Consider the following 56,424-nt stretch of genomic DNA (forward strand, 5'->3'; position numbering starts at 1 on the left):
AGCCTGAGAGCGATTCCGTGGATCTTCGCCTGGACGCAAACGCGCTTGATGCTGCCCGCCTGGTTGGGCTGGGAGCAGGCCTTGGGCAATGCGCTGGCACGAGGACAGGGGGAGCTGCTCGGTCAAATGCGTGAACAGTGGCCGTTTTTCCGCACCCGGATCGACATGCTTGAGATGGTGCTGGCCAAGGCCGACAGCGACATTGCCCAACTCTACGACGAACGTCTGGTTGACCCTACACTGCTCCACCTTGGTATACATCTACGCGACCTATTGTCGCAGGCGTGCCGGGTGGTATTGGGGCTGACCGGCCAGTCGCAGTTGCTGGCCCACAGTCCGGAAACCCTGGAGTTCATCAGTTTGCGCAATACCTACCTGGACCCTCTGCATCTGCTTCAGGCCGAGCTTCTGGCACGCTCGCGTCGGCAGGAGGCCAGCCTGGACAGTCCTCTCGTGCAGGCGCTTCTGGTGTCTGTGGCGGGGATTGCAGCCGGTTTACGCAATACCGGTTGAAACCAGGGTCGCTGAAGGGAGGCAGGCGCAAGCCTTCATCCTGCGCGTCGTGCCCGGCCGTGCATGGGGTATGCAGGGGGAGCCGAGACGGGTCATTCGAAAGTATCGACCGTCGGCAGGCGACCGGATTACGCCGTGTTGGTGCGACTTTTAGCGTCTTGTGCGGCAGGAATCGGCTGTGTATCTTGATCAGCCTTTTGGCCGTTGGGTCAGTAAATCTTTGAAGTGATTGGCCCCAATCAGGCGAATCCGACGAAATCTCTATAAAAAATTGAGGAGCACAACAATGCGCGTGATTCTGCTGGGAGCTCCCGGGGCCGGTAAAGGTACTCAGGCAACGTTCATCACCAAGAAATTCGGCATTCCACAAATCTCCACGGGCGACATGCTGCGCGCTGCGGTCAAGGCAGGCACCGAACTGGGCCTGAAGGCCAAGAGCGTCATGGACGCGGGCGGGCTGGTGTCCGACGATCTGATCATCGGCCTGATCAAGGATCGCCTGTCGCAGCCTGATTGCGCCAACGGCTGCCTGTTCGACGGCTTCCCGCGTACCATTCCTCAAGCGGAAGCCTTGAAGAATGCAGGTCTGACGATCGATCACGTCGTTGAAATCAAGGTCGACGACGAAGAGATCGTCAAGCGCATTTCCGGGCGCCGGGTGCACGAAGGGTCTGGCCGGGTTTACCACACCGTGTTCAACCCGCCGAAGGTCGAAGGCAAAGACGACGAAACCGGCGAGGACCTCATTCAACGCAAAGACGACGTCGAAGAAACCGTGCGCCATCGTCTGTCGGTCTATCACGCACAGACCGAGCCGCTGGTGGAGTTCTACAAGCAGCTGGAAGCCAAGGACGGGACGCCCAAGTTCAGCAGTATTCCGGGCGTTGGCTCGGTCGAAGACATCACCGCGAAGGTGAATGCAGCACTCGCCTGATTCCTCTTCGGCACAATGGACAACGGCCCGCTTGCGGGCTGTTGTTGTTTATAATGCGGCACTTTTCGCACACCCCCCTCACGCACGGAACCCGACGATGACCACCTTGCTGGCCCTGGACACCGCCACTGAAGCCTGCTCAGTTGCTTTGCTGCACGATGGCAAGGTGCTGACTCACTACGAGGTGATCCCGCGTCTGCATGCCCAGAAGCTGTTGCCCATGATCAAGAATCTGTTGGCCGAGGCAGAGATTACGCTGTCGGCGCTGGATGCCATCGCATTCGGCCGCGGGCCTGGCGCATTTACGGGCGTGCGCATTGCGATCGGCGTGGTGCAGGGGCTTGCCTTCGGTCTGGATCGCCCGGTGCTCCCGGTGTCTAACCTCGCCGCGCTGGCGCAACGTGCGTTTCGGGAGCAGGGCGCCACTCAGGTGGCAGCGGCGATCGATGCGCGTATGGACGAGGTGTATTGGGGGTGCTATCGCGAGGTCTCAGGGGAAATGCGCCTGGTCGGCAAGGAGGCAGTGATGCCGCCTGAACAGGCCTCTTTGCCCGATGACGCCGCGGGCAACTGGTTTGGCGCCGGCACGGGATGGGGGTACGGCGAGCGCATTGCTGTCATGCCGGGCGGGCGCGACGCCACGCTGTTGCCCCATGCCGAAGATCTGCTGACGCTGGGCGGTTTTGCCTGGCAACGCGGCGAAGCCATCGCCGCGGATCAGGCACAGCCTGTTTATCTGCGGGATAAGGTCGCTACGCCAAAAGCGCGCTGAGTGAACAATTACGCTGAGCGAAAAGTGCGTTAGCGGTGCGACCTGGGTCACAACTTCGCGACCGTTCGGCGATAAGTCATGGTTAACGGCTGGAAAGTTTTTAACGTTTTGTAATAACTGTGGTCTAGTTATCGTTCGCGAGTTTGCTTAAGTGCGTTCCGTGAGATTAAATCGCCACTACAAGACGCTGAGTAAGTTACCATGCGGATCAATGGTCCTTCACATCGCTCATACCCGATCAAGCGCAAGCCTCGTAAAGAGACTGCGACGATCGATAATGCTTCGGAAGAAGTGATCGATGATATTGAAGCCGCTCCGCAGCCTGCTCGCCGCCAGGCTGGCCATACCGCGAACGTACCCGCTCGCCAGCAAGACATCATCTTCCCCCGTGCCATGAGTCGCCGTGTCGCCCATGCGCTCAGCAGCTACCTGACGACCTCTACCTTCGTCGATTGGGATCTCGAAGTTTCGGGACTCGACCTGCACGTTTGAATATCGCTGATCTGCCTTACTGCATTGGTTGCCCGTCGTGGAGCGAAAGCGCCTGGCGTGATTCTTTATATCCCCCCGACGCGCAGAGCAATGAGTTCCTCGCACTGTATGCGCGTGTGTTCAACGCGGTGGAAGGTAATACGACCTTTTATGCTCGACCCAAGGACACCACCGTTCAACGTTGGGCGGATTTGTTGCCGGAACACTTTCGTTTCACTGCCAAATTTCCGGGGGACATCAGCCACGCGGGAGACCTGCGCGAGCACCTGACAGCCGTCGAGGATTTCCTGCGACTGCTGGCCCCGCTGGGCAGTCGTGTCGAGCCGCTGTGGTTGCAACTGCCTGCCAGCTTCACACCCCAACGGCTCGGAGAGCTGGCGACCTTCATCGATGCGCTGGAAGGGCGACCTTTGGCGGTCGAGGTGCGCAACATGGCGTTTTTCAGCAAAGGTGAAGAGGAGCGCGCGCTCAATCGGCTGTTGCTGGAGCGAGGCGTCGAGCGGATCTGTCTCGATTCGCGACCTCTGTTCAGTTGCGTGTCCCGTGATCCGGCCGTGCTTCACGCTCAATCGAAAAAGCCGAAAGTGCCTGTACGTCCCGCCGCGTTGACGCAATTTCCTCAGGTCCGTTTCATCGGCGGGCCCGAGCTGGATGCCAACCAGGTTTATGTCGAGCAGTGGGCGCTGAAAGTGGCGGCATGGATCGAAGAAGGGCGCACGCCGTATGTGTTTCTTCACACGCCGGATAACCTGCAAGCACCGGCGCTTGCTCGACGGTTCCATCGGCAGTTGATGGCGTTGCTGCCCGGCTTGCCGGATTTGCCTGACCTGGAGCGGGGGCCACAGGTGGAGCAACTCGGGTTGCTTTGAGGTCGATAGAGCAGGCCCTCCCGTTCACTCTGCGGATACCTGCTCATGCGTGGCTCGACCCTGTTCCTTTTATTGGTGTTGTTGGGCGCAGGCTTTGCCATTTCTGTCTGGCGAGAATGGTTGACGGTTCCAGATCGCTGGAACCCTTGGGCACCGCTCGACGTACGCGACGCGCCGAACCTGCTGACATCCTTCAAGTTATGGCGCCTGCAGGACGATGCGGCCTTGTGTGACCAGGCGCTGCAAACGTCCAGCTTGCGCTACACCCATCAGGTGGACAGTCCTGCCCAGGCCAGATGCCCGCTGACCAACACCTTGCGCATTCAAGGCGGGGACGTGGCGATGAGCAGCAGTTTTCTGTCCAGTTGTCCGCTGGCGGTGTCCTTTGCCCTGTTCGACCTCCACGAGTTGCAGCCCGCCGCCCAAAGCGTATTCGGTCAACGGGTGACGCGCATCGATCATCTGGGCAGCTTCGCCTGCCGCAATGTGTACAACCGCAGTGAGGGGCGTCTCAGCCAGCACGCGTCGGCGAACGCGCTCGATATCGCTGCGTTCCGTCTGGCTGATGGAAAACGGATCTCTGTGCTTCAGGATTGGGATGATTCCGGCGATAAAGGGAAATTCCTCAAGCGCGTCAGGGACGGCGCCTGCCGCTCGTTCAACGCCGTGCTGGGGCCGGACTACAACGCGGCGCATCGCAACCATTTTCACGTCGACATGGGGCTCTGGCGGGTTTGTCGGTAAGGTCCCGGCGAGGGCGGATCAGGCGGCGATGCGCAGATTCTGCAACACGATGGGCCGCGCCCACCCGTTATCGAAGTCCAGGTGGCGTTGCTGCTCGGTCATTTCATCGGCGCTGTAGGGTGTGGCAGGTTTGTCGGCCAGGTCCCACTCGAACTCGGCAATCGGCAGAAACAGAGGGCGAGGTTGAGGTCCGGGACCGGGATCGACGCTGTCGTCGTAGGGGTTGAGCACGGCTGGGCGTACCCAATGCGTTTCAATCTCCAAGTGACGCTGTTGTTCGATCATTTCGCTGGCACTGAATGGCACGGGCGGTTTTGCCAGGTCCCACTCGAATTCGGCGATGGGCAGGAACAACGGCTCTGGCGGATTGATTTCGTGATCTTCGACAGGGCAAGTGCGCTGCTCGACGATGGTGTGCAGTGTCCTGGCGCCGGCGATGGGCTCACCGGTCGTGCTGTCGGTTGCGGCAACGGGACTGGCCGCGACAACGACCCCCGCATTGTCGTCGACCTGTTGAGCCATTGCCCGGGCAAACGCATCCTGCCAGAGCTGCGTAACGCCGCTCAGGGTCTCGATATTGCGGACGCTGTAGTCACCTGCGTACGTCAAATAGCCGATTGAGGATGGATTCTGAATGTCTGACATAAGCGCTCGGTACATGCCTTGGGTCTGGCAGAATGCCGGATACTTTCGTTATCGGCAGCTACTGCCAATCATTAAGAAAATTTGGACGCATTGAAAAGATGAGTGATGAGCAAGCGGGCAGCCGCATTCGGGTCGAAACCCTGATTTCCGACGGCGAGCGGCAGGCCGCGCGGTGGGCTGAGCGCCTGGGACTGCCGCTTGACGATGCCCAGGCCGACTTCGCATTGCAAGTCGCTGAAGACGGGCTGCAGTTGCAACAATTGGGCGCTGATGCGCCGGGGCCGGTACGGGTGGATTTTGTCGAAGGCAAGGCGGCGCACCGTCGGCTGTTCGGCGGTGGCAGCGGGCAAATGATCGCAAAGGCCGTGGGGATACAACCGGGCGTGCGCCCGCGTGTGCTGGATGCGACCGCGGGGTTGGGAAAGGACGCCTTCGTGCTAGCGAGCCTGGGCTGCGAAATGAGCTTGATCGAGCGCCAGCCGATCATCGCCGCGCTACTCGAAGACGGCTTGGCTCGGGCCTCACAGAATTCGGACGTCGGCGCAATTGTTGGGCAGATGCGGCTGTTGACCGGCAACGCCATCGAGCTGATGCGCCTGTGGCAAGAGGAGGCGCCTCAGGTCATTTACCTCGATCCGATGTTTCCACATCGGGAGAAAACCGCGCTGGTGAAAAAGGAGATGCGCCTGTTTCGGCCCTTGGTCGGGGATGACATGGACGCGCCTGCTTTGCTAGAGGCGGCCTTGGCGTTGGCGACACACCGTGTCGTGGTCAAGCGCCCCCGCAAGGCGCCCTGCATCGCGGGGGCCAAGCCGGGGTACGCGCTGGATGGCAAATCGAGCCGGTATGACATCTACCCCAAGAAAGCGTTGAAGCCTTGAGGCCCATGCAGGATTCCCTCGCCTTGTGCGCAGCGCTGCATCAGGCGCGGTAGGCCTTCAGAAAAAGGGCGACGACCTCTCGCACATGACGATCCTCGGAAGATTGCTCAGCGGCAGTGCCGTGGCCAATCAACAGTCGGAAGTTTCCGACGCCTTTGATCAAGCTGAGGAAGTGGCCAGCCGCCCTTGCGGGTGAGTCGAAATGCAGCCCGTCCGTGTCGTTCAGCCGGGTCAGGACACGTTCCATTTCCTGGAGGATGCGCTGCGGCCCGGCCTCGAAGAAGACTTGCGACAACTCGGTGCCTTGGGTTCCCAGGGCAATCATCAGACGGTGCAGCTCCACGGATTCGGGGCTGTTGATCAGCGTCTGAAAGCCTCGCGCAATACCCAGCAACACTTTTTCCGCCGAAGCCGTGGGCGCCATGTCGACGAAAAGTTCAGGCACCTGCTCTTCACAACGGGCCACGACGGCGGCGGAAAACAAGGTCTCCTTGTCGGTGAAATGGCTGTAGACCGTGAGTTTGGAGACCCCGGCCTCAGCCGCGACCGCATCCATGCTGGTGTTCGCGTACCCATTGCGAATGAACAGGTTTTTCGCCGCCTCGAGGATGGCTTGGCGCTTGGCCGGATCTTTCGGGCGGCCGGGGCCGGTGGGAGCGGTTACGTCGGTCATTCGGAAGCCACGCCTGTCGGATTCAATAGTGGACTGTTCAGTTTGCTAATTCTGAATATACTCGCCAGTACAATTATTCCAAAAGCCTCTTCTGCCAAGGTGCCTCACCATGTTTCGCGATGCCTTGTTCCTTGTGCTGCCGGTCAGTCTGGCGTCGTTGCTGGTCGGTTGTGGGCAGGACGTGTCGGTTCCCGCCACGGTTCGCCCGGCCATGGTAGTGCAACCACTGCCATCCTCCCAATCCATGGACAGCTACCCAGGCGAAGTCCGGGCCCGGTTCGAACCAGACTTGGCGTTTCGCATTCCGGGTAAGGTCAGCCGACGTCTCGTGGAGGAGGGCGAGCGCGTCAGGGCCGAGCAACCCTTGGCCGAACTGGACGCCCAGGACGTACGCCTGCAACTGGACGCCGCCCGCGCGCAGGTCGCGGCGGCCGAAGCCAATCTGCAATTGGTTCGCTCCGAGCGGGACCGTTACAAGACGCTGATGGACCGGCAAATGGTCAGCAAGTCGCAGTACGACAATGCCGAGAATCTTTATCGCGCCGGCGATGCGCGGCTCAAGCAGCTCAAGGCGGAATTCACCGTTGCCGACAACCAGACCCGCTACGCGGTACTGCGTGCCTCACAGGACGGCGTGATCGCCAAACGCCTGGTGGAAGTCGGGCAAGTGGTCGCCGCCGGTCAAACCGTGTTCACCCTGGCGGCCGATGGTGAGCGAGAAGTGGCGATCAGCCTGCCGGAACAGAATTTCGGGCGGTTCAAGATCGGCGATCCAGTCTCCGTCGAGCTATGGACGCAGCGGGAGCAGCGCTTGCCCGGACGCATTCGTGAGCTTTCCCCGGCTGCCGATCCCAAATCGCGGACGTTCGCCGCGCGCATTGCGTTCGCCGCAGGCAAGGTGCCCGCCGAACTGGGGCAGAGCGCGCGGGTGTTCATCGCCGCCGATCACGCGGTGTCCTTGTCGGTACCGCTGTCCGCGGTGACCGCCGAGAAGGGTCAGACCTACGTCTGGCGCCTGCAGAGCGACGGCACCCTGAAACGCACCCCGGTTCAGGTAGGGCCTTATGGCCAGGAGTCCGTGCCGGTGCTGAGTGGCCTGGCCGCCAGCGACTGGGTGGTGGCCGCGGGTGTCCATGTGTTGCATGAGGGCGAGCGAGTGCGGCCTGTGGACCGCAGTAACCGGGCGATCAAACTGGCCGACAAGGAGTAGGCACGGATGCGTTTCAACCTTTCCGAATGGGCGCTGCGCAATCGGCAGATGGTCTTGTATCTGATGATCCTGCTGGCGGTGGTGGGTGCCTTGTCTTACACCAAGCTGGGGCAGAGCGAAGACCCGCCTTTCACCTTCAAAGCCATGGTCATCCGCACCCTTTGGCCGGGTGCCAGTGCCGAAGAAGTGGCGCGGCAGGTGACCGATCGTATTGAAAAGAAACTGATGGAAACCGGCGACTACGAGCGCATCGTGTCCTTTTCCCGGCCAGGCGAATCCCAGGTGACGTTCATGGCGCGGGATTCACTCGTCTCGGCCAAATTGCCCGAGCTCTGGTACCAGATCCGCAAGAAGGTCGGCGACATCCGTCAGACCCTGCCGACGGGCGTTCAGGGCCCGTTCTTCAACGACGAATTCGGCACGACCTTCGGCAATATCTATGCGCTGACAGGCGAGGGATTCGACTACGCCGTCATGAAAGATTACGCCGACCGCATCCAGATCCAGCTGCAGCGAGTCAAGGATGTGGGCAAGGTGGAGTTGATTGGCCTGCAGGATGAAAAAATCTGGATCGAGCTTTCCAACGTCAAGCTCGCCACCCTGGGCCTGCCGCTGTCGGCTGTCCAGCAAGCACTCGAAGCACAGAACGCGGTGGTGGCGGCAAGTTTCTTCGAGACCCCCAATGAGCGGGTGCAATTGCGGGTGACCGGGCGTTTTCAAACGGTCGATGAACTTCGCGATTTCCCGATTCGCGTCGGTGACCGCACGTTCCGTATCAGTGATCTTGCCGATGTGCGCCGGGGTTTCAACGATCCGCCCGCACCGCGCATGCGTTTCATGGGCGAGGACGCCATCGGCTTGGCGGTTGCGATGAAGGACGGCGGTGACATCCTGGTCCTGGGCCGCGCGCTGGAAAACGAATTCGCCCGCCTGCAGAGCAACCTGCCCGCCGGGATGCAGTTGCACAAGGTCTCCGACCAGCCTGCTGCGGTCAAAAGCAGCGTCGGCGAATTTGTACGCGTGCTCGCCGAGGCGCTGGGGATCGTACTGTTGGTGAGCTTCTTCTCGCTCGGTGTGCGCACCGGCATGGTGGTGGCGCTGGCGATCCCGGTCGTGCTGGCGATGACTTTCGCCACGATGTACTACCTCGGTATCGGGTTGCACAAGATTTCCCTTGGGGCGTTGGTGCTGGCGCTCGGATTGCTGGTGGACGATGCGATCATCGCCGTGGAAATGATGGCGATCAAAATGGAGCAAGGCTATGACCGGCTCAAGGCTGCCGCTTTCGCCTGGACCAGCACGGCGTTTCCGATGCTCACGGGCACGCTGATCACCGCGGCGGGCTTTTTGCCAATTGCCACCGCGCAGTCCAGTACAGGCGAATACACCCGGTCGATCTTTCAGGTGGTGACGATAGCGCTGTTGGCTTCGTGGATCGCCGCGGTGGTCTTCGTGCCGTACCTGGGGGAACGGCTGTTGCCCGATCTGGCCAGGCTTCATGCCGCCAGGCACGGCTCGGGCCCGGACGCTCCGGACCCCTATGGCACGCCGTTCTACCTTCGCGTCCGCGCGCTGGTCGGCTGGTGCGTGCGCCGACGCAAGACCGTGATCGTACTGACCATCGTGTTGTTCGCGCTGTCGATCATCAGCTTTCGCTTTGTCCCGCAGCAATTCTTCCCGGCATCCGGCCGGCTGGAGTTGATGGTCGATCTCAAGCTCGCCGAGGGCGCATCGCTCAGTAACACGGCGGACCAGGTCAAGCGCCTGGAAGGCATGCTGAAAGACCATGCCGGCGTCGAGAATTATGTCGCCTACGTCGGGACCGGTTCACCGCGTTTTTACCTGCCGCTGGACCAGCAACTCCCGGCGGCGAGCTTTGCCCAATTCGTGGTGCTGGCCAAAACCATCGAAGACCGAGAAGCGCTGCGCACTTGGCTGATACAGACGCTGGATGAGCAGTTCCCTATGCTGCGCCCGCGCGTCACGCGCCTGGAGAATGGGCCACCCGTGGGGTACCCGGTGCAGTTCCGGGTGACCGGTGAGCACATCGATGAGGTGCGTGCGCTGGCCCGAGACGTCGCGGCCAAGGTGCGCGAAAACCCTCATGTGGTGAACGTACATCTGGATTGGGAGGAGCCGAGCAAGGTCGTGTACCTCAACGTCGACCAGGACCGGGCGCGAGCGCTTGGCGTGACCACTGCCGACCTGTCGCGCTTCCTGCAAAGCCAGTTGACCGGCTCCAGTGTCAGCCAGTACCGCGAAGACGATGAACTGATTGAAATCCTGCTGCGTGGCACTGAACAGGAGCGCCATGCATTGGGCAGCCTGGCGAGCCTGTCAGTGCCGACCGCCAACGGGATGAGCGTGGCACTGTCCCAGGTGGCGACGCTCGAATACGGTTTTGAGGAAGGCATCATCTGGCATCGCAATCGCCTGCCGAACGTGACGATTCGAGCCGACATTTACGGCAAAGAGCAACCGGCGACGCTGGTCAAGCAGATCCTCCCGACCCTCGATGGGGTGCGTGCGCAGTTGCCGGACGGCTATCTGCTGGAAGTCGGCGGTACGGTCGAAGATTCCGCCCGTGGTCAGAATTCGGTGAACGCCGGGGTGCCATTGTTCATCGTCGTGGTCCTGACGTTGCTGATGATCCAGCTGCGCAGTTTCTCGCTCACGTTCATGGTTTTTCTCACAGCTCCGTTAGGCCTGATAGGGGTGACGCTGTTTCTGCTGATTTTCCGCCAGCCCTTCGGGTTTGTGGCCATGCTTGGCACCATCGCTCTGTCGGGGATGATCATGCGCAACTCGGTGATCCTGGTGGATCAGATCGAACAGGACATTGCCGCCGGCCTTGACCGTTGGCAGGCCATCATCGAGGCGACCGTGCGCCGCTTCCGGCCCATTGTGCTGACCGCGCTTGCGGCGGTGCTGGCGATGATCCCGCTGTCGCGCAGCGTGTTCTTCGGGCCGATGGCGGTGGCGATCATGGGAGGCTTGATCGTGGCGACCGCCCTGACGTTGCTGTTCCTGCCCGCACTGTACGCGGCCTGGTTTCGGGTGAAGAAAAGCGAAAGCACTTGAGCGCTTTGTTGCCGCGCCCCAGCAGCAAGGCCGGTGCCTGCGGTCTGGTGGTGGAGTGCCTTTGAAGGGTGAGCGGTCAATCTCTGCGGTAGGGTGGGCCAGGTCTGTCTGTACTGCACCAGGCCAGATCTGGCCTGGTCTCATATGTGCGGGCGAAGCCTTATTTCAGGTTCCCGCTGAGGAATTGCTGCAACCGCTCGCTTTTCGGGCTGCCCAGCACGTCATCGGGGTGGCCCATTTCTTCGATCTGGCCCTGGTGCAGGAACACCACCTGATTGGCCACCTTGCGAGCGAAGCCCATCTCGTGCGTCACCAGGATCATGGTGCGGCCCTCTTCGGCCAAGCCTTGAATCACCTTCAGCACCTCGCCGACCAACTCCGGGTCGAGGGCCGAGGTCGGCTCGTCGAAAAGCATGATTTCCGGTTCCATCGCCAGGGCGCGAGCGATCGCTACGCGTTGTTGCTGACCGCCTGACAGGAAGGCCGGATACTGATCGGCCACGCGGGCCGGCAGGCCGACCTTTTCCAGGTACCGGCGTGCGCGGTCCTCCGCCTCCACCTTGGAAACGCCCAGCACCCGCCGCGGTGCCATGGTGATGTTTTCCAGCACCGTCATGTGGCTCCAGAGGTTGAAGTGCTGGAACACCATGGCCAGGCGTGTGCGGATTCGTTGCAGCTCGGCCGGATCGGCCACGCGCATGCCAGAGGCGTCGCTGACCATCTTGATGGGTTGGCCGTCGAGGCTCATGGCCCCGTCGTTGGGTTGTTCGAGGAAGTTGATGCAGCGCAGAAAGGTGCTCTTGCCCGAGCCGCTGGCGCCGATCAGGCAAATCACGTCACCGACGTTGGCCTTGAGCGACACGCCCTTGAGAACTTCGTGGTCACCGTAGCTTTTATGCAGGCCATCGATGGTCAGTTTGTACATGACGGGCAATCCTTAAGGAGAAAGTAAGTAGCCGCTGCGAAACGGCTCGGTGCCGGCGACATGGGCGATGACCATGCCGGCGGTCGCCATGCGTCGCAAGGAGCGGGCGTACATCAGGCCGGCGTTCGCCGCGTGAACGGGCGTCACGGCGTCGCTGATCGGGTCGATGACTTCGGCGATCAACTGACCGGCCTCGACGTATTCGCCTGGCAAGGTGCAGAACACCAGCAGGCCCCCCACTGGCGTCGCGACGGGCTCCACCGCTGCGAGAGGGGTGGCCGGATAAATCAGTTCGGGTGCCGGCGCGGGCTCGCCGGCAATGGCGCCGTATTGCATCAGGTAATTGAGGATGGCCTGACAGTCGCGACTTCCCAGCGCGTGGTTGACGTCGCCCTGACCCCGCAGTTCGAGGGTCACGGAGAAACTGCCCAGCTCGATGGGGAAGCGCTTTTCGAAGCGTTGCTGCAATTGCCACCAGACCAACGTAAAGCACTCGTCGAACGACTGGCCACCCGAGTCGGTCGCCAACAGGCTCGCCTGGGCGCCCAGATAGCGAGACAGCGGCTCGACCTGCGGCCAGGCTTCTGGCGTGGTGTACAGATGTTCCACCGATTCGAAGTCGCAGTGCAGATCCAGCACCATGTCGGCGTCGCAGGCCAGCCGCTGCAGCGTCAGACGTTGCGAATCGAGTTGCGTGGCGGCCGTTCGCGCGTTCAGCCCGGCGAGCAGGCGATCGCGGATCAGCGCAGTGTTGCGCTTCGCGTCGGCGCCCAGCGAAGCTTCTACCTCATCGCCGACCTGCTGCGCGAGGTCGACGAAATGGCGGTTGAAGTTCTGGCCACTCTCCAGCTCGTAGCGGCCTAATGGCGTGTCCATCAACACCTGCTCAAGCCCCGCAGGGTTGGCAACCGGCACGACCACGATTTCGCCGAGCAACTGCCCGGCTTTTTCCAGTTCGGCCAGGCGTTGCTTCAAATACCAGGCCACCAGCATGCCGGGAAGCTCGTCGGCGTGCAGCGAGGATTGGATGTAGATCTTGCAGGCCCCGTTTTCCGGGCCGTAGTGAAAGCTGTGGATCTGCCGTGCGGTGCCAGGCACCGGCGACAGCAGGTCATGGGTCAGGTGTCGCATGCAGAAGTCCTAGTGAGACGGGCCGAGAAAGGCCAGCCAGCGCCGTTCGGCCAATCTGAACAGGCCCACCAGAATGAAGGTGATCGTCAGGTAGATCAGCGCCGCAATGCCAAACGACTGAAACGTCATGAAGGTGGCCGAGTTTGCATCCCGCGCCACTTTGAGGATGTCAGGGACTGTGGCAGTGAACGCGACGGTGGTCGAGTGCAGCATCAGGATCACTTCGTTGCTGTAGTAAGGCAGCGAACGACGCAGGGCCGATGGCATGATCACATAGGCATACAGGCGCCAGCCAGTCAGGCCGTAGGCCTTGGCCGCTTCGACTTCGCCGTGGTTCATGCTGCGGATCGCCCCGGCGAAGATCTCGGTGGTGTACGCGCAGGTGTTCAACGCGAACGCCAGGATCGTGCAGTTCATTGCGTCGCGGAAGAAGGCGTTGAGCAATGGCTGCTCGCGCACGGCGGCAATGCTGTAAATGCCGGTGTAGCAGATCAGCAGCTGGATATAGAGCGGCGTGCCGCGGAACAGGTAGGTGTAGAACTGCACCGGCCAGCGCACCAGCGGGTTCGGCGAAACCCGGGCAATGGACAGCGGAATCGAGACGATGAAGCCAATCGCGATGGATGCGCTGAGCAACCACAGGGTCATGGCCAGCCCGGTGATGTTCTGGCCGTCGGTGTAGAGGAATGCACGCCAGTATTCTTGAAGCAGTTCGATCATCGTTGAGCCTCCCGGCTGCCTGCGGCGTAACGCCGTTCAGCCCAGCGCAGGGCGAAGTTGGAGACGCTGGTGATGACCAGATAGATCAGCGCCGCCAGCACCAGAAAATAGAACAGTTGATAGGTGCTTTTGCCAGCGTCCTGGGACGCTTTGACCAGATCGGCCAGCCCGATGATCGACACCAGGGCCGTGGCCTTGAGCACCACCTGCCAGTTATTGCCGATGCCGGGAAGGGCAAAGCGCATCATTTGCGGGAACACGACGATACGAAAGCGCTGGGCGCGGGTGAGGCCGTAGGCGATGGCGGCTTCGACTTGCCCGCGCGGCACGGCCAGGATCGCGCCTCGGAAGGTTTCCGTAAAATAGGCGCCGTAGATGAAGCCCAAGGTGATGACGCCCGCAGCGAAGGGATCGATCTCGATGTAGTCCCATTCCATCGCTTCGGTGAAGGTGGTCAGCCAGGTTTGCAGGCTGTAGAAAATCAGCAGCATCAGCACCAGGTCAGGTACGCCTCGGATCAGCGTGGTGTAGACCTGTGCCGGAACCCGCAGGAGCGCGGTCTTGGAGAGTTTGGCGCTGGCGCCCAGCAGGCCGAGCACGATGGCCAGCAGCAGCGACATCACCGACAATTTGATGGTCATCCAGGTGCCCTGCATCAGCAAAGGGCCAAAACCGTTGAGGCTGAAGGCGGACAATCCCAGGTTTTGCAGAAGAGTTTCGAACATGTGCAACCTATACAGTCAATAAAAACGCCCGTTTGTCTCAGCGAGGGGATTCGGATGATCGCTGAAAGAAACGGGCGTTTGTTTTCTTACTTACCGCTGTACAGATTCAGATCGCCGAAGTGCTTCTTCTGGATCTCGGCGTACTTGCCGTCATCGTGTAACGCTTTGATACCTTTGTCCAAAAGCGCTTTCAGCTCTTTGTTACCTTTAGCGATGCCCACGGCGGTTTTGGATGGCAGCAGTGGGTCGTCGATCGGCTTGCTGACTTCATAGTCGGCGCCTTGCGAAGATTTCAGGAAGCCCAGCTCGGCTTGCAGCATGTCTTGCACGGAGGCGTCCAGACGGCCGGACACGAGGTCAGCGTAGACCTGATCCTGGTTAGCGTAGGCTTTGGTTTTCACGCCTGCCTTGTCCAGGATGGCCTTGGCGTAGGCTTCCTGGATGGTGCCTTGCTCGTAACCGACGAACTTGCCTTTGAGGGACGCCACGTCTGCGCTCAGGCCAGAACCTTTCTTGTAGACCAGCGAGGTCGGACCGGAGAACAGCTCGCTGGAGAAGTCGATGACTTTTTCGCGCGCAGGGGTCACGGTCATGGACGAGATCACGCCGTCGAACTTATTGGCTTTGAGGCCAGGAATCATGCCGTCGAAATCGCTTTCGACCCATTTGCACTTGACCTTCAGCTCTGCACAGATCGCGTTGCCCAGATCGATGTCGAAGCCGATCAGGCTGCCGTCAGCGGCTTTCGATTCGAATGGAGCGTAGGAAGGATCGACGCCGAAACGCAGCTCCTTGTATTCCTTGGCCATAGCGTTGCCAGCGGCCAGGCAGACAGCGAGTGCGGAAAGGGTCAGCCATGCTTTTTTCATCGTTCAGTCCTTAAAACCAAATTGGGCGTTGGGAACACGCGTAGGCTTGCTACCGGCAGGAGCCAGACCGCAAAAAGATAGCAATTTCCGAACCAAAGAGACGAACGTGCGTTTTAAATGTACGGAGTTGTCGCAATGATGACTTTGAGCCATCTCTTGTCTTTTTTCAGGGCGCCTGAGGCAGGGGCAGAGTAGCGGAAACCGGCAAAAAGGGCGCGTAAAAAAACGCTCCACGCGTCGTGTGTTTCTCCTCGCGACCGACTGTGGAGGGTTTGGTAGCAGTCCGCCCTCGACGGTGCCGAGTGGGCGCATGCTTCTGTACGGGGGGCCAAGCGGCCCCTTCGCCCTGCACGAATTTGGGGCGTCCGTTCGGCGCACGGTTGATGCACAGGCACCAAAGAAGGGCTCAGGCAAGCAGGTCTTGCAAGGTCGCCAGACTGTCGGCTTCGGCCACCGGCTTGTCATGCCGCCATCGGAGCATGCGTGGGAATCTCACGGCGATCCCGCTTTTGTGGCGCTTGGACAACGCGATGCCCTCGAACCCCAGCTCGAACACGAGCGTTGGCGTGACACTCCGGACAGGGCCGAACTTTTCAACGGTGGTCTTGCGAATGATTGCATCGACTTTGCGCATCTCCTCGTCGGTCAATCCTGAATATGCTTTGGCAAACGGCACCAATGTGCGTTCGCTGCTGCCCTGTGGGCCATCCCATACCGCGAAGGTGTAGTCGCTGTACAGGCTGGCGCGGCGGCCGTGACCGCGCTGAGCATAGATCAGCACGGCGTCGACGCTGAGCGGGTCGATCTTCCACTTCCACCAGACGCCCATGTCCTTGGTTCGCCCCACGCCGTACAACGCATCCCGTGCCTTGAGCATCATGCCTTCGACGCCCAGGCTGCGCGACGCTTCGCGCTGGCGGGCCAGGTCAGTCCAGTCCGAGCCGGTCAGCACGGGGGAGGGCATCAATACCGGGCTGCTGGCACGGGCAATCACCTGCTCCAATTGGGCCCGCCGCTCATGCTGTGGACGATTGCGCCAGTCGTGCCCCGACCATTCCAGCAAATCGTAGGCAAGGACCACCACCGGTACGTCTTCCAGGATTTTCTTGCCCAGGGTTTTGCGGCCGATGCGCTGCTGGAGCAAGGCGAACGGCTGCACGGAAGGTGTCGACGCTTCAGCCGGCGCCAGTGCGAAGGCCTCGGATGCCTGCGGATCGGGCGCTGGCGCTTTCCACACGACGATCTCGCCATCGATCACCGTACCGTCGGGCAAACACCGGGCGAGGCTGTGCAGTTCCGGAAAACGGTCTGTCACCAGTTCCTCTCCCCGAGACCACACCCACAGACGTCCGTCGCGCTTGACCACCTGGGCGCGAATGCCATCCCACTTCCATTCCACCTGCCAGTTGTCGGTCGGTCCGAGCAGGTCGCCAAACGCTTCCACCGGCTGTTGGAGCGGGTGCGCGAGAAAGAAAGGATAGGGCTGGCCGCCACGCTGGGCGTGCTCATCTTCAGATTCTTCAGCGATCAGTTTGAGGTAGCCCTCGGCGGTGGGGCGGTGGGACAGGTCGGTGTAACCCACCAGGCGCTGCGCCACGCGTTTGCTGTCGATGCCGGCCAGGGCGGCGAGTGCGCGGGTGACCAGCAGCTTCGAGACGCCGACTCGAAAGCTGCCGGTGATCAGCTTCAGGCACACCATCAGGCTCTGACGGTCAAGTTGCGCCCAGAACGTCGGCAAGCGCTCCAACAGTTCTTCGGGTGGCAGGCCGCGCAGCGGCAACAGATGATGTTCCATCCAACTGGCCAGTCCGTCTTCGGAGCTGTGTATCGCTTCAGGCAAGAGCAATGACAGCGTTTCCGCAAGGTCACCAACGGCTTGATAACTTTCTTCGAACAGCCATTCTGGCAAGCCCGACAACGTCATGGCCTGCTCGCGCAACAAGCGCGTCGGGACCAATTGGCGGGGCCGCCCCCCCGACAAGAAGTACACGGCCCATGCCGCGTCCTCTGGTGCCGCAGCGGCGAAGTAGCGCTGCATCGCCGCCAGCTTGGCATTGCTCGACGTGGTGGCATCCAGTTGCGCGTAGAGTTCGGCGAAGGCTTTCATGGCGTCACCTGTCCCTGATCTTGAACCTCCTGAGGTTGCGCCGCGGTGTCATCCTCTTCGTCGCCGTACTCGGTGGTAAAGCCTTGTGCATCCAGACCCGATTCCCGCAGATAGCGCACCAAGACGGCGACCGAGCCATGGGTCACCATGACCCGCTCGGCGCCGGTGTTCTCGATGGCCCACAACAGGCCGGGCCAATCCGCATGGTCGGAAAGCACAAAGCCACGATCCACACCGCGGCGTCGGCGGGTGCCGCGCAGCATCATCCAGCCGCTGGCGAAGGCGTCGCTGAAATCGCCGAAGCGACGCATCCAGGTGCTGCCTCCTGCCGACGGCGGCGCGACGATCAATGCCTGGCGCAAGGCCGGGTCAGTTTTCTTGAAGTCTCCCGCATAGTGCGTCTCGGGAATGCGCACGCCGCCCTCGCGGTACACCCGGTTCAACGGCTCGACGGCCCCATGAACCAGAATCGGACCGATGTTCGGGTCGATGCCATGCAGGATGCGCTGGGCCTTGCCGAACGAGTACGCGAACAGCACGCTGGCTTTGCCGACCGCAGCGTTGGCCTGCCACCACTCATTGATCCCGCTGAAAATGTCGGCCTGAGGCTGCCAGCGATAGATGGGCAAGCCGAAGGTGGATTCGGTGATGAAGGTATGGCAGCGCACCGGCTCAAAGGGTTCGCAGGTGCCATCGGGCTCGACTTTGTAGTCGCCAGATGCAACCCATACCTCGCCTTGATACTCCAGCCGCACCTGTGCGGAGCCGAGCACGTGCCCTGCCGGATGCAGGCTGAGTTTCACACCGTGGTGGGTAATCGATTCGCCATATTCGAGGGTTTGCAGATTGATGTCCTGCCCCAGTCGGGAGCGCAGGATACCTTCACCGGGCGCGGCGGCCAGATAATGCTGATTGCCGGTGCGGGCGTGGTCGCCGTGGCCGTGGGTAATGACGGAACGTGCGACCGGCCGCCAGGGATCGATGTAGAAATCCCCTGGCGGGCAGTACAGGCCTTCGGGGCGAGCGATGACAAGGTCCATGACATGACCACGGTGATGGGCTTGTCAGGTAGAGCGATGGGGGCGGGGAGAAGTTCGGCCTGATTGCGCTCGCCGTTGTGAACGCCGAAACCTGTGGCCAGCGTGGATTATGCCCTCACAGGTTCGGCGTGCGAATGCCTTATTTACCCGGCGTCAGCGTCAGGCGGGCCTTGCCATACACGCGCTCGAAATTCTCTGGCTGCAGCGGCACCGACATGTACTGCCCCTTGAACCACGGGTCGATGCCATCTGCGAAGTGTGAGCTGGCGGGGTTGCCTGACTGCCCGCCAGCGCTCTGGGCCATCATCGGCTCCTGCTGCGCGAAATCGACGATCATGCGCATGGCCGGCACCACCGCCGCATCGAAATCCTGACCCCAATGGAAGCCCGAGGCGTTGAGGGTGGTGTGATCGCCCCCCGCTGCCATCGGCCCCTTGACCACGCCAGCCTTGCTGCCGCCCAGCGCCGCCGTGAGTTGAGCGCTTTGTGCGGTCCAGCGGTACTGATGCAGTTTGCCCCATTGCCAGGCTTTGTGATCACTGCCCAATTGGCTCTCGCCGGCGCTGATCGCGGCGGCCAGGCTGCGGGCCAGGATGGTGGGCTTGTCTTCTTTCTGCGGGGTTTTCAGATCGTCCCAATAGGGGCTGTCTTCCCTCCCGAGCAGATGGTCGGCTTGAGGTGAGTAGGAAAGGTCGGCGCTCTGTACCAACGCCTTCCAGGATGCGCTGCTTTCCGGGCCCAGTTCGTCAAGGAAGATCTGCCGGGCACTTTCTTGCAGGAACAACTCGTAGAGGGCGGCATCGGCGGACACCGGCGACAGGCGCCCGTCGAATGCCATGAGGCGACCAAGGGCCTCCCGCGCTTTGTCCCGATCGACCGGTGGCAAGGCGTCGATGGCCTGTTTCAGGGGCCTGGCCATGCCCGGCGCTTCGAACATCTTCTTCAGCTTGGCAGCGAAGGTCGTGGTCTGGTCGTACTGCATCGCAATCGTGCTGCGAGTGTCCTGCTTGCCGCTGTTAGCCAGTTGGGCGAGGCGCTCGGCCCGCTCCGGATAATCCCACGAGTTCGAGAGCTGCATGCCGTATCCCTTTGGCACGGTGCGCTGGTTGGCTGTTCCGATCCAGCCTTGTGGCGGGTCCTGATCGTAGGGATGAAGCATGGCGTCGGCGTAACCGTCCCAGTCGAAGCGGCTGTCCCAGCCCGGCGAAGGAACCAGCCCTAGGCCGTCGCGACGGTTCGGGTAGCGACCGGTGACCTGCCAGCCGGTGTTCGAGGCATCGGCGAACACCATGTTCAAAGTGCTCGCGCGGATTTCCCGCGTGGCGTCGAAAGCGCGCTCGACAGTTTGCGCACGCGTCAGGTCGAACAGCGCGTCGAGGGATTTGTCGTCCTTGGCATTCGGGGTTTGCAAGGCGATCCCCAGGCCGCTGGCTACCTGCGTGGCGCTGCCGTTGAGCAGCGGGCCGTGACGGGTTTCGTAGGCCGCTTCACGAATCGGGCTGCTGCCGCGGATAAAGTAGGTTTCCTCGTGAGCGGCAGCGGGTGCCCATTTGCCATCGGCCATGAACATGAGGCAGTTGTTTTCGCGCTTGAGTTTCTCCAGGAACAGGTCCTGGTTGTCCCCCATCGCCGGGCCCATGCCCCAGGCCAGCTTGCCGTTGAACCCCGACAGCACCAGTGGCAGGCCCGCGACCGTTGCCCCCGCGGCCTGGTATTTCGGGGCGCGGATTTGCACGAAATTCCACAGCGACGGCAGGGTGGACGGCAACTGGCTGTCGGTGGCCAGCAGGCTCTTGCCCGCGCGAGCCCGTTGTGGGGCGATGACCCAGTTGTTCGAGGCCGAAACCCCTAGCAAATTCAGGTCTGAGAGCTGCAGCGCTGCTTTGTCCAGGTCGGTCAGGCCGGGCAGTTGACTGCCCAGATTCAGGCCTTTGAGCTTGTCGGCCTCGGCGAATGGCAGTTCTTCGTCAGGATAGGTCGGCAGCAGCCAGGCAAGCTTGTCGGCACTGACCTTCTGGGCCAGCACCAGCGAGGAAATTTCTTCCTGCAGGTTGACCGAGAGGCTGAAATTCAACAGGGCAAAAATCAGCGCCGAGTCCTGGGGTTGCCAGTACTCAGGCTTGTAGCCCGCATCGGCGAGGTCCGACGGCAGCTTGTCGCGATAGCGGAACAGGTAGGCGTTGACACCTCGCGCGTACACCTCGAAGAAGCGCTTCAAGCGGGGTGACGAAGCGTTGTAGAGGTCGCCGGCGGTCTGCTTGAGGTTAACCGCGCGCATCATGCGGTCCAGGTCGAGCGCGCCAGCCCCCGCGATTTCCGACAGGCGGCCCTGAGCCAACAGCCGCATTTGCACCATTTGTGAGATGCGATCGCTGGCGTGAACGTATCCCAGGGTAAACAGGGCATCATGAAAGGTGCTGCTCTCGATCAGCGGCATGCCAAGGTTGTTACGACGCACCGAAACATTCTGCGCAAGGCCTTTGATCGCGTACACGCCACTGGTGGGCGGCAGGTTGTCACGGTCTTCGCCGCCCAGTTGGCAGCCGGCGAGACTCAGCAGCCCCAGCATGGCGGCGGCTGTACTGAGTCGCGTCTTCAGGGATGAGAGGGCTGGCGAGGCCATGATGAAGCTCCTGCGGGGGTAGGCGTTGGAAACGCGCTACGTTAGAGAGCCGTCAGGCGCCACGCAAGCTGGAAAAGCGAGTTATTGCAGGATTTTTAACGCGGCAAGCGCAGGACGTTGGGGAAGGGCGCTTGCCCATGGACCACCCGTCGAACGAGAGCCTGGGTTCGGTGGGGAGCCAGAGGCAGTTGCCTCATCCCCACCGCAGACTTCGCCGATCAACTTGACGCCGTCATGTCACTGACGGCAGGCAAGCCATCAGGCGCCGTGGCACTTCTTGAACTTCTTGTCGCTGCCGCATGGGCATGGGTCGTTACGTCCCACGTCCTTGAGTGCATTGCGCACCGGCTCCTGCGGTTCGTGGTTGCAGTGCGGGCCATGCACATGGCCGTGGTCATGATGGTGATGGTCGTGATCGTGATCGCAATCAGGGCCATGCACGTGGGGTTGGTTGCTCATGGGGCTACTCCGGAATCAAATCGCCGGGAATTATGTCGCCTTCGCGGCCAATACGCACGTTGTCTCCGAACAAAAAGCCCGTCTTGAGATAGCCCTCGAGCCGGTAATGGACCGGCTGGTTGGGTTTGCCGAGCATTCGCGTCACATCCTTCAAATGTTCCCAGAGGTTGGTGCGAATGGGGACGGAGAAATTCTTGCGGCCGTTGGCCTTGACGATGAACCAGTCGCTGTAATCGCCATCGGCGATCAGGATGTCATTGAGTACGACCTTGTAGCGCAAACCCCGTACCCAGAGGTTGGTGTCGTTGGGGTTGTCGATGCGCAGGCGCAGTTTCATGTCTTGCTTGAGCAGCCGGGCCTTGACCACATCGACCTTGAGTAACCGAACGTCGGGATCCTTGACGTCACTGCCCGTCAAAGACGAACAGCCGGATAAAACGAGAGTCAGCATTAAACCGACGATCTTGAATACGTTTGCCTGAAACACCATGGATTCGCTCCCTGTCGGTCCGGTTCTCGCAAGAGAGCCTTTGAGCCAACTCGCTGTTCGATAAAGCCTGCGCCATACTCATGCCATGTGTCGAAGGAGTATTGACCCGTGAAGCTGTACGAAATCATTTTTTCCGGCCAATTGATACCCGGCGCACAGATCGACCGGGTGCAGGCCAACCTGGCGAAATTGTTTCAGGCCGACGCGCAGCGTATCGCGTTGCTGTTTTCGGGCCGTCGTCTGGTGCTGAAAAACAATCTCGATCAGGCCGCTGCCGAGAAGTACCGCGCCACCCTCGAGCGGGCCGGTGCCCACGCGGAGATTGCAGAGATGGCCGGGCAACCGCAGATGGCGCCTGAGCCCGCACCTGTCGAAGTGGAGGAAGTCGAGTTGGCGCCGCCCCCTGACGAGCCCAGTTGGACTCGGCGTGCCCGGCAGGTACCGCCCCTCAGCGACAGTCCGCCCGATAAAGTTTCGAAATTCCAGCCGCGTGACGTCTACATGGCGGCGTTCGCTGACGTCGACGCCCCGGAGTTCACACTGTCCGAACTGGGCAAGGACGTTCAGGACCCCAAAGCCGCACCGGTTGCACCACGCCTGGATCTGTCCGGCCTGAGCCTGGCGCCGGCGGGGAGCGATTTGGGAGAGGTTCGCTCGACCGAGCGTGTCATCGTGCCGGACATCTCGCATCTGAAGCTCGCCTGACCCCGCCCGAACCCGCTAGGGCGGGGACATCAAGCCATATAGGCCGCGCAGCATTTCTTGAACTTCTGACCGCTGCCGCAGGGACATGGGTCATTTCGGCCGGCTTTAAGTTGCACGGTCGGGTCGATGAAATACCACCGTCCGCTGTGTTGCACGAATGCCGAACGCTCGCGATGGCTGTGCTCACCGCCCGCGTCGTGCCAGCGTGCGACGAAAGTGACGAAAGCATGCTCCGGCTTGCCCCCCAGCAATTCCGCGCCTTCTACCTCAAGGCCGAGCCAAGTGCTTTGCGCACTCCACTGACGGATCGACTCACGGTCCAGGCTGACCTGCTGGATGGGCAAGGTGGTGTCCAGCAGGTAATCCACCTGACCCAGTACATAGGCGCTGTAGCGCGAGCGCATCAAGGCTTCGGCGCAGGGGGCCGGCGTTCCAGCGTGATAGCGGCCACAACAGCCGTCGAGAAGGTTGCCACTGCCGCAGGGGCAAATTGCACTGCTCATGATGCGGATCTCACCACCAGTATTTGCCAAAGTTTTCCGGATTCGCCCAGAACTTCGCGTTCAGCCAGTCCGGCACCTGTTTGTAGGCGAGCAGGTCGTAGGTGAAAAGCGTCAGCACCTGTTCGTCCCGCGCGAAACGTTCGCTGACTTGCAGCGCCAGCGAATAGAAATCGGTTGGTTGCCAGCCGCAAGCGTCGAGGTCGGCAAGTACTGCAATGCGGCTGGCATTGAGGTTGCGAATGCCCCCCAGCAATTCAAGCCCGGCGCGCTTGGGCATGTGCTCCAGGCAATCGACCGCCAAGGCCAGATCGAAGCGTTGGCTGGCCAGCTCGGAAGGCAGGGCACCCGGCGCCGCGCGCGCCACCTCCGTTTCCGGGTGCGCCTCCCTGAAGGCTTGCAAGGCCGGGAAGCTGTCAGCGCCGATCAACAGCAGGCGTTTGGGCGCATAGCGGTCGAGCAGGGCGGCCAGCGCCTGTTGCGGTGTGCGGCTGGAAAAACTCTCGGTCATCGAAATTCCTCACGTAGGCCGGCAAGGGTAGCGCGCCTGCCCTGGATGGCCTAGGGCTGTTCGGCTTCTCACTCATTCTCGGGAGTTGTGAAATGGGACACGGCAGCACTTGAACTTTTTTATCAGGCGCCATGACAAAGCGTACGGAGTGAAGGCAAAAGGCTATTTGTAAAAGAACAAGCCCCTATCTGCGCTGAAAATCCATCGCCCTGCGTCCGCCGGGTGGCAAATGGCCTCAGTGGCGTCTTTACTGCATTTCAGTCGGTTTGAGCCGATACCAAAGGAGAAGAACTGTATGAGCATGATTCGGACAGCGTTACCTCTGATTTTGGTTACCAGTGTATTGACGGGCTGTGCCGGCTTGCAAAAGACCGACTGGCCCCTTTGTGCCGCCGGTGGTGCGCTCGCGGGTGGGGCGGTGGGGGCGTTTCAATCGGCATCCGTAGCGGCGGGCTTCGGTGCTGCAGTCGGCGTGATGGCAGGCGCTTACTGCTGGGCACACGGCGATGGCGATGATGATGGTGACGGTGTACTGAACAGCGTCGACAAGTGTCCGAACACGCCGAAAGGCACGCCAGTGGATGCGACCGGTTGCCCGATCGTGACGCCAGCGCCGGAACCTGTCGCCGCGCCTGTGGTGCAGCCGAAAGAAGAAATCATCACTATCCGTGACGTGCATTTCGAGTTCAACAAGGCCACCCTGACCCCGGCTGACAAGCATCAACTGGACGCCGTGGTCACCAAGCTGAAAACCGAAGCGCCTAACGTTCAGCTGCATGTCAGCGGTCATACCGACAGTGTGGGCAGCGATGCCTACAACCAGAAGTTGTCGGAGAAACGCGCCCAATCGGTAACGGATTACCTGGTCAGCGCCGGCATTGCGCGTAGCGCGTTCGTCTCGGTGGAAGGCGATGGCGAGAGCCGTCCTGTAGCGGACAACAAAACCGCTGAAGGCCGCGCGCTGAACCGTCGTGTCGAGATCAAGATCAACCGTTGATCATCCCTGCGTGTCAATCGATACCCCGGCCTTCGTGCCGGGGTATCGTTTTTTTGGTGCTGCGCAAGCGGCGACAGAGGACGCATTTCGATCGAAGCTCTGGCATAGTCACGTCCGCAATGTGCTGCGCGGATCGCGTTCATCTATCGCACAACCATAACTACGGCAGGGGCGTGTCATGAGGGTGTTTTGGGGGTTGGGGAAACTATTGACGCTCGGGTTCTGGGCGGTCGTGCTGGCCAGCCAGGCAGTCGTTTTGCCGGTTCCTTTCGGTGGGCTCATCACGCTGGCCGGTTGCTTGCTGCTACTGACCCATGTCATGGAGCTGTTGCTCTTCAACGGCAGTTTGAGAGGGCGTTCGCACCCTTGGCGCGACCGTTTGCACGTTCTGATTTTCGGTATTTTTCACTTGCAATCATTCGGTCGCCCTACGGCAGAGGTCCAGCATGCGTAACGCGTTGACGATGACGGCAGGCGTGCTGTCGCTCCTGAGCAGTGCGCTGGTGATGGCCGAGACCATTTCGGTCGAGCCGCACTCACTGATGCGCTTGCCCAGCAACACCAGTACGCTGCAGTTGGATCGGCTGGAGGTCGCGGATTACGGCACGTTGTTGATTCCTGCCGGCCTGACGGAAGTTCAGGTGGGGCAACTGGTCATGGGGCATGAAGCGCGTATCGCCATCGTGCCCAGCGCCGAGCCTTTCAAGTTGCAGGTCCGACAGGGGGACCTGGGCATTGGTGCCCAGATCACCGCCCGCGGTGCGCCAGGCACGTTTGAAAAAGCACCGCTGCCCGGGCGTAATCTGAACGTGCGCATCGAGCAGTTGAACGCTGACACACTGTTCATCGACGCGCGTGGCGGCACGGGTTCTCCCGGATACGTCGGCCTGGATGGCGGGAATGGTCAGGACCCGGGGTGCACGTGGGGCTCGGCGAGTCGCGGATTCGACGGCGACAATGGCGGCAACGGCCACGAGGGCGCGGCAGGCGCGTTGGTGCGGCTGGAATTGCCGCAGTCGTTCCCCGATGACCGCGTGAAGGTCAACGTCCAGGGCGGCGCCGGAGGTGCAGGCGGCGAAGGCGGTCGCGGCGGCAAGGGCGGCGTGTCGAAGGGATGCCTGATCTACCGCGCCGACGGCGCCAAGCCCGGAAAAAATGGCGACAAGGGCCAGAGCGGCGCGGTCGGGCCTGCGGGTTCTGTGAGCGTTCCTAAGCTGTAAATGCGTTACCTGTAGGAGCGCGCTTGCCCGTGAACAATTTGTCCGTGACACCGCAATCGCGGGCAAGCGCGCACCTTTAGGTTACTCACTCAAAACGACGGCCGAGCCGCTGCGATGGCCACCACGGCAATCCCAATCAACAAATTAATGCCCACCAATCGCCGAATCCCGCCCAGCGCAGCGGCGCCTTCGGCCCATTGCTCTGCTTCCACGGACTTGCGCAGCTGCGGCAGATTCAATGTGGAAATCCGTAGAAACAGCGCAGTCATCACGATGTACAGGCCAATCATCACCTGTACGTAACGCGGTGCGGTCTGGAACCCGCTGAAGTTGATGTTGATCATGCCGATACCGGTGACCGGCAGCATGATGACCGCGCACCACACCCAGACGAAGAACCGAGGAAAGACCTGAATCCACAGTTTCAGGCGCGCAGGGCCCTCCAGCGCGGCAATGACCGCCGGTCGCAGAATCATCCAGGCGAAAAACATGCCGCCGACCCACAGCACTGCGGAAACCACATGTAAAACGTAGACAAGGGCTACAGGCGACATCGACAACTCCAATCTGCGAAGAAAGCATTTGCGCGGTATGATAGCCGCCCGCTGCAACCACTGATAATTTATCCAGCGTTTTTCATCTGTAACTGTGTGACGCCGAGCCAACGACCCAGCCCATGATCAGCACCGAACTCAAGACCCAGATTCAGGGCGCCTATTCGCGTTTCCTTGAAGCCAAGAGCCTCAAACCTCGCTACGGCCAGCGTTTGATGATCGCGGAGGTGGCCAAGGTGCTGGGCGCGGTGGACACCGACGAAGAGGGCCGTCGCTCGGGCGACCCGGCGGTGGTCGCGGTCGAGGCAGGTACCGGTACGGGCAAGACCGTGGCGTATGCCATTGCGTCGATTCCGACGGCCAAGGCGGCGGGCAAGCGGCTGGTCATCGCCACGGCAACGGTCGCATTGCAGGAGCAGATCGTCCACAAGGATCTGCCTGACCTGATGCGCAACAGCGGCCTGAATTTCTCCTTTGCGCTGGCCAAGGGGCGTGGTCGCTACATGTGCCTGTCGAAGCTCGACGTCCTGCTTCAGGAGGGCAATGCACAGAACGCTACCGCCCAACTGTTCGAAGAAGAAGGTTTCAAGATCGAAGTCGACGAGGCCAGCCAGAAGCTGTTCACCAGCATGATCGAAAAGCTGGCGGGCAATAAGTGGGACGGCGACCGCGACAGTTGGCCCCAGGAGCTGGCTGACCAGGACTGGGCGCGGCTGACCACCGATCACAGCCAGTGCACCAACCGGCATTGTCCGAACTTTCAGCAATGTGCCTTTTACAAAGCGCGTGAGGGCATGGGCAAAGTCGATGTCATCGTCACCAACCACGACATGGTCCTGGCCGATCTGGCGCTGGGGGGCGGTGCTGTGCTGCCCGATCCGCGCGACACGCTGTACGTGTTCGACGAAGGCCATCACCTGCCTGACAAAGCCATCGGCCATTTCGCTCACTTCAGCCGCCTGCGCTCGACGACGGACTGGCTCGAGCAGACGGCGAAGAACCTCACCAAGCTGCTCGCTCAGCACCCACTCCCCGGGGACCTCGGCAAGCTCATCGAACAGGTGCCTGACCTGGCCCGAGAGATCAAGACCCACCAGCAGTTCATGTTCACCGCCTGCGAACAGATTGCCGATTTCAAGGCCGGTGAAGACATGGAAGGCCGTGAGCGTCCACGTCATCGTTTCGTAGGCGGGGTGATTCCCGAGCATATGCGGGACATGGGCATCGAGTTGAAAAAAGGCTTTGCCCGCCTCGACGACCTCTTCACCCGTCTGACCGAATTGCTCAAGGAGGGCATGGACGGCGAAGTGAATATCGGCATCGCCAGCCATCAGGCTGAAGAGTGGTACCCGCTGTTCGGCAGCCTGCTGGCCCGCGCCCACGGTAACTGGGAATTGTGGACGGCGTTCACCGCCGAAGACCCCGAAAACAGTCCGCCCATGGCGCGCTGGCTGACACTCGCCGAAAGCGGCTCGCTGTTCGACATCGAGGTCAACGCCAGTCCGATCCTCGCTGCCGAAATGTTGCGGCGCAACCTGTGGAACGTCGCCTACGGTGCCCTGGTCACCTCGGCCACGCTGACAGCGCTGGGCAAGTTCGACCGCTTCCGTATGCGCGCCGGCTTGCCGAAAGACGCAGTCACTGCCGTGGTCCCCAGTCCCTTCCATCACGCTGATGCAGGCGTGCTGCGGGTGCCGGATCTCAAGGCAGACCCTCGTAATGCCGCCGAGCACACCGCGGCGATCATTCGTGAACTGCCTGGTCTGGTGGAAGGTTCCAAGGGAACGCTGGTGCTGTTCTCCTCACGCAAGCAGATGCAGGAAGTCTTCGACGGCCTGGAGCGTGACTGGCGCAAGCGGGTGTTCATTCAGGGCAACCTCTCCAAGCAGGAAACGCTTAACAAGCACAAGGCTCGGGTCGACGGCGGCGACGAGAGCGTTCTGTTCGGTCTTGCGAGTTTTGCCGAAGGCGTCGACCTGCCCGGCGATTATTGCGAGCACGTGGTGATCGCGAAAATTCCCTTTGCGGTGCCGGATGACCCGGTCGAAGCTGCGCTCGCTGAATGGATCGAAGCACGCGGCGGAAATCCATTCATGGAGATCGCGGTACCCGATGCCTCGTTGCGATTGATCCAGGCGTGTGGCCGACTGCTGCGAACGGAGCAGGATCGCGGCATCATCACGCTGCTCGATCGGCGGGTGGTGACTCAGCGTTACGGCAAGGCCATTCTCAATGCATTGCCGCCGTTCCGTCGCGAAATAGCCTGAGCCGTGGCGTCCGCGCTCGCACGTCGGGTGAGCGTGGTTTCCCATTCCAGGGTCATGCAATCGCCACCCAGTGCGAGCAACGGCCTACACGCTTTGCTGTGTGATGGAGCGCGCGCCCGTGTTCACAAACGCCCCAATCGCTGAAACAATGCACGCCCTTTTGCTTAGCGCCGTCCGGAGAGTCAACCCGTGCAGATTCAAGGTCATTTCGAACTCCAATTCGAAACCGTGCGTGAAGCCTTCGCGGCGCTGTTCGACGATCCTCAAGAACGCGGCGCTGCGCTGTGCGTGCAGATCGGCGGCGAAACCGTACTGGATCTCTGGGCGGGCACCGCTGACAAGGACGGGGCCGAGGCCTGGCACAGCGATACCATCGCTAATCTGTTCTCCTGCACCAAGACCTTCACCGCTGTCGCCGCTCTGCAGATGGTAGGAGAGGGCAAGCTGGACCTCGACCAGCCTGTTTCACGGTTGTGGCCCGAATTCGCGGCGGCAGGCAAGCAGGCCATCACCCTCCGTCAATTGCTGTGTCATCAGGCGGGCCTGCCGGCCATTCGCAACATGCTGCCCGCCGAAGCGCTGTACGACTGGGACGCGATGACCCGTGCGCTTGCCGCCGAGGCGCCTTGGTGGACGCCGGGTCGGGGCCATGGCTACGCTGCCATCACTTACGGATGGCTGGTGGGGGAGATGATCCGGCGGGCCGACGGTCGCGGCCCGGGCGAATCCATCGCTGCGCGGATTGCCCGGCCCTTGGGGCTGGACTTCCACGTTGGCCTGGGGGATGAGGAGTTCCATCGGGTCGCCCATATTGCACGCGGGAAAGGCAACACGGGCGATGACGCAGCCCAACGCCTTCTGCAAGCGACTCTGCGTGAGCCGACTTCAATGACGGCACGGGCGTTCACCAATCCGCCATCGATCATGACGAGCACCAACAAACCCGAATGGCGGCGCATGCAGCAACCCGCCGCCAACGGCCACGGCAATGCGCGCAGTCTTGCCGGGTTTTACAGCGGATTGCTTGATGGCAGCCTGCTGGACGCCGAGCTGGTCAATGAGTTGACCCGCGAGCACAGCGTCGGCCAGGACAAAACCCTGCTGACCCAAACCCGCTTTGGTCTGGGCTGCATGCTCGACCAGCCTTCTGTCCCGAACGCGACGTTCGGTCTGGGGGGAAAGGCGTTCGGCCATCCCGGAGCGGGCGGCTCGGTCGGGTTCGCCGACCCGGAGCGGGACGTGGCTTTCGGCTTCGTCACCAACACATTGGGGCCTTATGTGTTGATGGATCCGCGTGCACAGCGTCTCGTGCGCGCCCTTGGTGAGTGTTTGCAATAACTATCGCCGATAAGTGCTTGTTCTACCGACTGTCAGTTAAATCGCCCATATCGGAACCGCATAGCGGTTTCCTTTTCCAACTCGACGTTTAACCGTGTTATATGGGCGCTGCTTCGTTCATTTTCTGATCAATTATTTGTGTGAGTCATTCATGTCTGCCAACAAAAGCCTCGCATTTGCCCTGTGCCTTGCCGTCACCGGTTGCGCACAAACCCCGCAGGATCAATCGGCCAGTAGCGATCACTGGTGGTCGTTCGGTTCTGGCAAAGGCTCGGACGCCGCAGCGCCAGGCAAACCCGCTGCAAGCCCCGCAGCGGCCGAAGTCGCCAAGACGGAAGCGCAAAGCGGCACGCACTGGTACTGGCCGTTTGGTTCGGACCATGGCGCCACCGAGAAAAAGCCTGAGTTGGCGGCGACCCAGCCTGCCGCCAAGCCGGATGTGGCCAAGGCCGACGATGGCAGCAAATGGTGGTGGCCGTTCGGTAGCAGCGAGGCGAAAAAAGACGCTGCGCCCGCCGTGCCGAAGGTCGATCCGAAAGTGACGCAAGCCTGGCTCGATCAGTACGAGCCCAAAGTGCGGGAAGCGATCAAGGACAGCAAGTTCCAGTTCGAGCGTCGTGAAGATGTGCTGGTCGTGACGGCCCCGGTCGACAGCACCTTCAACCCCGATCGTCCGGAAATGCTTCTGCCCATCAACCTCGGCCCGATCACCCGTATGGCCAAAGTGGTGGAAGGTGATCAGAAGACCGCGATTCTGGTGTTGGGTCACAGCGACGTGGCGAGCGATGCCAACACTAAAATCAGCCAGCAACGCGCCCAGTCGGTGGCCGCGATCTTCCGTCTGAGCGGCCTGGAGCGTAATCGTCTGAACCTGCGCGGAATGGGCGCGGTGATGCCGCGTGCCGCCGATGACAGCGCAGCCGGGCGCGCCTTGAACCGCCGTGTCGAAATCATCATGACCCCGCAGGACACCATGGTTGCCCTGATGGCCAAGTACAACTTGCCGCCTGCACCTACTCTGGTTGCGGTGCAGCAAGCCAAACCTGCGGTGGCCCCGGCACCTGCCGCGTCGGCACCGAGCAAACCGGCTGCAGCGACGAAAAAGGCGGCGCCTGCCAAGACTGCGGCAGCGAAGAAAGCGCCTGTGAAGAAGGCCGCTCCAGCGAAGGCCAAAGCTGCACCGGCCAAAGCTGCGACCAAGAAACCCGCGACCAATACGCAGGCCAGCACCAACTGAGGGTAATATCGTCGTCCCGTTGACGGATCTCGATGAAGGAAGACAGTGATGAGCCAGCGTCTGGCTGATATGCGTCGCAACTATGCCCGCGAAGGTTTGACTGAGTCTCAGGCACCCGAAGAGCCTTTCGCATTGTTTCAGCGTTGGTTCGACGAGGCGGCCAAGACCGAACAGGCGCCGGTCGAAGCCAATGCGATGACCCTTGCGACGGTCGACGCGGAGGGTCGCCCTCACTGTCGAGTCCTGCTTCTCAAGGGGCTGGATGCCCAGGGTTTCACATTCTTCAGCAACTACGACAGCGCCAAAGGCCAGCAATTGGCGGCCCGGCCTTTTGCAGCGATGACCTTCTTCTGGCCGACGCTCGAGCGGCAGGTGCGCATCGAGGGGAGGGTCGCCAAGGTGACTGCCGAGGAATCGGACGCCTATTTCCAGGTTCGCCCTCTGGGCAGTCGCTTGGGCGCTTGGGCCTCTCCGCAGAGCCGCGTCATCCCAGACCGCGAAGCGTTAGAGCATCTGCTCAAGGCTACCGAGGCACGCTTCATGGACACCCAGCCGCATTGCCCTGAGCACTGGGGTGGCTATCGTCTGGTGCCGGACCGCATCGAGTTCTGGCAGGGGAGGCCCAGCCGTCTGCATGACCGCTTGAACTATCGTCTGGTCGACGGCCAATGGCGCCGTGAGCGGCTGGCGCCCTGACGTCCGTTGAAGCAGCGCGAACGCGAACGTGTTGAATCAATTTCAGGGCCCGTCGTCCATACTGGTAGACGCCGGTGGCATTCTGTATGGCCCCTGAATGAACGTAAATTATCGGTACAGGACCGTGACATCGATTGGCGTCGCGGAGTCTAATGGCTACCTGTTCCTGTGGAGGCAAATGTTATGCGTAAGTCTGTTCTGCTGGTTGCTTCGTTCACCGCCATGGCGTTGACGCTGGGCGGCTGTACCTCGAGCCTGACCGGCGACTCCTACTCGCGTGAAGAGGCTCGCCAAGTGCAGACCGTGCGCCTGGGCACCATTGAATCGCTGCGCCCTGTGAAAATCGAAGGCACCAAGACCCCGATTGGCGCAGGTGCCGGCGCGATTGTCGGCGGTGTCGGCGGCAGCGCCATTGGTGGTGGGCGTGGCAGCATCGTGACGGCGGTAATCGGCGCCGTGGCCGGTGGTCTGCTGGGGTCGATGACCGAGGAAGGCCTGACCCGTACCCAAGGCGTCGAGATCACCGTGCGCGAGGACGACGGCACCATGCGAGCCTATGTGCAGCAGGTTCAGGAAAACGAGATTTTCCGGATTGGCGACCGTGTCCGCATCATGACGGTCAACGGCACGAGCCGCGTCAGCCACTGATGCCCGCGAGCGAGTGCGATTGTCACACTCGCTTACAAAAAACGCCCCGATCATTCGGGGCGTTTTGCTTTCCGTCTACAGGGAGAAAGTAGCAGTCAGGCACCGGGCGCCCTTCGACTCGCCATCGCCATTAATCCATACCCCGCCAGTGCGGCGATGATGGAGCCGCTCAGAATGCCCATGCGGTCCATGCCCGCAAAGGGGCTCTGTCCCGGTACGAATGCCAGGGAGCCCACGAACAGGCTCATGGTGAAACCGATGCCGCATAGCACCGACACTCCCAGCACCTGACCCCAGTTTGCACCTGTGGGCAATGCTGCCCATCCGCCTTTAATGGCCAGCCAGGTCAGGCCGAATACTCCGACGGTCTTACCCACCAGCAGCCCCAGCGCGATGCCCATGGGGACAGGGTGGCTGAAGCTTTCAAGCGTCACCCCGCTGAGCGAGACACCGGCGTTGGCGAATGCGAACAGCGGAAGGATGCCGTACGCCACCCATGGATGGAGAGCATGCTCCAGCAGTTGCAAAGGGGAGGGCGCGTCCCGGACGGTTTTCAAAGGGATGCACAATGCGAGGACCACCCCCGCCAACGTGGCATGCACGCCGCTTTTCAGCACGCACACCCACAAGACCAGGCCCAGCAACAGATAAGGCGTCAGTTTGGCCACGCCGAGCCGGTTCATGACGATGAGTCCGGCCAGTGCCGCCAAGGCCAGTGTCAGCGACAGCATCGACATCTCGCTGGAATAGAACAGCGCGATAACGATGATTGCGCCCAGGTCGTCGATGATGGCCAGCGTCATGAGAAACAGCTTGAGCGAGACGGGGACACGTTTACCCAGTAGCGCCAGTACGCCGAGGGCGAAGGCGATGTCGGTCGCCATGGGAATGGCCCAGCCACTCATGGCTGCGGCGTCGTCATGGTTCAGCGCCCAGTAGAGCAGAGCCGGGATAACCATTCCGCCGATGGCTGCGGCCCCCGGCAGGACCACCTGCGACAGCCGAGACAAATGCCCCTGAATGATCTCGCGTTTCACTTCCAGCCCGATGAGCAAAAAGAACAGCGCCATCAGGCCATCATTGATCCACAGCAGCAGGGGCTTGGCGATTTCCAGTGCACCCATCCGGACCGCGACGGGAAGGTCAAGGAAACTGTTATAGAGCCAGGAAAGCGGGGAATTGTTGACCAGCAAAGCGAGCGCGGCGGCCGCAATCAACAGGAGACCTCCCGCTGCCTCGAGCTTGAAAAAACGTTTGAAGGTATTGCGAACGGGCAAGGTCTCTCTCCTTGGGCATAAACGCAGGGAGCGACACCGTACCGTGAGTTCTTATTCCTGAATACAAAATTTATATTCGATTTTGTTATTAAAAATCGTTGGTAATTGTGTATACAGAGTTCGCATTTATTTCATTACAAAATCCTACAGGCCTTGTGTGTCGGGGCCTGTAGGAAGTGTCTTCTTATTATGGCTTCATGAAACAATCTGCCCACCGAATGGCCATGCTGTGTGAGCACTATTCGCCAACGGCCGGAGAGTGAGCACCGTTAAGCCCTCAGAGAGGCTTGCATGATGCGTTACGGCGCGGGCCGTTACTCGAACACCCCCAGCATGCTTCTGGCCACAGCCTCGGCAATCCGGATGCCATCGACGCCCGCTGACAAAATGCCGCCTGCGTAACCGGCCCCTTCACCCGCCGGGAACAGCCCTTTGACGTTGAGGCTCTGCATGTCGTGATCTCGTGTGATACGCAGAGGGGACGAGGTGCGCGTTTCAATGCCCGTCAGGACGGCGTCATGCAACGAAAAGCCTTTGATCTGCTTATCGAAGGCGGGGAGTGCCTCGCGGATCGCTTCAATGGCAAAAGCAGGCAACGCGTCCGCCAGATCGGTGAGTTTGACACCGGGCTTATAGGAAGGCTCGACTTCTCCCAGTTGGGTCGACGCTTTACCTGCGATGAAATCACCCACGAGCTGTGCGGGCGCCTCATAGTTTTCGCCACCCATGACGTACGCATGGGATTCCAGACGCTCTTGCAATTCAATGCCCGCCAATGGGCTGCCCGGGTAATCCTCTTCCGGGCTGATGCCGACCACGATTCCTGAGTTGGCATTGCGCTCGTTACGCGAATACTGGCTCATACCGTTGGTCACGACCCGATTGGGCTCCGATGTAGCTGCTACCACCGTGCCACCTGGACACATGCAGAAGCTATACACCGAGCGACCGTTCTTGGCGTGGTGCACCAGTTTGTAGTCGGCGGCCCCGAGCTTCGGATGACCCGCGTATTTGCCCAGCCGCGCACGGTCGATCAGGCCTTGAGGGTGTTCGATGCGAAAGCCCACTGAGAAAGGCTTGGCTTCCATGTAAACGCCGCGACCGTGGAGCATGCGGAAAGTGTCTCGTGCACTGTGGCCCAGGGCGAGAATCACGTGTCTGGATGCGATGCGCTCACCGCCCTCGAGCACAACGCCTTGGATATGCTCGTCTTCGATGAGCACGTCGGTGACTTTCTGTTGGAAGCGCACTTCGCCACCCAGAGCGATGATCTGCTGGCGCATGTTTTCCACGACGCCAGTCAGGCGAAAGGTACCGATGTGTGGCTTGCTGACGTAGAGAATCTCTTCCGGCGCACCCGCCTTGACGAATTCGTGGAGCACCTTGCGTCCGTGGAATTTCGGATCCTTGATCTGGCTATAGAGCTTGCCGTCGGAGAACGTCCCGGCGCCGCCCTCGCCGAATTGCACATTGGACTCAGGGTTAAGCACGTTCTTGCGCCAGAGGCCCCATGTGTCTTTGGTGCGCTGGCGCACCTCCTTGCCACGTTCCAGGATGATCGGTCTGAAGCCCATCTGCGCCAGCAACAAGCCGGCGAAGATGCCGCATGGACCGAAGCCGACCACAAGCGGGCGCTCGCTCATATCCGCGGGGGCATGGCCGACCATTTTGTAACTGACGTCCGGAGCGGGACCGATGTGCTTGTCATGGCTGAGGCGCTTGAGCAGCGCGGATTCGTTGCGCACCTCGAAATCGAGGGTGTAGATGAATTGCAGTCCGCTGGATTTTTTGCGCGCATCGTAGCTGCGCTTGAACAGTGTAAAACCCAACAGATCGGCACTGTCGATGCCCAGACGCTGCAGGAGCGCAACGCGCAGCTCTTCGTCCGCGTGGTCCAGCGGCAGTTTGAGTTCGGTGATTCGTAGCATGAAAGGATCCGGTTTTCGGGCCGCAGGATCGGCCCGGCAGCACTTCGAGAACCGGCGATTATAAGCCACATCGGCAGGCAAACGGAGGCGAAAGCGCACCGGCCGACGCGATGGCTGCACTCGAATGTGCGCCGTCAAACGCGGTAAGCGAAAGAACGCGCCCGTATGCGTGCTTCTTGTGCGCTGCGCGCGCCCTGTCAGTTAAGGTCAGTAGCGGTCAGGGCAATTGAAAAGTTACCGATCTACCCATTTCGCCATCATGGGAGTGGGCTGAATTGGTGCGCTGTGCGCACTCATGCTCTTTCTTGGATCAATACCCAAGGTGCCACTACCACCGCCCACAATGCCGGGTCACGCTCTAGCAGGTCCAGAGCCGTTGATTCAGAGACCTTCCCGACCTCTCCGTTCTCCAGCCAGCCCGCCACCGTTGCCTCGGCGTTTTGCGCAAAAGCCTCCGCCACAGCCACAAGATCTTGAGAGGGTTCGACCCACAACAGGGCACCCTTGGCAAAGAACGGTTGCAATTCTTTCCAAGTAATGGAGGCGGTTTCGCCAAGCAGCTTGGCATAGAGGGTGCTAGGTTCTTGCGTCATGGGTTTCACCGTTTGGAAAATCGGCGCAAATGATACCGCTGCCTTCCCTGCGCTCAAACCCAGTTTCAAGTGCTTGATTGCAGAGAACTTCGCGCAGGCCGATCGCGATCATGACCCGGCGGGGTGATCGACCGGCTTGATTGTGTATCTTTCTTTCGATTAAGCGACATCAACAGGCTTTGCCCCCTGTCGCCAGCTTTTCAAGCGCGCGACCGGCACTCTAAACTGTTCCGGTACAGTTGCCGGGGGTGAGGCCTGGATACATCAATCCGGTCCTGCAGCGTTTGGCCGTCAGGATTATAAAAACTACAACGCAAGAGTGGAGCATCATGACTAAGGGCATTAATCAGATTTCCAAGTTGTTTGCCGCACTGGTTCTGGCGGGGGTTGCCAGCCATTCGTTCGCAGCCGACACCATCAAGATCGGCATCGCCGGCCCGAAAACCGGCGCGGTTGCCCAATACGGCGACATGCAGTTCAGCGGTGCCAAGATGGCCATCGAACAAATCAACGCCAAAGGTGGCGTGGACGGCAAGAAACTTGAGGCCGTTGAGTACGACGATGCCTGTGACCCTAAACAAGCGGTCGCGGTCGCCAACAAAGTGGTCAACGATGGCGTGAAATTCGTCGTCGGCCACCTGTGCTCCAGCTCCACTCAGCCTGCGTCCGACATCTATGAAGACGAAGGCGTGATCATGATCACCCCAGCCGCCACCAGCCCGGACATCACCGCGCGTGGCTACAAGCTGGTGTTCCGCACCATCGGCCTGGACAGCGCGCAAGGTCCGGCGGCCGGCGAATACATCGCCAAGCAGGTCAAGCCGAAGATCGTTGCGGTCATTCACGACAAGCAACAGTACGGTGAAGGCATCGCCACCGCCGTCAAGCAAACCCTGGAAAAAGATGGCGTGAAAGTCGCCCTCTTCGAAGGCATCAACGCCGGCGACAAGGACTTCTCATCGCTGATCGCCAAAATGAAGCAGGCCAACGTCGACTTCGTCTACTACGGCGGCTACCACCCAGAGTTGGGCCTGATCCTGCGTCAGGCACAGGAAAAAGGCCTGAAGGCCGGTTTCATGGGGCCGGAAGGCGTGGGTAACGCGTCCATCTCGCAGATCGCTCAGGATGCTTCCGAAGGCCTGCTGGTGACCCTGCCGAAGTCCTTCGATCAGGATCCAGCGAACAAGGCGCTGGTCGAGGCCTTCCAGGCGAAGAAGGAAGACCCGAGCGGTCCATTCGTATTCCCGGCTTACGCTGCGGTGGAAGTCATCGCTGACGGTATCAAGGCGGCCAAGTCCGAAGACACCGCGAAAGTTGCCGAGGCCATCCATAAAGGCACCTTCAAGACCCCGACCGGCGATCTGTCGTTCGATGCCAAAGGTGACCTGAAAGACTTCAAATTCGTCGTCTACACCTGGCACAAAGATGGCACCAAGACTGAAGCGCCTGTGAAGTAATCACGCCCTTCATGCTGACCCAGAGCCCACTGCAATCGCAGTGGGCTTTGTTTTACGAGGCCGACGGATTTCACAAGAATCCCGATGCCCTGAACATCTTGAAACCGCACCAGTGAATCACTGGGCTCGTGCCAAACGCGGACGTAGATCACGACGCGCGAGCGGGAAAAGACTTCACCAGTGAAACACCGAGAAGGTTTTTAGGAGCGCGGCAAATGCCCGAGATAGACATCTATCATTTCTTTCAACAGCTGGTTAATGGCATGACCATTGGCAGCACCTATGCCTTGATCGCCATTGGCTACACAATGGTTTACGGCATCATCGGCATGATCAACTTCGCCCACGGCGAGGTGTACATGATCGGCTCCTACATCGCGTTCATCGCGCTGGCGGGCCTGACCATGCTGGGCCTGGACAACCTTCCCCTGCTGATTACCGCAGCCTTCGTCGCCAGTATCGTGGTGACCAGCGCCTACGGTTACGCCATCGAACGGGTTGCTTACCGTCCGCTGCGCGGCAGCAACCGCCTGATCCCTCTGATTTCCGCGATCGGCATGTCGATCTTCCTGCAGAACACCGTGCTGTTGTCGCAGGACTCGAAAGATAAATCGATTCCCAACCTGATTCCCGGCAACTTCGTGTTCGGCCCAGGTTCCACCCATGAAGTGGTGATCTCGTACATGCAGATCCTGATCTTCATCGTGACCGTCGTGGCCATGCTCGGTCTTACCTGGTTCATCTCCCGCTCTCGCCTGGGTCGCGCCTGCCGCGCCTGTGCCGAAGACATCAAGATGGCCAATCTGCTCGGCATCAACACCAACAACATCATCGCCCTGACCTTCGTCATCGGTGCTGCACTGGCCGCAGTCGCTGCAGTGCTGCTGAGCATGCAATACGGCGTGATCAATCCCAACGCCGGTTTCCTCGTCGGCATCAAGGCCTTCACCGCTGCGGTACTGGGCGGTATCGGCAGTATCCCGGGCGCGATGCTCGGCGGTCTGGTGCTGGGTGTGGCTGAAGCGTTCGGCGCCGACATCTTCGGCGACCAGTACAAGGATGTGGTGGCGTTCGGTCTTCTCGTATTGGTGTTGTTGTTCCGGCCAACCGGCCTGCTCGGCCGTCCGGAGGTTGAAAAAGTATGACCAGGAATCTCAAATCGGCCCTCTTCAGCGCAGCGCTGGTGCTGGCCGTCGCTTACCCCATCCTTGGCCTGAAACTGGACATCGTCGGTGTCAACCTGGCGGTCGTCGGTGCCAGCACCACGACGGTACTGGTGATCTTCGCCGCCGCCGTCTTGATGTTCTTGCGTGTGCTGTTCAATGAGCAGATCAGCGCCCTGTGGCGCTCGCGTCCTCAGACCAAACTGGTTTCGGACAAGGCCAGCAATCTGCTGACCCAACAGTCCACTCAGCGCTGGTTCCTCGGCGCCATCGTTGTCGTCGCCCTGATCTGGCCGTTCTTCGGCTCCCGGGGCGCGGTTGACATCGCCACTTTGATCCTGATCTACGTGATGCTGGGCCTGGGTCTGAACATCGTGGTCGGCCTTGCAGGCCTGCTGGACCTGGGTTACGTCGGGTTCTATGCCGTCGGTGCCTACACCTATGCGCTGTTGCAACACTACTTCGGATTCGGTTTCTGGGTTTGCCTGCCATTGGCCGGTCTGGCGTCGGCGACGTTCGGCTTTCTGCTGGGCTTTCCGGTATTGCGCCTGCGCGGCGACTACCTGGCGATCGTGACCCTCGGGTTCGGCGAAATCATTCGCCTGTTCCTGCGTAACCTGACCGACATCACGGGCGGCCCGAACGGTATCAGCAACATCGAAAAACCGACCCTGTTCGGCCTCACCTTCGAACGTAAAGCGGCCGAAGGCATGCAGACCTTTCACGAATTCTTCGGCCTGGAATACAACTCCATCAATAAGGTGATCTTCCTTTATCTGATCGCCTTGCTGCTGGCGCTGCTGGCACTGTTTGTGATCAACCGCCTGCTGCGCATGCCGATCGGCCGTGCCTGGGAAGCCCTGCGCGAAGACGAAATCGCCTGCCGCGCATTGGGTCTGAACCCGACGGTGATCAAGCTTTCCGCGTTCACCCTGGGTGCTGCGTTCGCCGGTTTCGCGGGTAGCTTCTTTGCTGCACGCCAAGGCCTGATTACCCCAGAGTCGTTCACGTTCCTCGAATCGGCGATCATCCTCGCCATCGTGGTACTGGGCGGCATGGGTTCTCAGTTGGGCGTGATTCTCGCGGCGGTCGTGATGATCCTGTTGCCGGAACTGCTTCGCGAATTCAGCGAATACCGCATGCTGGGCTTCGGCGCCTTGATGGTGCTGATGATGATCTGGCGTCCTCAGGGCTTCCTGCCGATGCAGCGTCCCGTCATGAAACTCAAAGGGGAACGCTGATGAGCCGTCCACTTCTGCAAGCCTCTGGCTTGAGCATGCGCTTTGGCGGCCTGTTGGCGGTCAATGGCGTCGGTCTGACCGTTCAGGAAAAGCAGGTCGTGTCGATGATCGGCCCGAACGGCGCGGGCAAGACCACCGTTTTCAACTGCCTGACCGGTTTCTACAAGCCTACAGCGGGCACCATCCTGCTGGACGGTGAGCCGATTCAGGGCCTGGCCGGTCACGAGATCGCCCGTAAAGGCGTGGTGCGGACCTTCCAGAACGTGCGTCTGTTCAAGGAAATGACCGCCGTGGAAAACCTGCTGGTCGCTCAGCACCGCCACCTGAACACTAACTTCCTGTCTGGCCTGTTCAAGACCCCGGCGTACCGCAAAAGCGAGCGCGAGGCCATGGAATACGCCGAGCACTGGCTGGAAGCCGTTGACCTGAAAGCCTTCGCCAACCGCCCTGCCGGTACGCTGGCCTACGGTCAGCAACGCCGCCTGGAAATCGCCCGCTGCATGATGACGCGTCCGCGCATCCTCATGCTCGACGAACCGGCGGCAGGCCTGAACCCCAAGGAAACCGAAGACCTTAAGGCGCTGATCGGTGTGTTGCGTAACGAACACAACGCCACGGTGTTGCTGATCGAGCACGACATGAAGCTGGTCATGAGCATTTCCGACCACATTGTGGTGATCAACCAGGGTACGCCGCTGGCCGATGGCACGCCCGAACAGATCCGCGACAATCCTGATGTGATCAAAGCCTACCTGGGGGAAGCGTAAATGCTGCAGTTCGACAACGTTTCCACCTTCTACGGCAAGATTCAGGCCTTGCACAGCGTCAGCATCGATGTGCAACAGGGGGAGATCGTAACGCTGATCGGCGCCAACGGCGCAGGCAAGTCCACCCTGTTGATGACTCTGTGCGGCTCGCCTCGCGCTCACAGTGGCAGCATCCGCTACATGGGCGAAGAACTGGTCGGGCTGGAGTCCTCGGTGATCATGCGCAAGAGCATCGCGGTCGTGCCGGAAGGCCGCCGCGTGTTCGCCCGCCTGACCGTCGAGGAGAACCTGGCCATGGGCGGTTTCTTCACCGACAAGGGCGATTATCAGGAGCAGATGGACAAGGTCCTGGAGCTCTTCCCGCGTCTGAAAGAGCGCTTCAACCAGCGCGGCGGCACGATGTCCGGCGGCGAGCAGCAGATGCTCGCCATCGGCCGCGCCTTGATGAGCAAGCCAAAAATGCTGCTGCTCGATGAGCCGTCGCTGGGCCTGGCGCCGATCATCATTCAGCAGATTTTCGAGATCGTCGAACAGCTGCGCCGTGAAGGGGTGACAGTGTTCCTGGTCGAGCAAAACGCCAATCAGGCCCTGAAAATCGCCGACCGTGCCTATGTGCTGGAAAACGGCCGGGTGGTGATGCAGGGCACCGGCGCCGAGCTGCTGGTCGATCCGAAAGTGCGGGATGCTTACCTGGGCGGTTGAGGTCGCTGGCCACGCCCGCCACGGGATGGTCTCGGCGGTGGGGCAGTTCAGGCGCTCTCGCTGACGGGGCAGGCTGTTGCGCAGTCGTCTCCATGCTCTGAAAAGGGTCCTATCAAGGGGCCCTTTTTACCTTCAAAGCGTTTGCAGTCTGACGCTGCAACGTTCGAACCACTCCCTCAAGAAATCTGCCATCACCCGCACGCGCCTAGGCAGATGTCCGTCGCAGCCGTGCACCAGAAACAGCGATGAAACCGGGGTTTGGTAGTCACGCAGCAACCACTGCAGCCGACCTTCATTCAATTCGTTGTGCACCAGGCAGGACGGCAGTCGCACGATGCCAAGCCCTGCGAGCGCTGCCTGTTTCAATAGGCCATGATGATTGCTGGAAAACGTCCCCCGCACATTCACTCGGCTGACTTCCTGGTTCAGTTGGTAATTCCAAGTGTCCCGATGTGGCTGCGAGTGTCCCGCCAGACAGTTGTGCAGGCGAAGTGCTTCCGGCGTTTGGGGCCTGCCTTGTTGCGCCAGATAATCGGGGCTGGCGCACGTCAACTCCTGTGACGCAAAAAGGGGAGTGGCCGTCAGGCGCTGCGTAATGCCCATGCTGCCACGTATACCCAGATCGAAGCCGCCTCGCCCCACTTCGCGATACGCATCGTTCACATCCAGATCAACGTGCACATCCGGAAAACTGGGCGAAAATCCGGTTTGCAGCGCGCTGAACACAGACTCGCCCAGAGAAGCAGGGACCGTCAGGCGCACGCTTCCCACCAGCCGCTCGCTCAGGCAGGCCATGGCATCGCGCACCTTGTCTCGCTGCGCCAGCAACGCCCGTGCTTCGGGCAGCAGCACTGCGCCTGCAGCTGTCAACGACAGACTCCGGGTGGTGCGATGGAGCAATCGGGCGCCGAAACCGTTCTCCAGTTTGCTGATGCGTTTGGAGAGCTGGCTGGTGCTGATGTCGAGCCACTGGGCGGCAACGGTGAAACTGTTGGCTTCGATCAACATGGCAAACGCTGCCAGATCTTCCATTTCACTCATGACTGCTTCCTTTGCAACGGGCCGACCCACGAAAGCGCCGATAGTAGGGCTGACGTATCGATTCGCAAACTCTCCGAACGGATAGGCTCTTTCGAGCGACGGCCCTCAAACAGAGGATTTATCTCGTCAACGGGTAGAAGTTAATGGCCGACACGGTGCTGCATACGCCCCTGCAATCAGCGCTTGTGGTGCCGGGCCAGCATGAGTAACGTGGCGGCACCCGTGTCTGGAGATCACCCATGCTTGCTGTTCGCTCTATTGCCCTGTTCGCCCTATTGCCCCTGTTCGCCGGTTGCCAGTTCTTGCCAGTGCACTCCGATGGCGACAAGGTATCGACCGCCGGAATGGTCCGCATGCAGGGCACGTTGAGCGGTGAGGGCGGCAAGTTGTTCTTCGAGCCCTGCAACGAACAGCGTCGCTATGCAATAACGGACAAGGGCAACACGGGCATCCTCCAGGAGGCTGCGTCGGTGGTGGACAAGCGCGGCCAGGCGTTCGCAGACGTACGCGGCAACTTCGTCGCCAGCCGCGCTCAGGGCAGCGACGGTCAAGCCGATGTCTTCCAGCTGTACCGCATCGAGCGGCCAAACGGGGCCTGCGAAGATCCTAACTTCAAGCGCCTGACGATTCATGCCAGTGGCAACGGTCCTAAGTGGAACCTCAACGCGAGTGGCAAGGGGCTGGTGCTGGAGCGAGAGGGCCTGGAACCATTCGCGGTGCCCTACGTGGAAGAGCAGATGCCTGAAGGCCGTTTCAACCTGATCACGGACGCCAACGATCAGCACGTCGAGTTGTACGTGGCCCCACAACGCTGCGTCGATCCAGTCAACGGTTCGGTGCAGCACCTGACCGCCGAGCTGCGGGTCAATGGCCAAGTGCAGCGTGGCTGTGCTTACTTTGGCGGATTGCGCAACGATTGAGGTCGTTTCGGGCTGGGCGCGCAGGCTCCGAATCGGTCGGGTTTCACGGGGCTGATTTGCTGGGGGCGTTGCTGCTGCCAAGCCCCCTCATCGGGAAGCCCGGGGTGAGCGTTTAGCCCGCCAGCCGCTGCATTTTCTGTAAGACGGCGTTCAACCCATTGCTGCGCGATGGGGAAATCTGGCGGGTCAGGCCTAATTGGGTGAACCATGCCTTCAGATCGACCTGTTGCAATTCGGCGGCGGTCAGGCCGTTGACCCGCGCCAGGAGCAGCGCCACCAGGCCGCGGATCAGACGCGCATCGCTGGCGGCGTGAAACTGCCATTTTCCTTCGACCACCCGGCCCACCAGCCAGACCTTGCTTTCGCAGCCGTGCACCAGGTGGTCATCTGTTTTCTCGTCTTCGGCCAGCGGCGGCAGGCGCTCGCCCCACTGCATCAGCAAACGCGCACGCTGCTCCCAAGCTAACGAGGCATCGAAGGTGGCCAGGGCAGTCCTGGCGTCATCTGGCAGCGTCATCGCAGCAGTTCCAGCGCTTGATCCAGCGCGTCGAAGAATCGCTCCAGATCCGCAGAGTCGTTGTACAGCCCCAAAGAGACCCGGATCGCCCCCGACAGCCCGAGGCGGTCGATCAACGGAATTGCACAATGATGGCCAGCCCGCACGGCGATGCCTTGCTCGGTCAGCAAATGCGCGAGATCGGCGTTGTGCACGCCCTCTACGACAAAACTCGCCAGAGCCACCTGCGGTACGCCGACCAGGCGTATACCCTCGCGCAGGCGCAGGCCGGTGCACAACAGTTCATGAAGACGGGCTTCATGTTCAGTTGCGGTCGACTGATTCACGTCGTTCAGATAATCAAGGGTGGCGCCTAGGCCGATCACGCCCGACACCGGCGGCGTGCCAGCCTCGAACCCCAAGGGTGCCGGACGGAACGTGGCATGCTCATACCCGGCCTGAAGCACCATTTCGCCACCAAACTGCCAGGGTCGTAAGCGGGCCAGTGCCTCATGGCGCCCGAACAACACACCCACACCGTCCGGGCCGTACAGTTTATGGCTGGAAAACACGTAGAAATCGCAACCCAGGGCTTGCATATCATGGCGGCCATGTACCACACCCTGCGCGCCATCGACGACCGTCAGCGCGTGGTGTGCCTTGGCCATTTCCACCAAGGTTGAGACGGGTTGCCAGGTGCCGAGCACATTGGACAGTTGGCTGATCGCGAGCAGTCGGGTGCGGGCGTTGATCAGCGAGCTTGCAGCGTCCAGGTCAACGGTGCCGTCAGCGGTCAGTGGCAAAACCACCAGTTTCAGACCACGACGCTGTGCCAGTTGCTGCCAGGGCAACAGATTGGCGTGGTGTTCCAGGGCGCTGATGACGATTTCGTCTCCAGTCTGGAACAGCGGCTCCAGGCCGTAGGCCAGCAGGTTGAACGCCGAGGTGGCCCCATGGGTGAAAATGACGTGTCCGCAAGTCCCGAGATTCAGCCACTCCCCAACTTTGTGGCGAGTGTCTTCGAACGCCTGCGTGGCCATCGCACCAGGCAAATGTTGCGCGCGATGCACGTTGGCGGCGCCGTTGGCGTAATAGTGGGTAAGGGCGTCGATCAGGGCTTGGGGTTTTTGCGCGGTGGCTGCGCTGTCCAGGTAAACCTGGCCTTGCCGTTCCAAAGCATCGAGAGCGGGGAAGTCAGTGCGCCACGGAGAAATCAGGGACATGAGAAGTTGGCTCTCTCATCGGAGGGAGCGGGCTCATTATGCAACGAGTCCGCCCTCCGCGGTCGATCAGTTGTGAGCGTGCAGCGCTTCGTTCAACTCGATGGCCGACTTGTGGGATTTGCATTCCACGGCGCCGGTCTGCGAGTTGCGACGGAACAGCAGGTCGGGCTGGCCGGCCAGGTCGCGGGCCTTGATCACCTTGACCAGTTCGTTGTTCTCATCGAGCAGCGCAACCTTGGTGCCTGCGGTGATGTAGAGACCGGCTTCGACGGTGTTGCGATCACCCAGCGGGATGCCGATGCCGGCGTTGGCGCCGATCAGGCAGCCTTCGCCGACCTTGATCACGATATTGCCGCCGCCCGAGAGCGTCCCCATGGTCGAGCAACCGCCGCCAAGGTCGGAGCCTTTGCCGACGAAGACGCCCGCCGACACACGGCCTTCGATCATGCCAGGGCCTTCGGTGCCACCGTTGAAGTTGACGAAGCCTTCGTGCATCACGGTCGTGCCTTCGCCGATGTAGGCGCCCAGGCGAACGCGCGCGGTGTCAGCGATACGCACACCGGCCGGTACGACGTAGTCGGTCATTTTCGGGAATTTGTCGACGGAGAAGACTTCCAGCAACTCGCCCTTCAAGCGCGCTTCCAGTTGACGCTCGGCCAATTCGCCCAGGTCGATGGCGCCCTGGCTGGTCCAGGCCACGTTAGGCAGCAGCGGGAAGACACCGGCCAGGCTCAAGCCATGCGGCTTGACCAGGCGATGGGACAGCAAGTGCAGCTTGAGGTAAGCCTCAGGCGTGGAAGTCAGCGCAGCATCTTCGGCCAGCACAGTCGCGACCAGTGGCTTGTGGCTCTCAGCCAGACGGGTCAGCAGCGCGGCTTGCGCGGCGTCGACCGGCTTCAGCGCTTCGGCCAGTTTCGAGGCCAGGTCGGTGGTGAACGCGATGGCCTGGTTACCGCCTTCGTAGCCCAGAACTGGCGAAACGGCGGCTACGATTTCAGCCGACGGGTTGAGCAAGGGCAGGGCGTAGAAGACTTCCAGCCAGGCGCCTTGGCGGTTTTGAGTGCCGACACCGAAGGCCAGGCTGAACAGGGAAGTGGACATGCAAAAATACCTCGTAAAGTAGCTATCTCAATCACAGGCGACATGAAACGGACGCGCTGGCAGCGAGGCGTTTTCGCGATGCCTTGCCAACGTTTGCTGCGCGTTCATCTCGCGTGTTCGGCGATAGCGGCTGCGTACAGTTCGGGTTTGAAGCCAATCAGGGTCTTGCTACCGAGATCCAGCACCGGGCGCTTGATCATCGACGGCTGGGCGAGCATCAATTCGATCGCCTTGTCCTGGTCGAGGTCGGCTTTCTGCGCCTCATCCAGTTTGCGGAAAGTCGTGCCTGCACGATTCAACACGGTTTGCCAGCCATGCTCGTTGCACCACTGGGTCAGGTGTTCACGGTCGATGCCCAGCTTTTTATAATCGTGGAAATCGTAATCCACCGATTTTTCATCCAGCCATGCGCGTGCTTTCGTCATGGTGTCGCAGGCTTTGATCCCGAACAGGTGAAACGGTGTGTCCGCCATTAGCGTGCTCCTCCTCTGGGACGGCGAAAAAAACGGTCACGGATTATGCCACGTACGAACGGGCAAGGTACGCCTCGCCGAAGGTTTGTACCCAAGGCCGCGCATTTTTGCAGCGATTCAGACCTAGGTATGAATCCGGGCGTATCGCTTGACCGGCTAATATGCCGTTTCGACGTCGATCCCGAGCGGCCCTTGGGGATCGGTCAAATGCCGCTTGTTTGAGGAAAACGCAATGCAGACCGCCTATACCGTCCTGATCCTGTTGACGCTGGTCGGTGTTTCACGCTTGCTCGCACGGGTGATTCCGCTGCCCCTGCCACTGGTGCAGATTGCCGCGGGAGCGCTACTGGCCTGGCCGACATTGGGGCTGCATGTCGCGTTGGACCCTGAACTGTTTCTCTTCCTCTTCTTGCCGCCGCTGTTGTTTTCCGATGGCTGGCGCATGCCCAAACGCGACTTCTGGCGTTATCGCGGCCCGATCCTGACACTTGCCGTGGGGTTAGTGATTTTCACGGTCATCGGTGCGGGGTACTTCATTCACTGGCTACTGCCCAGCGTTCCGCTACCGGTGGCATTTGCGCTGGCTGCCGTGTTGTCGCCGACAGATGCCGTTGCGGTCTCCGCGATTGCACAGGACCGATTGCCCGCGCCCATCATGCGCATGTTGCAGGGAGAGGCGCTGATGAACGATGCGTCGGGCCTTGTGACCTTTAAGTTCGCCCTGGCGGCGGCGATCACGGGGGTGTTTTCCCTGACCGATGCCAGTCTGACATTCATTTTAGTGGCCGTCGGCGGACTGGCTGTCGGGGTGGTGCTGAGTTGGGTGGTGGGGCGCTTTCGCAGTTGGATGATCACGCGGGGCTGGGACGATCCGGCCACCCATGTGGTGTTTATGTTGCTGCTGCCCTTTGCCGCCTATGTGTTAGCGGAGCGACTTGAGGTCTCGGGCATTCTCTCTGCCGTCGCGGCGGGGATGATGCAGAGCTGGGTGGATCTCTTGCCGCGCCAGACCAGCACCCGTCTACTCAATCGCAGCGTGTGGACCCTTCTGGAATTCGCTTTCAACGGACTCATTTTTCTGCTGCTCGGTCTGCAGTTACCGGACATCGTCAGTGCCGTCACGCATCACGAAGAGACACTCTGGCCAGCGTTACTCTGGCGTTGTCTGGATGTCCTGGCGATCTTCATCGTGCTGGCCATTTTGCGTTATGTCTGGGTACGCAGTGTTTGGCGACTAATGGTTCAATTCAGGCGCTGGCGTGGGCAAAGTGACGGCGCTCTTGAACTGTCTGCCCGTTCTACGTTGTTGCTGACGGTAGGGGGCGTGCGCGGTGCCGTGACGCTGGCCGGTACCTTGTCGGTGCCCATGCTGATCGCCGCCGGGGTCGAGTTTCCCGAGCGGGATCTGCTGATCTTCATTGCCGCCGGGGTCATCTTGTTGTCGCTGGTGGTGGCAAGCGTCTGCCTGCCCCTGTTGTTGCGCGGTCTGGTCAGCGAGCCTGACCTTCGGCTCAAGCGCGAAGTGCGCGAGGCATGGAAGTTGACTGCTCAAGCGGCGATCAAGACGCTGGAAAGCGAAGACGTTCCAGGGGCGACCGGTTCGCCCGATGCGGCCCAGGCGGTGCTCGCGACAGAAGTGAAGTCGCGCATCATGTCCGAGTACCGCCATCGGCTCGAAATTTTCAACGACACCGCAGAAGCCCAGGCACTGGCATTCCAGATGGATCAACTGGAGAAGCGCATGCGCATTAATGCTCTGCGTGCCCAACGTCTGGAGCTGTACAGCATGCACCGTCACCGCAAGATTGGCGATGACGTGCTGCGTCTGATACTTGCAGAGCTTGATCTGAGCGAGGCCAATCTGGGTGTCGTCAAGTGACGACAAGCTCAATCAAAGGGCCGTAGACAGGTCTGGCGTGATGATTTTCGATGTTTTATACGAACGGATCAGTCTCGTGGATAGGCCAAGCGCATGAACGATTTGTCTTTCTCGCTCAATGTTGAATTCACGCCCACTTCCCAGTCACCAATGGTCAATGCATTGTCGATCGGGTAGTGCATGATCGAATGACGATCGTAAGGGAGCGTGAGGGCGGCTTCTGATGGCAAACGGCTCAGAACGCTTTCGTCCACGGCTTCGGCGTCATGCCCCTTTGACGCATAGAACGCATAGACCTTTGGCAAGTCCCAGGGAATCTCGGCTTCCGGGTGTTGATGCTCATGTTCGGCACCCAGTGCGTGACCGAACTCGTGCATGACGGTGCTGGCGAATTTGGGGTCGGAGGGCTTTATCCCTAAAACCATGGTGGGAGTCCAGGGATCGTTGGCTTTGGCGCCAGTACCGATCAAAGAATAATTCATGCTGGATTCGGTCGTGATACGAATGTCCCCTTTTCCGTCCCCGGGCTGATCCTCTCGCCCATCGATGAACTCGAACGTCAGGTTGACATAGGGTTGCCACTGGTTGATGGCATCGATGATGTGCTGTTTGTGATCTTCGGAAAGCGCTTCGTCCACGAAGCCGATTTTCAATGTGCTGCCGTTCGGCCAGAAAGCTGATCGATAGCCTATTGAGCGCTTGCGTCGCCCGCTCGACGAAGCATTCAGGAACTGGCGTGCGGCAATTTGAGCTGTGTTGGTAATGGGTGGGGTATACATGATGACGTCCTTGTCCGACTGGATTACGAGGTGGTCAGCTCCTTCTGAGCTCCGCGTGCAGTGTCCATGAACCGCGGAGTGGCATGTATGTAGATAATTATTTTTTTGGCGATAAGCGCATACAAAAAGGGCTGACCGGTAGCGGACAGCCCTTTCGAGGGTTGATGGCGTTTCAGCGTCGAGCGGTCAGCGGGCTTTCACGAAGTTCCGAATTCGTTCTGCCGCCTCGACACATTCGGCCAATGGCGCAACCAACGCCATGCGCACGCGCCCTGCGCCGGGGTTGGCGCCGTCGACGTCGCGGGACAGGTAAGAACCTGGCACCACAGTGACGTGCTCGGCCTCGAACAGATCGCGGCAGAACGCCGCGTCATCGCCGCCAACATTGGGCCACAGGTAGAAACTGCCATCCGGGCGCTGCACGTCCATGACCGGGGACAGGATGTCCAATACCGCGTCGAATTTTTCACGGTAGAGGTCGCGGTTGGCACGCACGTGGTCCTCATCGTTCCAGGCGGCAATACTCGCCAGTTGGGTTTGAACCGGCATGGCGCAGCCGTGGTAGGTGCGGTACAGCAGAAATGCCTTGAGGATCTCGGCATCCCCGGCCACGAAGCCCGAGCGCAGGCCGGGCAGGTTGGAGCGTTTGGACAGGCTGTGGAACACCACACAACGTTTGAAGTCCGTGCGACCCAACTCGGCGCATGCGGTCAGCAGGCCTGCGGGGGGTGTGCCTTCATCGAAGTACAACTCGCTGTAGCACTCGTCCGCCGCGATGACGAAGTCATGCTCGTCCGCCAGGGCAATCAGCTTTTTCAGCGTCTGCACCGGGATCAACGCGCCGGTTGGGTTGCCGGGTGAGCAGAGGAACAGGATCTGGCATCGTTGCCAGATATCGGCGGGCACCGCCTCGAAGTCGGGGTTGAAGCCGTGCTCGACGAGGCAGGGCAGGTAATGGAGTTTGGCACCCGCAAGAAACGCCGCGCCTTCATAGATTTGATAGAAGGGGTTCGGGCTCACCACCAGGCCATCATCACTGCGGTTGACCACGGTCTGTGTGAACGCAAACAGCGCCTCGCGCGTGCCATTGACCGGCAACACATGTTTCTCCGCGTTGAGCCAGCCGTGAGGGACGCTAAAACGGCGTTCGCACCAGCCGACGATCGCTTCTCTTAAGGCTGGAATACCTGCGGTGGTCGGGTAGACCGCCATCTTGTCCAGATTGTCGGCTAAAGCTTGGGCCACGAACGCAGGTGAGGTGTGCTTGGGTTCGCCGATGGACAGCGCGATCGGACGCTTGGCCGGGTTCGGCGTGACGCCGCCCAACAGGGCGCGCAGTTTTTCGAACGGATAAGGCTGAAGGTGTTGCAGGGCGTTGTTCATGAGCAAATCGTCTCGGAAAACGAGGCGCCTGAGCAGAAAGGCGTCAGGCGCGATGGAATCGGTTGTTCAGGATGTTCAGATGCTGATCCGCAGTTCGCTGCCGGGCTCTTGAGTGACGCTGAGCTGCTGGACGATGGCATCCTGCAGCCGGCTGCACAATTGCGGGTCGGACAGGGGGTGACCGTGTTCGTCGGTGAGGAAGAACACGTCCTCCACGCGCTCGCCGAGGGTGGAAATCTTGGCGTTCTGCAGCGACAGGTCGAATTCCAGGAAGAGCTTTCCGATACGGGCCAGCAAGCCTGGACGATCCGGAGCGCTCAGTTCGAGCACCGTGACCGGTCGCTGTGCATCGTTGGAAATCGTCACCACCGGGGCGAAGGCGAAATGCTTGAGCTGGCGCGGGACGCGACGTTTGATGATGGTCGGATAGTCGTCGGGATTGCGCAGGGCCTCGGTCAGTCCTTCGCGGATGGTTTTGATCCGCTCCGGATTGTCACCGATCGGGCCGCCGTCACTGTCGAGCACGATGTAGGTGTCAAGGGTGAACTGGCTGGTCGAGGTGATGACGCGCGCGTCGTGAATGTTCAGGTTCAACTGGTCCATTGCCGCCACGGTCACCGCGAAGAAATCGTGTTGGTCAGGCGCATAAATGAAGATCTGGGTGCCGCCCTCGAACTCGCGCTGAGTGGTCTCCTTGATGAGTACCAGAGGCCCGCCGTCCGCGGGCTGCTGCAGAATCGCATCGCTGTGCCAGGCGACATCTCCCGCGGTATGACGCAGGAAATAGTCGTCGCCCAATTGTGTCCACAATTGCTCGACATCGTCTGGGTCGGTGCCGTTGCGCACCAGGATATCCAGGGCCGCGCTTTGAGTGCGGCGAATCTGTTCTTCCCGATCCACCGGGTTTTCCAGCCCGCGTTTGAGTGCGCGCTTGGTCTCGGTATAGAGCTGGCGCAGGAGGCTGGCGCGCCACGAATTCCAGAGGGTCGGGTTAGTGGCATTGATATCAGCGATGGTCAGCACATAGAGATAATCCAGGTGGACTTCATCGCCCACGAATTGCGCGAAGTCGTGAATCACTTGTGGGTCGGAGAGATCCTTGCGCTGAGCCGTGGTCGACATCACCAGATGGTTCTGCACCAGCCAGACGATCAGTTGCGTGTCCCAGTTCGGCAGATGATGGCGAATGCCGAACGCTTCGGCATCGACGGCACCGAGTTCCGAGTGATCACCGCCGCGGCCCTTGCCGATGTCGTGATACAACCCGGCGAGGTAAATCAGCTCGGGCTTGGGCAGCTTGCCCATCAGCTTGCTGGCCAGCGGGAATTTTTCCGACATCTGGGTGTACTGCAGCTTACGCAGGTGCTTGATCAGGTTCAGTGTGTGGGCATCCACGGTGTAGATGTGGAACAGGTCGTGCTGCATCTGGCCAACGATATGGCCGAACTCAGGCAGATACAGGCCCAGAATGCCATAGCGGTTCATCCTGCGCAGGTTGCGGTGGATGCCGATCTCGCACTTGAACAGCTCGATGAAGAGGCTGGTGTTTCGAATGTCGTTGCGGAAGTCGTCATTGATCAGATGCCGGTGTTCACGCAGCAGACGGATCGTGTCGGCGCGCACGCCTTTGATTTCCGGGCGCTGGGCCATCAGCACGAAGATCTCGAGCATGGCGAAGGGCGTGCGCTTGAAGACGTTCGGATGGGTCGCTTCGATGTAGCCATCATGCAGTTGGAAGCGAGAGTTGATCGACTCGGTGACAGAGCCCTGATCGTCCGCCAGGATTTCTTCTTCGAAGTGCTGGATGATCAGATCGCTCAACTGCGCAATGCTCATCACGACGCGATAGTACTTCTGCATGAAGCGTTCGATGGCCAGCTTCGCGTCACTGTCTTGGTACCCCAGCAGGCGCGCGATGCCTGTCTGATAGTCGAACAACAGCCGGTCTTCGGCGCGACCGGCCAACATGTGCAGCGCGTAGCGCACCTTCCAGAGAAATTCCTGGGACGAGGCGAGTAAGGCATTTTCGCTTTCCAGCAGAAAGCCTTGGTCGGCGAGTGCGTGCAGGTTCAGGGTGCCGTATTGGCGCCGAGCGACCCAGAGAATCGTCTGAATGTCGCGTAAACCGCCAGGCGAGCCTTTGACGTTGGGCTCCAGGTTGTATTCGGTGTCGAAGTACTTGTGGTGGCGGGTCTTCTGCTCGGCACGCTTGGCGAGGAAAAATTCTTTGCTCGGCCACATCTTCGACGTGCTGGTGACGTCCAGCATGCGCTGGCGCAGCCGCTCAGGACCGGCAATGGTGCGGCTTTCCATCAGGTTGGTGATGACCGTCAGATCGGCTTGCGCTTCGGTGGCGCACTCGTCTACCGACCGTACGCTCTGGCCGACCTCCAGCCCGATGTCCCAAAGCAGGGTAAGAAAACGCTCGATGGAGTCGCGGAAGACTTCATGGTCGGCACTGTCCAGCAGGATGAGCAGGTCGATGTCCGAATAGGGGTGCAGTTCGCCGCGACCGTAGCCGCCGACGGCCAGCAGCGCGATATCGGCGTCCTCGCTCCAGTCGAACTGTTCCCAAGCCTGCTGCAGGATGTTGTCCACGAACCAGGCTCGATCTTCGATCAGGCGGCGGATCTCACGTCCAGCCCGAAAGCGCTCGTCCAGCACTTCCCGCGCCTGGCGAATGGCTTTCTTGAAGGCAGCGATGGGGCTGGCTTTGAGTGCCAGTTCGGCCTGGAACTGGCCGCGATCAAACAAATCTGGGTCCACCTGCGGCATCGAACTGCTTTCCTTCTATATAGGCCGAATCCAAAGGGATGATCAGGCGGAGGTGCGGGCGATCGTGTCGTCGCTGCGCAGGGTGAAGATTTCATAGCCTGTCGCTGTGACCAGGACGGTGTGCTCCCATTGCGCCGAGAGTTTGCGGTCCTTGGTGATGGCCGTCCAGCCGTCACCCAGCAGACGTGTGTCGGCCTTGCCCTGGTTGATCATCGGCTCGATGGTGAACGTCATGCCTTCCTTCAGTTCCATGCCGGTGCCCGCCTTGCCATAGTGCAGGACCTGCGGCTCTTCGTGGAACACCTTGCCAATGCCATGACCGCAGTACTCGCGGACCACGGAAAAACCGTTCTTCTCGGCGTGCTTCTGGATGACCTCGCCGATGTCACCCAGATGGGCTCCCGGCTTGACCAGTTCGATGCCTTTATACATGCATTCCTGAGTGATCCTCGACAGGCGTTCGGCCCATTCCGGGACTTTGCCGACATGGAACATCTTGCTGGTGTCGCCGTGGTAGCCGTCCTTGATGACGGTCACGTCGATGTTCAGCACGTCGCCTTCTTTCAATGGCTTCTCGTTGGGAATGCCATGGCAGACCACATGGTTGATCGAGGTGCAAATCGATTTCGGGAAGCCTTTATAGTTGAGCGGGGCCGGGATGGCTTTCTGCTCATTGACGATGTAATCGTGGCAAATGCGGTCCAGCTCGTCGGTGGTGACGCCAGGCTTGACGTAGGCCCCGATCATTTCCAGGACTTCAGCGGCCAGGCGGCCGGCAACGCGCATCTTTTCGATGTCTTCAGGGGTTTTGATGGTCACGGTCATACAAGGCTCTCTCGGCGCGGCAGGGCCGCAGCTGAATACGGAAAAAGGCGATTCTATCAGACCACCGCCGGGCGGGTTATCATCGCGTCCTCACAGAGAAGCTGGCAGAGTGATCCGCCGGCGATTGCGCCGGGCCCAAAAGCGTCGAAAAAACAGAGCGCTATTCCGGGTTCCGTTATCCCGACTTTTGTGATATAAAATGCGCCGCTTTACGGGGTACGTCCCGAAAGCCCTAACCCACACACGTGTCGACACGATGACCTGGGTGCCTTCGGCTCGAGCCGCTGGTTGGTCATTGGGATACGTGGAGGCCTAACCCGACTTATCAAGGAACTATCATGTCCCAAGTCAACATGCGCGATATGCTGAAGGCCGGTGTGCACTTCGGCCACCAGACCCGTTACTGGAACCCGAAAATGGGCAAGTACATTTTCGGCGCGCGCAACAAGATTCACATCATCAACCTCGAAAAAACCCTGCCAATGTTCAACGACGCTCTGACGTTCGTAGAGCGCCTGGCTCAGGGCAAGAACAAGATTCTGTTCGTCGGCACCAAGCGTTCCGCTGGCAAGATCGTCGCTGAAGAAGCAGCACGTTGCGGTTCGCCGTACGTCGATCACCGCTGGTTGGGCGGCATGCTGACCAACTTCAAAACCATCCGTGCTTCGATCAAGCGTCTGCGCGAGCTGGAAGTTCAGTCCGAAGACGGCACTTTCGCCAAGCTGACCAAGAAAGAGGCGCTGATGCGTACTCGCGATCTGGAAAAACTGGATCGCAGCCTGGGCGGTATCAAGGACATGGGCGGTCTGCCAGACGCGCTGTTCGTGATCGACGTCGATCACGAGCGCATTGCGATCACCGAAGCCAACAAGCTGGGCATTCCGGTCATCGGCGTTGTCGATACCAACAGCAGCCCGGAAGGCGTTGACTACATCATCCCAGGCAACGATGACGCCATTCGCGCCATTCAGTTGTACATGGGTTCGATGGCTGACGCCGTTATCCGTGGCCGCAACAATGTTGCTGGCGGCACCGAAGTTTACGCTGAAGAAGCGGCTGTACCTGCTGCCGAGTAATCGACGCTTAGCGTTCACTCGGTACGCAAAAAGGGGGCTCAGCCCCCTTTTTGCCACCTCGAAAACCATATGGCGCTGCCATCGATCTGATTGTCATGCGCAGCCGTCATGATGGTGTTTCAAGAATTTGTACGCCCGCCCGGCGGGTGGAATGGTTGAAGACCTATCCAAAGAGGATTTTGAAATGGCAGAGATTACTGCAGCGTTGGTCAAAGAACTGCGCGAGCGTACCGGCGAAGGCATGATGGACTGCAAGAAGGCCTTGACCAAGGCTGGCGGCGACATCGAAAAAGCCATCGACGACATGCGTGCATCGGGCGCCATCAAGGCCGCCAAGAAAGCAGGCAACGTGGCTGCTGAAGGCTCCATCGGTGTGAAGAGCGACGGTAAGGCTGCCGTTCTGGTTGAAGTCAACTCCCAGACCGACTTCCTGGCTCTGCAGGACGACTTCAAGGCATTCGTCGCAGCCAGCGTCGAGAAGGCATTTGCCGACAAGCTGACCACCGTCGAGCCGTTGATCGAAGCTCAAGAAGCTGCTCGTCTGGCCCTGGTTGCTAAAACGGGTGAGAACGTGAACATTCGCCGTCTGGCGCGTGTCGAGGGTGACGTTCTGGGTGCTTACCTGCACGGCAACAAGATCGGTGTCGTCGTTGCACTGCAGGGTGGCGACAGCGAACTCGCCAAGAACATCGCGATGCACGTCGCTGCCAGCAACCCTGAGTTCCTGAAGCCGGAAGAAATCTCCGCCG

Annotated in this window: 54 protein-coding genes (1 of these 54 only partly in view); 27 read left to right on the forward strand and 27 right to left on the reverse strand. The window is 60.5% G+C overall.

Annotated features, from left to right (window positions below; genetic code table 11):
• The 6 genes from N5D61_RS14095 to N5D61_RS14120 all read left to right on the forward strand — a co-directional run.
• A partial coding sequence (locus N5D61_RS14095; protein WP_279893286.1) for a phosphoenolpyruvate carboxylase occupies positions 1–513 on the forward strand: 513 nt, incomplete at its 5' end.
• A 286-nt stretch (positions 514–799) separates the two neighbouring features.
• Positions 800–1,447 carry an adenylate kinase gene (gene adk, locus N5D61_RS14100; RefSeq protein ID WP_108235815.1) on the forward strand — a complete coding sequence of 216 codons (648 nt, stop codon included), beginning with the start codon at positions 800–802 and terminating at the stop codon, positions 1,445–1,447.
• A gap of 97 nt (positions 1,448–1,544) precedes the next feature.
• Positions 1,545–2,219, forward strand: a complete 675-nt coding sequence (gene tsaB, locus N5D61_RS14105) for a tRNA (adenosine(37)-N6)-threonylcarbamoyltransferase complex dimerization subunit type 1 TsaB (protein WP_279893288.1) — start codon at positions 1,545–1,547, stop codon at positions 2,217–2,219.
• A gap of 201 nt (positions 2,220–2,420) precedes the next feature.
• The gene (locus tag N5D61_RS14110) at positions 2,421–2,711 is read left to right on the forward strand and encodes a hypothetical protein (RefSeq protein WP_279893290.1); all 291 of its coding nucleotides are present in this window, start codon (positions 2,421–2,423) and stop codon (positions 2,709–2,711) included.
• A gap of 2 nt (positions 2,712–2,713) precedes the next feature.
• A complete protein-coding gene (locus N5D61_RS14115; protein WP_279893402.1) occupies positions 2,714–3,580 on the forward strand; it encodes a DUF72 domain-containing protein in 867 nt (288 codons plus the stop codon).
• A 45-nt stretch (positions 3,581–3,625) separates the two neighbouring features.
• Entirely contained in the window at positions 3,626–4,324 is a 699-nt protein-coding gene (locus tag N5D61_RS14120; RefSeq protein ID WP_279893291.1) for an extensin family protein, read from the forward strand.
• Positions 4,325–4,342: 18 nt separating this feature from the next.
• On the opposite strand, the gene N5D61_RS14125 is transcribed toward N5D61_RS14120, so the two are convergent.
• On the reverse strand, positions 4,343–4,969 hold the full coding sequence (locus N5D61_RS14125; RefSeq protein ID WP_279893292.1) for an energy transducer TonB: 627 nt from the start codon (positions 4,967–4,969) through the stop codon (positions 4,343–4,345).
• A gap of 98 nt (positions 4,970–5,067) precedes the next feature.
• On the opposite strand from N5D61_RS14125, the gene N5D61_RS14130 reads away from it, so the two are divergent.
• Complete coding sequence (locus tag N5D61_RS14130) at positions 5,068–5,850, forward strand: class I SAM-dependent methyltransferase (RefSeq protein WP_279893294.1); 783 nt, start codon at positions 5,068–5,070, stop codon at positions 5,848–5,850.
• Positions 5,851–5,890: 40 nt separating this feature from the next.
• Here N5D61_RS14130 and N5D61_RS14135 read toward each other — a convergent pair whose 3' ends face one another.
• Complete coding sequence (locus N5D61_RS14135; protein ID WP_279893295.1) at positions 5,891–6,523, reverse strand: TetR/AcrR family transcriptional regulator; 633 nt, start codon at positions 6,521–6,523, stop codon at positions 5,891–5,893.
• Positions 6,524–6,632: 109 nt separating this feature from the next.
• On the opposite strand from N5D61_RS14135, the gene N5D61_RS14140 reads away from it, so the two are divergent.
• Together N5D61_RS14140 and N5D61_RS14145 are read left to right on the forward strand one after the other, a co-directional pair.
• Complete coding sequence (locus N5D61_RS14140; RefSeq protein WP_108235807.1) at positions 6,633–7,733, forward strand: efflux RND transporter periplasmic adaptor subunit; 1,101 nt, start codon at positions 6,633–6,635, stop codon at positions 7,731–7,733.
• 6 nt (positions 7,734–7,739) lie between these two features.
• Positions 7,740–10,814, forward strand: coding sequence for an efflux RND transporter permease subunit (locus tag N5D61_RS14145; RefSeq protein WP_279893296.1), 3,075 nt, complete (start codon positions 7,740–7,742; stop codon positions 10,812–10,814).
• Between the two features lie 160 nt (positions 10,815–10,974).
• Here the strand turns inward: N5D61_RS14145 and N5D61_RS14150 are convergent, their stop codons facing one another.
• The 10 genes from N5D61_RS14150 to N5D61_RS14195 all read right to left on the reverse strand — a co-directional run bounded on the left by N5D61_RS14150 (position 10,975) and on the right by N5D61_RS14195 (position 21,903).
• Positions 10,975–11,739 (reverse strand): ATP-binding cassette domain-containing protein, encoded by a 765-nt coding sequence (locus tag N5D61_RS14150; protein ID WP_108235805.1) that lies wholly within the window; start codon positions 11,737–11,739, stop codon positions 10,975–10,977.
• Between the two features lie 12 nt (positions 11,740–11,751).
• Positions 11,752–12,870: a M14 family metallopeptidase gene (locus N5D61_RS14155; RefSeq protein ID WP_279893297.1), complete on the reverse strand. Its 1,119-nt coding sequence runs from the start codon at positions 12,868–12,870 to the stop codon at positions 11,752–11,754.
• Positions 12,871–12,879: 9 nt separating this feature from the next.
• A complete protein-coding gene (locus tag N5D61_RS14160; protein WP_108235803.1) occupies positions 12,880–13,590 on the reverse strand; it encodes an ABC transporter permease in 711 nt (236 codons plus the stop codon).
• Entirely contained in the window at positions 13,587–14,315 is a 729-nt protein-coding gene (locus N5D61_RS14165) for an ABC transporter permease (RefSeq protein WP_279893299.1), read from the reverse strand. The genes N5D61_RS14160 and N5D61_RS14165 overlap by 4 nt, the downstream gene beginning before the upstream one ends.
• An 86-nt stretch (positions 14,316–14,401) precedes the next feature.
• Complete coding sequence (locus N5D61_RS14170) at positions 14,402–15,184, reverse strand: transporter substrate-binding domain-containing protein (RefSeq protein WP_279893300.1); 783 nt, start codon at positions 15,182–15,184, stop codon at positions 14,402–14,404.
• 406 nt (positions 15,185–15,590) lie between these two features.
• On the reverse strand, positions 15,591–17,291 hold the full coding sequence (locus tag N5D61_RS14175; RefSeq protein ID WP_279893301.1) for an ATP-dependent DNA ligase: 1,701 nt from the start codon (positions 17,289–17,291) through the stop codon (positions 15,591–15,593).
• Positions 17,288–18,331, reverse strand: a complete 1,044-nt coding sequence (locus N5D61_RS14180) for a ligase-associated DNA damage response exonuclease (RefSeq protein WP_279893302.1) — start codon at positions 18,329–18,331, stop codon at positions 17,288–17,290. Before N5D61_RS14180 ends, N5D61_RS14175 begins: the two co-directional genes overlap by 4 nt.
• Before the next feature lie 139 nt (positions 18,332–18,470).
• Positions 18,471–20,954 carry a penicillin acylase family protein gene (locus N5D61_RS14185; protein WP_279893303.1) on the reverse strand — a complete coding sequence of 828 codons (2,484 nt, stop codon included), beginning with the start codon at positions 20,952–20,954 and terminating at the stop codon, positions 18,471–18,473.
• Between the two features lie 258 nt (positions 20,955–21,212).
• Entirely contained in the window at positions 21,213–21,413 is a 201-nt protein-coding gene (locus N5D61_RS14190; protein WP_108235797.1) for an SEC-C metal-binding domain-containing protein, read from the reverse strand.
• A 4-nt stretch (positions 21,414–21,417) separates the two neighbouring features.
• Entirely contained in the window at positions 21,418–21,903 is a 486-nt protein-coding gene (locus N5D61_RS14195) for an LEA type 2 family protein (RefSeq protein WP_108235796.1), read from the reverse strand.
• 108 nt (positions 21,904–22,011) lie between these two features.
• Here N5D61_RS14195 and N5D61_RS14200 point away from each other — a divergent pair, with 108 nt between their 5' ends.
• A complete protein-coding gene (locus tag N5D61_RS14200) occupies positions 22,012–22,608 on the forward strand; it encodes a hypothetical protein (RefSeq protein WP_108235795.1) in 597 nt (198 codons plus the stop codon).
• 29 nt (positions 22,609–22,637) lie between these two features.
• Here the strand turns inward: N5D61_RS14200 and N5D61_RS14205 are convergent, their stop codons facing one another.
• Positions 22,638–23,111 carry a YchJ family protein gene (locus tag N5D61_RS14205; RefSeq protein ID WP_108235794.1) on the reverse strand — a complete coding sequence of 158 codons (474 nt, stop codon included), beginning with the start codon at positions 23,109–23,111 and terminating at the stop codon, positions 22,638–22,640.
• Positions 23,112–23,121: 10 nt separating this feature from the next.
• On the reverse strand, positions 23,122–23,619 hold the full coding sequence (locus N5D61_RS14210; protein ID WP_108235793.1) for a DUF6231 family protein: 498 nt from the start codon (positions 23,617–23,619) through the stop codon (positions 23,122–23,124).
• A 295-nt stretch (positions 23,620–23,914) separates the two neighbouring features.
• Here N5D61_RS14210 and N5D61_RS14215 point away from each other — a divergent pair, with 295 nt between their 5' ends.
• The 3 genes from N5D61_RS14215 (at position 23,915) to N5D61_RS14225 (ending at position 25,836) form a co-directional block, all read left to right on the forward strand.
• Positions 23,915–24,616 (forward strand): OmpA family protein, encoded by a 702-nt coding sequence (locus N5D61_RS14215; protein ID WP_108235792.1) that lies wholly within the window; start codon positions 23,915–23,917, stop codon positions 24,614–24,616.
• A gap of 178 nt (positions 24,617–24,794) precedes the next feature.
• Positions 24,795–25,070 carry a DUF1145 domain-containing protein gene (locus N5D61_RS14220; protein ID WP_279893306.1) on the forward strand — a complete coding sequence of 92 codons (276 nt, stop codon included), beginning with the start codon at positions 24,795–24,797 and terminating at the stop codon, positions 25,068–25,070.
• 10 nt (positions 25,071–25,080) lie between these two features.
• Positions 25,081–25,836 (forward strand): collagen-like protein, encoded by a 756-nt coding sequence (locus N5D61_RS14225; protein WP_279893403.1) that lies wholly within the window; start codon positions 25,081–25,083, stop codon positions 25,834–25,836.
• 89 nt (positions 25,837–25,925) lie between these two features.
• Here the strand turns inward: N5D61_RS14225 and N5D61_RS14230 are convergent, their stop codons facing one another.
• Positions 25,926–26,390, reverse strand: a complete 465-nt coding sequence (locus N5D61_RS14230) for a CopD family protein (RefSeq protein ID WP_279893308.1) — start codon at positions 26,388–26,390, stop codon at positions 25,926–25,928.
• A 122-nt stretch (positions 26,391–26,512) separates the two neighbouring features.
• Between N5D61_RS14230 and dinG the strand changes: the two genes are divergently transcribed.
• From dinG to N5D61_RS14255, 5 genes are all read left to right on the forward strand, one after another.
• Complete coding sequence (gene dinG / locus N5D61_RS14235) at positions 26,513–28,657, forward strand: ATP-dependent DNA helicase DinG (RefSeq protein WP_279893309.1); 2,145 nt, start codon at positions 26,513–26,515, stop codon at positions 28,655–28,657.
• A gap of 189 nt (positions 28,658–28,846) precedes the next feature.
• Positions 28,847–29,995, forward strand: a complete 1,149-nt coding sequence (locus N5D61_RS14240; RefSeq protein ID WP_108235787.1) for a serine hydrolase domain-containing protein — start codon at positions 28,847–28,849, stop codon at positions 29,993–29,995.
• A 151-nt stretch (positions 29,996–30,146) separates the two neighbouring features.
• Positions 30,147–31,232 (forward strand): OmpA family protein, encoded by a 1,086-nt coding sequence (locus tag N5D61_RS14245; RefSeq protein WP_279893310.1) that lies wholly within the window; start codon positions 30,147–30,149, stop codon positions 31,230–31,232.
• Positions 31,233–31,280: 48 nt separating this feature from the next.
• Positions 31,281–31,928, forward strand: coding sequence for a pyridoxamine 5'-phosphate oxidase (pdxH, locus tag N5D61_RS14250; protein ID WP_108235785.1), 648 nt, complete (start codon positions 31,281–31,283; stop codon positions 31,926–31,928).
• Positions 31,929–32,111: 183 nt separating this feature from the next.
• Entirely contained in the window at positions 32,112–32,576 is a 465-nt protein-coding gene (locus N5D61_RS14255; RefSeq protein WP_108235784.1) for a glycine zipper 2TM domain-containing protein, read from the forward strand.
• Between the two features lie 95 nt (positions 32,577–32,671).
• Here N5D61_RS14255 and nhaA read toward each other — a convergent pair whose 3' ends face one another.
• The 3 genes from nhaA to N5D61_RS14270 form a co-directional block, all read right to left on the reverse strand.
• Entirely contained in the window at positions 32,672–33,853 is a 1,182-nt protein-coding gene (gene nhaA, locus N5D61_RS14260) for a Na+/H+ antiporter NhaA (protein ID WP_279893311.1), read from the reverse strand.
• Positions 33,854–34,167: 314 nt separating this feature from the next.
• Positions 34,168–35,781 (reverse strand): NAD(P)/FAD-dependent oxidoreductase, encoded by a 1,614-nt coding sequence (locus N5D61_RS14265; RefSeq protein WP_279893312.1) that lies wholly within the window; start codon positions 35,779–35,781, stop codon positions 34,168–34,170.
• Between the two features lie 293 nt (positions 35,782–36,074).
• Positions 36,075–36,374, reverse strand: a complete 300-nt coding sequence (locus tag N5D61_RS14270; protein WP_177410979.1) for a DUF2288 domain-containing protein — start codon at positions 36,372–36,374, stop codon at positions 36,075–36,077.
• Between the two features lie 329 nt (positions 36,375–36,703).
• Here N5D61_RS14270 and N5D61_RS14275 point away from each other — a divergent pair, with 329 nt between their 5' ends.
• The 5 genes from N5D61_RS14275 to N5D61_RS14295 all read left to right on the forward strand — a co-directional run bounded on the left by N5D61_RS14275 (position 36,704) and on the right by N5D61_RS14295 (position 41,704).
• The gene (locus N5D61_RS14275; RefSeq protein ID WP_108235781.1) at positions 36,704–37,831 is read left to right on the forward strand and encodes a branched-chain amino acid ABC transporter substrate-binding protein; all 1,128 of its coding nucleotides are present in this window, start codon (positions 36,704–36,706) and stop codon (positions 37,829–37,831) included.
• Between the two features lie 215 nt (positions 37,832–38,046).
• On the forward strand, positions 38,047–38,976 hold the full coding sequence (gene livH / locus N5D61_RS14280; protein ID WP_108235780.1) for a high-affinity branched-chain amino acid ABC transporter permease LivH: 930 nt from the start codon (positions 38,047–38,049) through the stop codon (positions 38,974–38,976).
• A complete protein-coding gene (locus N5D61_RS14285) occupies positions 38,973–40,235 on the forward strand; it encodes a high-affinity branched-chain amino acid ABC transporter permease LivM (protein WP_279893313.1) in 1,263 nt (420 codons plus the stop codon). Before livH ends, N5D61_RS14285 begins: the two co-directional genes overlap by 4 nt.
• Positions 40,235–41,002 (forward strand): high-affinity branched-chain amino acid ABC transporter ATP-binding protein LivG, encoded by a 768-nt coding sequence (gene livG, locus N5D61_RS14290; protein WP_108235778.1) that lies wholly within the window; start codon positions 40,235–40,237, stop codon positions 41,000–41,002. The genes N5D61_RS14285 and livG overlap by 1 nt, the downstream gene beginning before the upstream one ends.
• The gene (locus N5D61_RS14295; RefSeq protein WP_108235777.1) at positions 41,003–41,704 is read left to right on the forward strand and encodes an ABC transporter ATP-binding protein; all 702 of its coding nucleotides are present in this window, start codon (positions 41,003–41,005) and stop codon (positions 41,702–41,704) included.
• A 132-nt stretch (positions 41,705–41,836) separates the two neighbouring features.
• Here the strand turns inward: N5D61_RS14295 and N5D61_RS14300 are convergent, their stop codons facing one another.
• The gene (locus tag N5D61_RS14300; RefSeq protein WP_108235776.1) at positions 41,837–42,745 is read right to left on the reverse strand and encodes a LysR family transcriptional regulator; all 909 of its coding nucleotides are present in this window, start codon (positions 42,743–42,745) and stop codon (positions 41,837–41,839) included.
• A gap of 239 nt (positions 42,746–42,984) precedes the next feature.
• On the opposite strand from N5D61_RS14300, the gene N5D61_RS14305 reads away from it, so the two are divergent.
• Complete coding sequence (locus tag N5D61_RS14305; RefSeq protein WP_279893314.1) at positions 42,985–43,665, forward strand: hypothetical protein; 681 nt, start codon at positions 42,985–42,987, stop codon at positions 43,663–43,665.
• A gap of 112 nt (positions 43,666–43,777) precedes the next feature.
• On the opposite strand, the gene N5D61_RS14310 is transcribed toward N5D61_RS14305, so the two are convergent.
• The 4 genes from N5D61_RS14310 to N5D61_RS14325 form a co-directional block, all read right to left on the reverse strand.
• Complete coding sequence (locus N5D61_RS14310) at positions 43,778–44,182, reverse strand: SufE family protein (RefSeq protein ID WP_279893315.1); 405 nt, start codon at positions 44,180–44,182, stop codon at positions 43,778–43,780.
• Entirely contained in the window at positions 44,179–45,384 is a 1,206-nt protein-coding gene (locus N5D61_RS14315; protein ID WP_279893316.1) for a cysteine desulfurase, read from the reverse strand. The genes N5D61_RS14310 and N5D61_RS14315 overlap by 4 nt, the downstream gene beginning before the upstream one ends.
• Before the next feature lie 66 nt (positions 45,385–45,450).
• Positions 45,451–46,485, reverse strand: a complete 1,035-nt coding sequence (dapD, locus tag N5D61_RS14320; RefSeq protein ID WP_279893317.1) for a 2,3,4,5-tetrahydropyridine-2,6-dicarboxylate N-succinyltransferase — start codon at positions 46,483–46,485, stop codon at positions 45,451–45,453.
• Positions 46,486–46,589: 104 nt separating this feature from the next.
• Positions 46,590–46,958 carry an ArsC family reductase gene (locus tag N5D61_RS14325; protein WP_108235771.1) on the reverse strand — a complete coding sequence of 123 codons (369 nt, stop codon included), beginning with the start codon at positions 46,956–46,958 and terminating at the stop codon, positions 46,590–46,592.
• A 232-nt stretch (positions 46,959–47,190) separates the two neighbouring features.
• Here N5D61_RS14325 and N5D61_RS14330 point away from each other — a divergent pair, with 232 nt between their 5' ends.
• On the forward strand, positions 47,191–48,837 hold the full coding sequence (locus N5D61_RS14330; RefSeq protein WP_108235770.1) for a Na+/H+ antiporter: 1,647 nt from the start codon (positions 47,191–47,193) through the stop codon (positions 48,835–48,837).
• A 68-nt stretch (positions 48,838–48,905) separates the two neighbouring features.
• On the opposite strand, the gene N5D61_RS14335 is transcribed toward N5D61_RS14330, so the two are convergent.
• The 4 genes from N5D61_RS14335 to map form a co-directional block, all read right to left on the reverse strand.
• Positions 48,906–49,616 carry a M12 family metallopeptidase gene (locus tag N5D61_RS14335; RefSeq protein WP_279893319.1) on the reverse strand — a complete coding sequence of 237 codons (711 nt, stop codon included), beginning with the start codon at positions 49,614–49,616 and terminating at the stop codon, positions 48,906–48,908.
• A 186-nt stretch (positions 49,617–49,802) separates the two neighbouring features.
• A complete protein-coding gene (gene dapC / locus N5D61_RS14340; RefSeq protein WP_279893321.1) occupies positions 49,803–50,999 on the reverse strand; it encodes a succinyldiaminopimelate transaminase in 1,197 nt (398 codons plus the stop codon).
• Positions 51,000–51,074: 75 nt separating this feature from the next.
• Positions 51,075–53,774 (reverse strand): [protein-PII] uridylyltransferase, encoded by a 2,700-nt coding sequence (locus N5D61_RS14345; protein WP_279893323.1) that lies wholly within the window; start codon positions 53,772–53,774, stop codon positions 51,075–51,077.
• A 42-nt stretch (positions 53,775–53,816) separates the two neighbouring features.
• Positions 53,817–54,599 carry a type I methionyl aminopeptidase gene (map, locus tag N5D61_RS14350; protein WP_108235766.1) on the reverse strand — a complete coding sequence of 261 codons (783 nt, stop codon included), beginning with the start codon at positions 54,597–54,599 and terminating at the stop codon, positions 53,817–53,819.
• A gap of 338 nt (positions 54,600–54,937) precedes the next feature.
• On the opposite strand from map, the gene rpsB reads away from it, so the two are divergent.
• Positions 54,938–55,675 (forward strand): 30S ribosomal protein S2, encoded by a 738-nt coding sequence (rpsB, locus tag N5D61_RS14355; protein WP_108235765.1) that lies wholly within the window; start codon positions 54,938–54,940, stop codon positions 55,673–55,675.
• A 184-nt stretch (positions 55,676–55,859) separates the two neighbouring features.
• A protein-coding gene (tsf, locus tag N5D61_RS14360) for a translation elongation factor Ts (protein WP_108235764.1) crosses the window boundary here: on the forward strand, positions 55,860–56,424 show its 5' portion. It continues 302 nt past the right edge of the window; the window shows 565 of its 867 coding nt (coding positions 1–565); its start codon is at positions 55,860–55,862; its stop codon lies off the right edge, out of view.

Origin of the sequence: Pseudomonas sp. GD03842, assembly GCF_029841165.1 — a bacterium.
In the GTDB taxonomy this organism is placed as follows: domain Bacteria; phylum Pseudomonadota; class Gammaproteobacteria; order Pseudomonadales; family Pseudomonadaceae; genus Aquipseudomonas.

Excerpts from the sequence above, each read along its gene's own strand:
- N5D61_RS14185 (WP_279893303.1), bottom strand. The coding sequence starts at position 20,954 with ATGGCCTCGCCAGCCCTCTCATCCCTGAAGACGCGACTCAGTACAGCC.
- livH (WP_108235780.1), top strand. The coding sequence starts at position 38,047 with ATGCCCGAGATAGACATCTATCATTTCTTTCAACAGCTGGTTAATGGC.
- N5D61_RS14155 (WP_279893297.1), bottom strand. The coding sequence starts at position 12,870 with ATGCGACACCTGACCCATGACCTGCTGTCGCCGGTGCCTGGCACCGCA.
- N5D61_RS14160 (WP_108235803.1), bottom strand. The coding sequence starts at position 13,590 with ATGATCGAACTGCTTCAAGAATACTGGCGTGCATTCCTCTACACCGAC.
- N5D61_RS14180 (WP_279893302.1), bottom strand. The coding sequence starts at position 18,331 with ATGGACCTTGTCATCGCTCGCCCCGAAGGCCTGTACTGCCCGCCAGGG.
- N5D61_RS14175 (WP_279893301.1), bottom strand. The coding sequence starts at position 17,291 with ATGAAAGCCTTCGCCGAACTCTACGCGCAACTGGATGCCACCACGTCG.
- N5D61_RS14325 (WP_108235771.1), bottom strand. The coding sequence starts at position 46,958 with ATGGCGGACACACCGTTTCACCTGTTCGGGATCAAAGCCTGCGACACC.
- N5D61_RS14110 (WP_279893290.1), top strand. The coding sequence starts at position 2,421 with ATGCGGATCAATGGTCCTTCACATCGCTCATACCCGATCAAGCGCAAG.
- N5D61_RS14120 (WP_279893291.1), top strand. The coding sequence starts at position 3,626 with ATGCGTGGCTCGACCCTGTTCCTTTTATTGGTGTTGTTGGGCGCAGGC.
- N5D61_RS14150 (WP_108235805.1), bottom strand. The coding sequence starts at position 11,739 with ATGTACAAACTGACCATCGATGGCCTGCATAAAAGCTACGGTGACCAC.
- pdxH (WP_108235785.1), top strand. The coding sequence starts at position 31,281 with ATGAGCCAGCGTCTGGCTGATATGCGTCGCAACTATGCCCGCGAAGGT.
- N5D61_RS14220 (WP_279893306.1), top strand. The coding sequence starts at position 24,795 with ATGAGGGTGTTTTGGGGGTTGGGGAAACTATTGACGCTCGGGTTCTGG.
- map (WP_108235766.1), bottom strand. The coding sequence starts at position 54,599 with ATGACCGTGACCATCAAAACCCCTGAAGACATCGAAAAGATGCGCGTT.
- N5D61_RS14130 (WP_279893294.1), top strand. The coding sequence starts at position 5,068 with ATGAGTGATGAGCAAGCGGGCAGCCGCATTCGGGTCGAAACCCTGATT.
- N5D61_RS14125 (WP_279893292.1), bottom strand. The coding sequence starts at position 4,969 with ATGTCAGACATTCAGAATCCATCCTCAATCGGCTATTTGACGTACGCA.
- N5D61_RS14315 (WP_279893316.1), bottom strand. The coding sequence starts at position 45,384 with ATGTCCCTGATTTCTCCGTGGCGCACTGACTTCCCCGCTCTCGATGCT.
- dapC (WP_279893321.1), bottom strand. The coding sequence starts at position 50,999 with ATGAACAACGCCCTGCAACACCTTCAGCCTTATCCGTTCGAAAAACTG.
- N5D61_RS14330 (WP_108235770.1), top strand. The coding sequence starts at position 47,191 with ATGCAGACCGCCTATACCGTCCTGATCCTGTTGACGCTGGTCGGTGTT.
- N5D61_RS14195 (WP_108235796.1), bottom strand. The coding sequence starts at position 21,903 with ATGGTGTTTCAGGCAAACGTATTCAAGATCGTCGGTTTAATGCTGACT.
- N5D61_RS14135 (WP_279893295.1), bottom strand. The coding sequence starts at position 6,523 with ATGACCGACGTAACCGCTCCCACCGGCCCCGGCCGCCCGAAAGATCCG.
- N5D61_RS14215 (WP_108235792.1), top strand. The coding sequence starts at position 23,915 with ATGAGCATGATTCGGACAGCGTTACCTCTGATTTTGGTTACCAGTGTA.
- dapD (WP_279893317.1), bottom strand. The coding sequence starts at position 46,485 with ATGTCCACTTCCCTGTTCAGCCTGGCCTTCGGTGTCGGCACTCAAAAC.
- N5D61_RS14165 (WP_279893299.1), bottom strand. The coding sequence starts at position 14,315 with ATGTTCGAAACTCTTCTGCAAAACCTGGGATTGTCCGCCTTCAGCCTC.
- N5D61_RS14285 (WP_279893313.1), top strand. The coding sequence starts at position 38,973 with ATGACCAGGAATCTCAAATCGGCCCTCTTCAGCGCAGCGCTGGTGCTG.
- N5D61_RS14205 (WP_108235794.1), bottom strand. The coding sequence starts at position 23,111 with ATGAGCAGTGCAATTTGCCCCTGCGGCAGTGGCAACCTTCTCGACGGC.
- N5D61_RS14225 (WP_279893403.1), top strand. The coding sequence starts at position 25,081 with ATGACGGCAGGCGTGCTGTCGCTCCTGAGCAGTGCGCTGGTGATGGCC.
- N5D61_RS14210 (WP_108235793.1), bottom strand. The coding sequence starts at position 23,619 with ATGACCGAGAGTTTTTCCAGCCGCACACCGCAACAGGCGCTGGCCGCC.
- N5D61_RS14190 (WP_108235797.1), bottom strand. The coding sequence starts at position 21,413 with ATGAGCAACCAACCCCACGTGCATGGCCCTGATTGCGATCACGATCAC.
- N5D61_RS14270 (WP_177410979.1), bottom strand. The coding sequence starts at position 36,374 with ATGACGCAAGAACCTAGCACCCTCTATGCCAAGCTGCTTGGCGAAACC.
- livG (WP_108235778.1), top strand. The coding sequence starts at position 40,235 with ATGAGCCGTCCACTTCTGCAAGCCTCTGGCTTGAGCATGCGCTTTGGC.
- N5D61_RS14295 (WP_108235777.1), top strand. The coding sequence starts at position 41,003 with ATGCTGCAGTTCGACAACGTTTCCACCTTCTACGGCAAGATTCAGGCC.
- dinG (WP_279893309.1), top strand. The coding sequence starts at position 26,513 with ATGATCAGCACCGAACTCAAGACCCAGATTCAGGGCGCCTATTCGCGT.
- N5D61_RS14335 (WP_279893319.1), bottom strand. The coding sequence starts at position 49,616 with ATGTATACCCCACCCATTACCAACACAGCTCAAATTGCCGCACGCCAG.
- N5D61_RS14265 (WP_279893312.1), bottom strand. The coding sequence starts at position 35,781 with ATGCTACGAATCACCGAACTCAAACTGCCGCTGGACCACGCGGACGAA.
- N5D61_RS14170 (WP_279893300.1), bottom strand. The coding sequence starts at position 15,184 with ATGAAAAAAGCATGGCTGACCCTTTCCGCACTCGCTGTCTGCCTGGCC.
- N5D61_RS14305 (WP_279893314.1), top strand. The coding sequence starts at position 42,985 with ATGCTTGCTGTTCGCTCTATTGCCCTGTTCGCCCTATTGCCCCTGTTC.
- N5D61_RS14245 (WP_279893310.1), top strand. The coding sequence starts at position 30,147 with ATGTCTGCCAACAAAAGCCTCGCATTTGCCCTGTGCCTTGCCGTCACC.
- N5D61_RS14345 (WP_279893323.1), bottom strand. The coding sequence starts at position 53,774 with ATGCCGCAGGTGGACCCAGATTTGTTTGATCGCGGCCAGTTCCAGGCC.
- N5D61_RS14310 (WP_279893315.1), bottom strand. The coding sequence starts at position 44,182 with ATGACGCTGCCAGATGACGCCAGGACTGCCCTGGCCACCTTCGATGCC.
- N5D61_RS14300 (WP_108235776.1), bottom strand. The coding sequence starts at position 42,745 with ATGAGTGAAATGGAAGATCTGGCAGCGTTTGCCATGTTGATCGAAGCC.
- adk (WP_108235815.1), top strand. The coding sequence starts at position 800 with ATGCGCGTGATTCTGCTGGGAGCTCCCGGGGCCGGTAAAGGTACTCAG.
- rpsB (WP_108235765.1), top strand. The coding sequence starts at position 54,938 with ATGTCCCAAGTCAACATGCGCGATATGCTGAAGGCCGGTGTGCACTTC.
- N5D61_RS14145 (WP_279893296.1), top strand. The coding sequence starts at position 7,740 with ATGCGTTTCAACCTTTCCGAATGGGCGCTGCGCAATCGGCAGATGGTC.
- N5D61_RS14255 (WP_108235784.1), top strand. The coding sequence starts at position 32,112 with ATGCGTAAGTCTGTTCTGCTGGTTGCTTCGTTCACCGCCATGGCGTTG.
- N5D61_RS14140 (WP_108235807.1), top strand. The coding sequence starts at position 6,633 with ATGTTTCGCGATGCCTTGTTCCTTGTGCTGCCGGTCAGTCTGGCGTCG.
- N5D61_RS14230 (WP_279893308.1), bottom strand. The coding sequence starts at position 26,390 with ATGTCGCCTGTAGCCCTTGTCTACGTTTTACATGTGGTTTCCGCAGTG.
- tsaB (WP_279893288.1), top strand. The coding sequence starts at position 1,545 with ATGACCACCTTGCTGGCCCTGGACACCGCCACTGAAGCCTGCTCAGTT.
- N5D61_RS14275 (WP_108235781.1), top strand. The coding sequence starts at position 36,704 with ATGACTAAGGGCATTAATCAGATTTCCAAGTTGTTTGCCGCACTGGTT.